Here is a 57671-nt window from a genome sequence, read left to right on the forward strand (position 1 = left end):
TCCGATACTATTATCTTGTTTTCCGGGACATGTCTCATGAGCCTCTGTGTTACCGATATATCGACCTCAAAATCCTTGAGGTCCCTGTTATTTATGCCGATGATCAACGCGTGGCTGGCCACGGCTTTCTCGATATCCTCCTCATTGTGGGCCTCCACCAGGACATCCATGCCCATCTCTTTCGCGAGGCTCAGATACCTCGCCAGTTCCTCCTGGGTAAGTATCTGGGCGATCAGGAGTATCGCGTCCGCCCCGGCCACGGCCGATTCATATATCTGGTATTCGTCTATGATGAACTCTTTCCTGAGAACAGGGATAGTGACGTTCCTCTTTACCTCGTTTATGTACTCCAATTTCCCGTCAAAGAACCTTTCGTCGGTAAGCACGCTTATGGCGCTAGCCCCTGACGCCTGGTAAGTAAGCGCTATCTTGAGCGGGTTGAAATCCGCCCTTATGACCCCTTTTGAAGGCGACCTTTTCTTTATCTCCGCGATCAGGTTGATATGCCCTTTCCGCGATATGTTCTTCTTGAACTGGCTGCTTATATACAGGTTCTCGGCCTCTTTCCTGATCTGGCTGAGGGATATTTTCTTCTGGGCCCTGTCTATCTCGCGTTTCTTTTCCTCTATTATTTTCGAAAGTATCATTTTCTCCACTCCTGGGATAATATCATTTTGTTCCTGCGGAGGTCATCTTTGCCATCACCGCAAGTTTTTCCAATGCGCGCCCGGAATCTATGCATGTCCCGGCCATTTTGACGCCTTCCTTGAGGTCGTGCACTTTACCCGCGGCCATAAGCGCCAGGCTCGCGTTCATAAGGACAATATCCCTGTGTGGGCCCTTTTTCCCGGACAATACGGCCTTGACCATACGGGCGTTAGCCCTGGCCGACCCGCCTTTTATGGCCTCTATTGGGGCCTTACGCAACCCGAACGCTCCCGGGTTCAGGTAATAGGACCTTATCCTGCCGCCTTTGAGCTCGCTCACCAGGGACAATCCCGATATGGACAGTTCGTCCAGATGGCCACTACCATGGACCACATACGCCCTTTTGCTCCCCAGGCGCTTCAACACGCCTGCCATTAGCTCGGTAAGGTTCTTGGTGCATACACCCATCACCTGGCAATCCGCCTGTGCGGGATTGCATAACGGCCCGAGCAGGTTGAATATGGTACGTATGCCTATCTCCTTGCGCGGAGCGACCGCGTATTTCATCGCGCCATGGTAAAGCGGGGCGAACATAAAACATATCCCGATCTCCTTCAGGCATTTTTCCGAGACCTTGAGAGGCACATCTATACCGACTCCCAGCTTTTCCAACACGTCCGCGCTTCCACACCTGCCGGACGCCGCCCTGTTCCCGTGTTTAGCTACCTTTACGCCGCATCCCGCCACCACGAACGCCGCGGTCGTGGAAATATTGAAAGTGTTCTTGCCCGTCCCACCCGTACCACAAGTGTCGATGACCGGCTCATTGCCGCTTCCCGCGTTGATCTTCAGGGACCTCTGGCGCATCACACGCGCCGCACCCGTTATCTCGTCAACGGTCTCGCCTTTGATCCTGAGAGCCGTTATAAAAGACGCTATCTGTGCCGGAGTGGCTTTACCTGTCATGATGTGATCGAATACGGCGAAAGTCTCCTTCTCGTCCAGATCGGTGCGAGTCACCACTTTTTCTATCATCTTACTCATATCCATGCGGTTCATGCCTCCAGAAAATTACCCAACAGTTTTTTTCCTTCGAACGTCAATATGGACTCGGGGTGGAATTGCACTCCCCAGACAGCCATTTCCTTATGGGCCAGGCCCATTATCTCCTTGTCCTCGGTCCATGCGGTCACCTCCAGCGGGTCCTTCACTGTGGAAGGTTCCGCCAGGAGGGAATGATATCTGGTCGCCTCGAACGGGGAAGGAATACCCTTGAATATACCTTTACCGTCATGGTATATGAGGCTGGTTTTCCCATGCATTATGTTGTCGCCCCTCTCAACCTTAGCGCCATAGACCTCGGCTATGCACTGGTGCCCCAGGCAGACCCCCAGTATGGGCACTTTACCCTGCATCATCCTGATCACATCTTCGGAGATCCCGGCATCGGCAGGGCGTCCGGGTCCGGGTGATATAATGATCTTCTCCGGGGCCATATCGGCCACCTCTTCCAACGTTATCTGGTCGTTGCGATACACCACCAGATCAGCCCCCATTTCCCCGAGATACTGCACGAGGTTATATGTGAACGAATCATAATTATCGATGACCAATATCATTCCAGCCCCTCTTCCGCGAAATCTATTGCCTTCATCATGGCCATGGCCTTGTTCACCGTTTCCTTGAACTCGTTGACAGGGTCGGAATCCAGCACAATACCGGCGCCAGCCTGGATATTGGCCTCATCCCCATCCATTATGATGGTCCTTATGGTGATACACATATCGATATTGCCCGAGAAACTTATGTAACCAATGCATCCCGCGTAAAGACCACGTCTCAGGTTCTCCAGCTCGTCTATTAACTCCATGGCCCTTACCTTGGGCGCGCCGCTCACGGTACCGGCCGGAAAGGTCGCGCGGATAAGATCGTAAACGTCCTTATCCTTGCCGAGCTTTCCGACGATGTCACTTACAATATGCATCACGTGGGAATACCTCTCGATATGCATGAGCTGCAGCGTCTTGACCGAGGAATACTCACATACCCTGCCTATGTCATTACGCCCGAGATCCACCAGCATCACGTGTTCGGCCCTTTCCTTGGGATCGGCCAACAGCTCTTTTTCCAGCTCAATATCCTTTTCTTCGCTCTCCCCCCGCTTACGTGTACCCGCTATGGGCCTTATTTCCACGTTCCCGTCCTCACAGCGCACCAGTATCTCCGGGGATGAACCCACGATACGCTGGTCCCCGAACTTAAGGTAGTACATGTATGGTGACGGGTTTATGGACCTTAACGCCCTGTAGACCGAGAAGGGATCCGCGCCGGTCCTGCGCCTGAACCTCTGTGATAGCACTATCTGTATTATCTCACCGGCACGTATATATTCTTTGGCTTTCTCCACGGCATCGCCGAACGCGCTTTCCGTGAAATTCGACTCGACCTTGTTCGCGGTCATGCCCGTCGAGACCTTCGGTTCGGTGACCGGCAGCCTCATCTTTTCCACTATCGCCCCGATCTTCTCTACAGCCGCGTCATAGGCGCCCGAAGCGTCCCCGTCAAGTATCGCGTTGGACACTATCTTGATCTTATGATCGACATGATCGAAAATAAGAATGGTATCCGTAAGCACGAGCTGCATGTCCGGCATGTCCAGCTCTTCCGGGTTGTTGTCGGGGACCTCCTCCACAAAACGTACCATATCGTACCCGATATACCCGACGAGCCCCCCGCAGAACCGGGGAAGCCCCTTCACGGGCACAAAACGGAAATCCTTCATTATCGACCTGACCTCGTCTATTGGGTCGGTAGAGGTCTTGTATGATTCCACTTCCGGGCCGCGCCTCACCTTCATGTCCGCGCCTTTGCTCTCGATGACCAGGGACGGGTCACTGCCCAGAAATGAATATCGCCCGACATGCTTGCCGCCTTCTACCGATTCAAGAAGGTACGAGAACGGGCCTTTGTCTATCTTGAGGAAAGCCGAGAGCGGCGTGTCAAAATCCGCCAGCATCTCCCTGTAGACCGGAATAACGTTCCCCTTTCCCGCCAGTTTGAGAAATTCCTTTTTACTCGGATAATACTCTGCTCTACTCATCTCATCTGTCCCGTTCTATTTACCGTATACTTCCTTGGGATCGAACACGCGCTCTTCCGATACCGTTCTCGTCCCGTCGCTCCGGACCTTCTCGAAATAACAGGTGAAATATCCTTTGTGGCACGCCGCCCTGTGCTGGTCAACCTTGAACAGGAGCGAATTGTTCGCGCAGTCGACAAAGACTTCCCGTACGTCCTGTTCGCACCCGGACGTTTCCCCTTTTATCATTACCCTGCCCTTGGACCGGCGATATACATGTATCTTCCCTACCTCAAGAGTACGCTCCAGCGCCTCCCTGTCCATATAACAGAGCGTCAACACCTTTCCCGTGTCCGCGTCCTGTATTATCGCCGGTATAAGACCTTTTTCGTCAAAGTTCAATTGTTCCGATAACCCCATCACATTCTCCTTAAAATCTAACGTTAACACCTTTTCCCTTTAAGTAGTTCTTCACTTCAGCTATGGCGAATTCCTTGAAGTGGAATACCGAAGCGGCAAGGGCCGCGTCCGCCGCGCCGTCCGTAAGAGCTTCCCTGAAATGGTCAAGCGTACCGCATCCGCCGGAAGCTATCACGGGTATATTGACCGCTTCGCTTATGGCCTTCGTAAGCGGCACATCATATCCGTCCTTGGTCCCGTCCGAGTCCATGCTTGTAAGGAGTATCTCGCCGGCACCCAGGCTTTCGGCCTTCTTTGCCCACTCAACGGCGTCTATCCCCGTAGCCTCGCGCCCTCCCCTTACATACACTTCCCATCCACCGCCGGTCTTTCTTTTTGCGTCAATGGCCAGGACTATGCACTGCGAGCCGAACTTATCGCTGGCCTGCCTGATCAGGCCCGGGTCCTCTACCGCGGCCGTATTGATCGAGACCTTGTCGCATCCGGCGTTGAGAAGTTCCCTTATATCCTCGTTGGAGGATATGCCTCCCCCGACGGTGAACGGTATGAAGACCTCTTCCGCCACGCGCCTGACCACATCGACCATTGTCTTGCGCTTTTCGTGGCTGGCGGTGATGTCGAGGAACACCAGTTCGTCCGCGCCCTCCTCATTGTATATCTTGGCATTCTCGACCGGGTCGCCCGCGTCCCTGAGATCGACGAAATTGATCCCTTTGACCACACGTCCGTCCTTGACGTCAAGACAGGGTATTATCCTCTTTGCCAACATTTATGGCCTCCTTAAGGTCTATTGTTCCTTCATAAAGGGCCCGGCCGATCACCACCCCGGACAGGCCTTTCTTCTCGAGGGCCTTCAGCTGCTTAATATGCCCTATATCCTTTACGCCCCCGGCGGATATGATCTTCAGCCCAGAGCGGTCCAGCAAGGAAGCGAGACTATCTATGTCCGGGCCGGAAAGCATGCCATCGCTCTTTATGTCCGTGTATATTATTTCGGTCACGCCGATATCCTTGAACCATGTGAGGATATCCATGACATCTTCTTTTGATTCTTTTTCCCAGCCGCTACTGCTGGGCCTGCCTGCCCTGACATCCAGGCTGAATATCACTCTGTTGCCGAACTCCTTTACGCACTCTTCGGCGAAAACACGGTCCTCGAGCGCTTTTGACCCGATTATCACCCGGCCCACGCCCACCTCCAGGGCGAACTCAATGTCGTCCTTCGTCCTGTATCCGCCGCCCGTCTGGACGAAGACATCCGTTCCCAGAGTGATGGAACGTACCATGCGGGCATTGACCGGCCATCCCATTCTCGCGCCGTCCAGGTCTATGAGATGGAGCGTTTCCGCCCCTTTTTCCACCCACGTACGCGCGGCCTCCATAGGTGATATGGCATAATCCAGCTGGTGCCCATAATCGCCCTGGACAAGCCGTACGGTCTTTCCCGCTATAAGATCTATCGCCGGTATTATCTTCATAGCCTTATAAAGTTCTCCAGCATCTTAAGCCCGTACTTCTGTGACCGTTCCGGGTGGAACTGCGTCGCGAACACGTTATCTTTCCATAGGACCGAAACGTAGTCCAGTCCGTAACCGGTAATACCGGCCACATTGTCATTATCTCCGGGTACGCAATAATACGAATGCACGAAATAAAAGAACGTGTTATCCGGGATACCCATGAACAAGGGACATTCCGGCCTTTTCATGGCCACCGTGTTCCATCCGATCTGCGGGACCTTGAGCCCTTCCGCCCTCGGAAAAAGCTTCACGTCCCCCTTGATCACATCGAGGCAATCACATCCGCCGCTCTCTTCACTTTTCGTGAACAGAAGCTGCAGCCCCAGGCATATACCGAGGAACAACTTCCCTCCGGCTATGTGTTCTTTTATCGGGGCTATGAGATCCCTGTCATCCAGACAGTTCATCGAGTCCTTCCCCGATCCCACACCCGGCAGGACGAGTTTTTCCACGGAACGCACTTCTTCCGGCGTACGACATATCTTGAGCTCCGCGCCCAGATAACGGAACGCGTTGTAGACGCTCCTCAGATTGCCCGATCCATAATCTATCATCCCTATCATATGTTCACCACACTTGTCATAATATACCTTTACTCGAGGGCACCTCTCCCGCGCGCCTCGGGTCCACACGCGTGGCCTTGTCCAGGGCTATACCGAGCGCCTTGAACACCGCCTCAAGATAATGGTGCATATCGCCTTCGCCGTATATCTCCACATGAAGGTTCATGCTTATCTTGTTAGCGAAGCTCTCAAGTAGATCCTGCGCGTAGTGCATGGAATATCCCTCGTCATCCTTTATCCCTTCCTTGCCACCGGAAACCGCGTTGACCGACAGCCTGAACGCCGGCCTGTTCGAGAGGTCAACGGACACTTTGGCGCCGGCCTTGTCCATGGGGACCTCCGCGTAGGCGGTCCTGACTATACCCCTGCAATCCCCCAGGGCTTTTTTGAAAGCTTCCCCCAGCGCCAGGCCTATATCCTCGTTGAGATGGTGATTGTCCACATGGGTATCACCTTTCGCCTTAAGCTTTATATCAAAATACCCGTGGTAGGCGAACAATGTAAGCATATGGTCAAGGAACCCTATGGAGGTCTTTATATCGGCCTTTCCGGTCCCATCGACATCAAGAAGCGGTATCGTTATCTCGGTCTCCCTGGACTTCCGTTCATATGAAACGGTCTCCCTCCGATCACCGCGAACACCCTGTTTTTTCCCGAATATACCCATCTTTCCTCCCGGTTCATTCACATCTTGCCTGGACAGACTCCCAGTGCCTGACCAGCTTCTCAAGTTCCGTTATCTCTTTTACCCATTCGGCGGATTTGCATATGGCCCGTCTCGAATAAGAGATTATGTGGGAGCTTTTCATGAAACTCCTGAGGTTAAGGCCCGACGAGTATCTGGCGGTACCCCCTGTCGGCAGTACATGGCTCGGCCCCGCGATGTAATCCCCTATGGCGACCGGCGTATACTGCCCGAGGAACACGGCACCGGCGTTAGTTATCATCTTTAAAAGCCTGTTCGGGGCTTTCACCATGAGTTCCAGGTGCTCCGGCCCGATCATATTGGACACGCGCGCCGCTTCCTCCAGGTTCCTGACCTTTATGATGTATCCCTTGAGGTCCGGGTCCTTATGCATGGCGTCGAACACCTTTTTCGACGGTGTCACCAGTATGGAAAGACCTTTGTGATGCTCTTCCTGCGCCATAAGGTCCCTCTTAAGGTAATCCATGTTGGTGTGCTGGTTGGCTATCACTAGCACTTCGCTGGGACCCGCCAGCATGTCTATGTCGCAATAACCGAATACCTGCCTCTTGGCTTCCGTAACGAACTCGTTACCGGGACCAACTATCTTATCCACTTTCGGGACCGTCTTGGTGCCGAAAGCCATCGCGCCTATGGCCTGCGCCCCGCCTATCTTGTATATCTCGTCAACGTTGAGGAGATTCGCCACCACAAGTATATGCGGATCTATACTTTTGTATTTGTTCGGCGGGGATACCATAACGACCTTTTTAACCCCAGCTATCCGGGCCGGGAGCACGGTCATGTAGACACTGGATACAAGTGGCACCGTACCGCTCGGGACATATACCCCCACATTCTCTATTGGCGTGAATTTTTCCCCGAGTTCCACCCCGGAATCCTGCTTCATTTTCCAGGACCTGGGTATCTGTTTCAGATAGAACTTCTCGATGTTCCCTATTATCTCCTTGAGCGTGTTCACCATCTCCGGCTTTATGTTCTGGTAAGCTCCCGATATCTCCGCCTCGGTGACCCGTATGTCCTTTTTCTTGAGATCCACTTTGTCGAACCTCTTCGTGTACTTTACCAGCGCGCTGTCACCGTTAGCCCTCACGTCGGAAAGTATCCTTGCCACCTTTTGCTCAAGGCGCTTTTTCCCGATACCACCCCTGGTAAGGAGGTTATTGAACATCTGACTGCCTACTTTTACAGACCTCATTTCACCCTCTCTTTTCTATATATTCCACGGCCATAGCCAGCGCTTTTTCCAGCCCGGACGGATCCTTGCCCCCGGCCTGGGCGAACGCTTTTTTGCCTCCACCTGATCCGTTTATAGCGGTGGATACGAACGTGATGAGCTCCTTCGCGTCTATATCCTTTTCCCCAATATCTACCGTAACTGCGCACATAAGGTACGCTTTGTCATCCTGTCGCGATCCCAGGAGGACAACGGACGACCTGACCTTTTTCTCTACTGCGCCTGTCACCTGGCGCAGTATGTTCATGTCCACTCCCTCTATAATACCCGCGACCAGATTAACGTCCTTTATCTTCACGGGATCGGCCGCGAGACTATCGGCTGTCCTGAGCGCGGCGTTCAGAAGTTCCGCTCCGGCCTTCTTTGCCTTGTTCTTTTCCTCTTTGGCGCGTTTTTCCTCTTCCGAGGACAGCGCATCCTTCCATATTTCGTCAAATTCATGCACAACGGCGGAGTCGACCTCTTTCTTGCCTTCCGCCACCTCAACTATCTTTTTCCATGTATCATCTCCACCGGTGACCGGCGGCCTGCCTCCTAGTTTCTCTTTCATGAAATCGTTAAGATAGCGTTTTACCCACACGCGCGCTTCCTCTCCCGTGACCGCCTCTATGCGCCTTATCCCGCTCGCGACGGAACTTTCGGCCGTTATCTTAACGAGTTCAATTATCCCTGTATTGTCCACATGGGTGCCACCGCATAGTTCCTTGGACTTGTCCCCGACGGATACCACACGTACCACTTCCCCGTATTTTTCGCCGAAGAACGAAAGAGCCCCCTCTTTTCTAGCTTCTTCCAGCGTCTTTTCTCCCTTACATACGGATATGTCCTCCGATATCCACCCGTTCACCATATCCTGGACCTTTATGAGTTCCCTGTCCGACACCTTTTTCATATGCGTGAAATCGAACCTTAGGCGCTTATCATCCACATGCGATCCCGCCTGTTTTACCGTATCTCCCAGCACGACCCGGAGGGCCGCCTGCAAAAGATGTGTCGCGGTATGGTTACACGCCGTGCGCCCTTTTCGTTCACGGTCTATCTCCACGACCACTTTCTCTCCCTTTTCGACCCGTCCCTGGCGGGCCACGACCTGCAGGATCTTCCTGCCGTCGGACTCGAACACGTTGACTATCTCGAGCTGAGCGCCTTCCCTGCTAACGAAACCCTTATCCCCTATTTGTCCGCCCGACTCGGAATACAGGTCCGCGCTCTGCGGACATGTTATTATTTCGGCGCATTCCCCCGGCGTTATGGTATCCACCTCTTCTCCCGACACCAGGATGTATTCTATGGTCGCTTCAAGCGGCATGCCGGCAGAGAACTTCGGCCTCGGCGCTTTCGCGAAAAGATCTGGCCGGAAAATAAAATCGCAGGAAATATCACTGCCTTTGCGGGACTGCTCTTTCCTCTGGTCCATCAGGCGCTCAAAACCTTTTATGTCTATATCCGTATCCTTTCCACCCACCGCTAACATCTTATCCTGTATGATCTCCAGGGGAAGACCATATGTGTCCACGAGCTTGAAAACATCCTCACCCGACAACGACTTCCCGCCTTTTTCCATCATCTCGTCAAGGACCGGCATGGCGGAACACAACGTATCGTTGAACCTCTTTTCCTCCTCAAGTATTATAGCTGCTATGTGTTCCCTCTTCTCCCCAAGTTCCGGATATACCTTTCTCATCTTCTCTACGACATCCGGCACTATACGGTAAAGCACCGGCTCTTTGGAAGAGCTCTTCAGGAACGCTCTTCGTATCAGCTTGCGCACAACGTACCCGCGTTTCTCGTTTGACGGGGAGACCCCGTCACATATCGCGAGCACGGCCGACCTCACATGATCGGCTATGAGGAATATATCCTCCCGGGAGATGCCCTCCCCGACGATCGCCTTTATGGTCTTGATCATGGGCGCGAATACATCCGTGCCGAAGTTGGAATATGACCCCTGCATTACGGCCGTTATCCTCTCGAGCCCCATACCTGTGTCGATGTTCTTGTTCGGCAGCGGGACCAGCCCGCCATCAGGCTTTCTTTCAAATTCCGTGAAGACCAGGTTCCATACCTCCACGAACCTGCCGCAGTCACAAGACGGGTCGCACGAAGGATCCCCGCATCGCACCTGATCCGGCCCCCAGTCGTAAAAGATCTCCGAACACGGTCCGCACGGCCCATTGGGACCTTTTGTCGGGGCGTCGGAAGGCCAGAAATTATCCTTTGCCCCCATTTTGACAACACGTCCGGCCGGGACACCCACCTCATTGATCCAGATGTCATACGACTCATTATCGTCACGATATACGGACACCCATAATCTTTCTTCCGGGATATTCATCTCTTTCGTCATGAAATCCCATGCCCACCGTATCGCGTCACGCTTGAAATAATCCCCGAAGGAGAAATTCCCCAACATCTCGAAAAAAGTATGGTGCCGGGGCGTCTTTCCCACGTTCTCAAGGTCCCCGGTCCTTATACACTTCTGGCAGGACGCGGCCCTCGTATAAACGATGTTCTTCCCCATGAACTGGTCCTTGAACTGGTTCATCCCGGCTCCGGTAAAAAGAAGCGTCGGATCATCCCTGGGTACCAGAAGATCGCTCTCCACTATCTTATGGTTTTTGTCCCTGAAGAACGACAGGAACCTGTCCCTTATTTCATCAGATAACATATGATTACCTCTAATCGCTCAATATTGCCCTTATGACCTCTTCCGATACATACGGGTCTATCCCCCGGCTTATGAGCACCCTGTATAGCCTGGCCTTGAATTTCTGGTCTTTCGGCCCACGCAGGTCCCGGAGTTTCGCCTTCAGGATTATGCTCGCCACCTTATGATCGTCCCTGGCCTCGGGTCTCGCCTCGAAGGCCTTTTTGATCGTATCTTCTCTTATCCCCTTTGCTGAAAGCTCCTCCGACAGGGCGCGCATCCCTTTCGGGTTGGTCCTGAGACGTGTCTCTATCCATTCAACGGAGAACTTAAGATCGTTGACCAGACCGTTCTTCCTGAGCCAAACGAGGACAGCCTCTGCCACATCAGCGGAATACTCCTTTTTCACGAGGTATTCCGACATCTCATGTTCGCTTCTGGGGCGTATCGAGATAAAACGCAGACAATCTTTTTTTGCGGACGAAACACCGTCATTGATACACATTAAAGCCCGTCTCCAAAGAACGCAGCGCTGCCTTATTTCAGACCGGCTGACCGATCCTGTCCCATTCCCTATAAAAGGTCAGCGGTCTTAGAGGCTTTTACAACTTCCGCTTCGATCTTGTTCAGTAGTTTTGGGTTCTCTTTAAGAAAAACACGAGCGTTCTCTTTCCCCTGACCGATCTTTTCTTCCCCGAAAGAAAGCCACGTACCGCTCTTCTTGACGATATTGAACTGCTCGGCCAGATCAAGGATACTTGAGGACCTTGATATGCCTTCATCGAACATTATATCGAATTCGGATTGTTTGAATGGCGGGGCCATCTTGTTCTTGACCACTTTGGCCCTCACACGGCTACCGATGACATTGTCGCCTTTCTTAAGCGAAGCTATCCTCCTGAGGTCTATCCTGACGGACGAGTAGAACTTAAGCGCGTTACCGCCCGTTGTCGTCTCCGGGTTGCCGAACATAACGCCGATCTTCATCCTTATCTGGTTTATGAAGATAACACATGTCTTGGATCTAGATATGGCCGCCGTAAGTTTACGTAACGCCTGGCTCATAAGCCGTGCCTGCAAGCCTACATGCGAATCCCCCATATCCCCCTCTATCTCTTTCCTGGGGGTAAGAGCGGCCACTGAATCTATGATCACTACGTCCAGGGCATTGCTGCGCACAAGCGTTTCGGCTATCTCAAGCGCCTGTTCACCGCTATCCGGCTGTGAGATAAGGAGCTTGTCAAGATCAACACCTATACGTTTCGCGTAGGAAGGGTCAAAAGCGTGTTCCGCGTCAATGAAAGCGGCGTCCCCGCCGTTCCTCTGAGCTCCGGCCAATATGCTGAGAGTAAGGGTGGTCTTCCCGCTGGACTCCGGCCCAAATATCTCGACTATCCTCCCGCGAGGTACTCCTCCTATGCCTAAAGCCATATCGAGCCCCAGGGCCCCGGTCGTGATGGTATCGACCTCGATCTTATACCCTTCTCCCATTTTCATTATGGCTCCCTGTCCGAAATCCTTTTCTATCTTGCTTAAGGCAAGTTCGAGTGCCTTATTTTTTTCCGTTTTCTTAACTTCGGAGCGTTCTTTTTCATCGATTTTTTCGGTATTTTTCCTGGTCATGACAGCCCCCCGATAATTTATGATTTAGATTAGTCGCTTTATTATACTAATACCCCTCGTTCTTTGTAAAGGCAATTATCTATTATATTTTAATATATATAGTGCTTTACCGCACTTACCCGTCCCTTTCCGGGAAACCACGACATATTATGCGGCGTTATATACATAGACAACAGAAAACCGTGAATTACTGCTTTTTTGCCAGGGATTTTTCATAAATAGGAGTGTAAACAGGCCCTTCCTGTCTTAATTCCGATCGGTAAAGCGTTATCCTGTCTATACGACTTACCTCAGGGCGGGGGATCATTCCCAGGGCTTTTTCCCGCAAAAGACCGACACCGGACCCACTTCTTACCCGGCCTATGGTAATATGCGGCTTGAATTCCGCGCTATCCCGGCTGAAGCCCTTTTTTTCAAGGTTCCTGTCCAGGGAAAGCGATAGTCTCTCGATCTCAGGAACGCCTTTCCCTATCCCGATCCATATTACCCTGGGACGTCCCCATCCTGGAAAAGCACCAAGACCGTCCAGGGACAGTTCAAATCCGGCGATGGACAAGGCCGTCCTCTCCATGGCGTCCTTTACGTCCTCCACCGACCTCAATGTGATGTCCCCGAGAAAACTGAACGTTATATGGATATTCCCGACAGGCACCCATTTCACGTCGGCGTCGGCATCTTTCAACCCGCCCTGTATCCGGGCGGCTTCTTCCCTGGCTTTTTCGGAAATATCTATCGCTATGAAAGCTCTTATCTTTTCCATATCGGAAGGTCCTGTACGGATATGCTCATATGTTATCCGAGATGAAACCAAGAAGTGACTTCGCGAACTTCTCTTTTATCTCTTTGCGGGAACCCTTGAATAACAGTTTTTTCGTTCTCTTTTTGCGGTGGGACACGAATCCCATATAGGCCAGACCAACGGGTTTTTTCGCGGTGCCGCCACCCGGACCCGCGATACCGGATATGGACGCGCCTATATCCGCGCCTGTCAGTCCGGCCACACCGGAAGCCATGGAAAGTGCTACCGGAGCGCTTACGGCCCCATACCGTTCTATTTTCGACGCCGGCACCCCCAGGGAAAGGACCTTCACGCCATTGGAATAAGCGACAACTCCGCCCAGAAAATACGAAGAGCTGCCGGGTACATCCGTTATCATGCTGGATACCAGGCCCCCCGTACAGGATTCCGCAAGCGCAAGTGTCATTTTTTTCCTGGCCAACAACTTTCCCACGTCATTATTGGCTTTCCTGCCCCGGACCTTCTCCTGTGCCATAATCCCACCTGATGATATGGTTATATGCCTTCCCTGAACATAAGGCCGGGAAGTATCCCGGCCTCATGGGGCATGACGTCGTGTATACATATATTACGCGCTTACGACCGCGGCGGGTTCCTCCGCCTCGGACCTCTCGTCCTCGGTGAACTTAACGGACACGATCTTCGATACACCTTTTTCCTGCATCGTGATACCGTATAACACGTCCGCCAGCTGTATGGTCATCCTGTTATGCGTGACGATTATGAACTGGGAAAGCTTCAGGAACTCCTGGAGCACACGGCAGAACCTCACGATATTGGACTCGTCAAGCGGCGCGTCTATTTCGTCCAATATACAGAACGGGCTCGGGTTCACCTTGAATATCGCGAATATGAGCGCTATGGCGGTCATCGCCTTCTCACCACCGGAAAGCTGCATTATATTATGCAATTTCTTGCCTGGAGGCCTCACGACTATGTCTATGCCGCATTCCAACACATTGCTCTCATCCTGGAGGACAAGCTCGGCCTTGCCTCCGTTGAAAAGCATACGGAAATAGCTGTTGAACTCGACCTTTATCTTATCGAACGTTTCTATGAAGAGCTTACGCGTGGTCTGGTTTATCTGTCTTATCGCCTTAAGCAGGGACTCGCGGCTTTCCACCAGGTCGTCACGCTGTTTTGTGAGGAACTGGAACCTTTCCTCGAGCTGCTTATGTTCTTCTACCGCGCCAAGGCTCACTTCGCCCATTTTATCTATCTGGTCCTTCAGGTCGTTTATCCTGGCCTCCACTTCCTGCCAGTTCTCTTCCTGCGCGTCCCCCTCGCAGGACAAGCTCTTCTCGATGTCGACCTTGTAAGTCTCCAGCATCCTGTCCACGAGGGCCTGGCGCTTGTACTCCAGCTCTTTTTTCTGTATGTCGAGATCGCGTATCCTGTCGCGCGCTTCCTCAAGTTCTTTCTCGAAACGTTTTACTTTCTCCTCTTCTTCCCGCACCCTTACCGAAAGCTCCTCTTTGCTCTCCCTCACCAATGTTATTTCATCGTTCTTTTCCCCGATGGCCTTTTCGCATTCGCCTATGCGCGTTTCAAGTTCTTTCGTCTGTTCATTAAGCTCCTTTATCCTTTGTCCACTCTCGGCTATCCTTCCCCTCTTATCCCCGACCTCATGTTCCATCCTCTCGAACGACGTCCGTTCCCTGGTAAGGTTCTCGCTGATATTCTCTTCTTCTTTCCTGAGCCCCGAGAGCTCGGCCTTTATATCGGATATGGCGAAAAGAGCCTCTTCCCTCAGGCGGCTTTTGTCCTGTATCACCAGCTGTGATTCCTCCATTACCGCGTTCAGGCGTATATTCTCCTCTTCCAATTCCCTGCTCTTCTCCTCAGCCCTGGACAATTCCTCCCTCAAAGAGATTATTATCCCTGATTCCTCCGCTATTTCCGCGGCGACAACATTAAGCTCCTTGTCGATCGAGTCCAGTTTATCCCTGACAGCGCCACGCCTTGAGCTGATATCCGCGAATTCCATCTGGCACTCCCGCAGATCGGACTCAAGATGTTCTTTTCTAGCCTGGGAATCCCTTATCCAGTTCTCCAGGACGGATATCTCGGCGTTCAGTCCCTCTATCTCTTTTTCTATCCTTTCCTCATCAGCCAGCATTTCCCTGACCTTCTCCTGCCTGCCGAAAAGCGGAAGGACCTCTTTACCGGAGTAATTCCTGCTGCGTCGTACTCCCCGGCGGGATATCTCGCCCTTTTCACCCAATACCGCGTACGGGAACGGCTCGGTCCCGGAAACCGCTTCCTCCACGCGAGAAGACGGGCCCGCGACCAAAGTACGGGAAAGAAGCTCCCGGAGCGCCGGGATATATCTCTCATCGGTCCTGATAACGGACATCGCGGGGCCGAACCCGGGCACATCCCCCGGGATATCCTCTCCGGTCGCGCGCGCGCTGAGCTCTTCAAGGATTATCAGGCTCACGTTCTCCATGGAACCCTCTCTCAGGAATGACATGACCTTTTGCGCGTCCGAACGTGTCTCGACCACCACTGCCTGGGACAGATATCCCATGACGGATTCCATGGCCTCACCGTAACCGTCCTTCACGTTCACTATCTCGGATAATATCCCACATACCCCTTTGAAATCCTGGTCTTGCGCCTCCACCCTTTCCATTATGACCTTCGCGCCGTCATTTATACCCTCTCTTTCGGATATCAGCTTCTCCAGGAACTGCCTGCGCGGCCTGATGGCGTTAAGTTGTTTCTCCCTATCCGATTTTTCCCCGCCCAGGAGTATGTTCCTGTTATGTTTGGCCTGGTATTCCTCGTTGAAAGCGTAAAACTCCTTCTTTTTGCCTTCCAGTTTCCCTTTCACTCCTTCGGCCTTGGCGTCAAGCGCGCCAACCTCTTCCACCACCCGGGTCTTTTCGGCTTCCACGTTGACCTTTTCCGCCTTAAGCCTTTTTTCCCTGGCTACGGCATTACTTATATCGGCCTGTAGCTTTATGGCCAGGTTCCTGGCTTTTGTGGCTTCGGAAACTATATCAACTGTCCTCTCCCGGCTGAACTTGAGCTCATGCCTGCACAGTTCTATGGACTCGGACATGCCGCGCACGTTCTCTTCCGCCTGCGCCAGCTCAGCGTCTTTCTCCGTCCTTCTGCGATTAACTTCACCGAAACGCCTATCAAGCTCTTCAAGTCTGGTCTTCAGGCCTTCTCTTCTTTCGGTTATATCCTCTATTTCCCAGTCCAGTCTTTCCACGTATTTCTGGAGTTCTTCCACTCTTTCCCGGTTGACCGTGATCACATGCCTGTTCTTGTCCAGTTCCGACGCCATGATCGTCACCTGGTTCTGTATCTCCTGCAACTTCTCCATCACCATCTTGAAATCTTCACGGAAACCCGCTAGAGCGGAAGCCGCCCCTTCCAACGCGGAACTTTTTTCTTCCGCGAGACGTTTGATGTCCCCGTTCATGTCCGCTATGGAACTGTCATTCGACCCGAGATCGTGATATTTTTTCAGGGCCTGTTTCACCTCAAGCCCTTTAAGTTCCTCATAACGCGTTTTATAGCGCTCCGCTTTCCTTGCCTGCCTCTCTATCGAACGGATCTGCCGTTCCACTTCCCTTACAATATCGTTTATCCGAACCAGGTTCTCCTGGGTGCGTTCCAGTTTGAGCATGGCCTCCCTTTTCTGGGATTTGTATCGGGTAATACCGCTGGCCTCCTCAAAAAGATACCTTCTCTCTTCGGGCTTGGAACTCAAGACCATGTCCATTCTTCCCTGTTCCACGACCGAATAGGAACTGGTGCCTATACCGGTACCCATTAACAGACCGCGTATATCCGCGAGCCGCACAGGCATCTTGTTCAGGAGATATTCACTTTCCCCGGAGCGGTATAACCTTCTTGTTACCGTTACCTCGTCATAATCGACCGGTAATATCCTGTCCTCGTTCGAGAGGGTCAAAGACACCTCGGCAAAACCCAGCGGATCATGTTTTTCCGTACCGTTGAAGATCACATCCTGCATGGCCGACGAACGCATGGATTTCGCGGATTGTTCCCCGAGTACCCACTTTATAGAGTCAACTATGTTGCTTTTCCCGCACCCGTTCGGTCCTACTATCGCCGTTACCCCGGGTTCGAACTTCAACTTAGTCTTGTTCAGAAAAGATTTAAAACCCAGTATCTCAAGGCTTTTGAAATACATCTTACCTCCCGTCCTTATTTTCCTTCGAGTATCCTTCTCATCTTCTCGATGTCTTCTTCGGTGTATTCACGGTAACCGTTTATCGGGTTACGGCGCGGCACAGGGAATATCCCCTTCTTTTCGTAATTTATCACAGTGCCTCTATAAAGCCCAAGAATATCAGCTATCTGCTGGACCGTATATTTCCTTACACCTCTTGAGATCATCTCCATGCGTTAAACCCAACTTTGATATGGTTTGTATATGTTTATTGATGTTTGTAAAATTTTACTAAAGTATACATACGTTTCTTATACAAGTCAAGAAAATGTCCAGGCAAAAAACACCATATATTGTATAACATAAAAATATAAATACTACAACTGTTTTTTTCGGGGGATGACAAAAAAATAGCGGGCCGTATTATGCCCGCTATTGATAGAGGTCGGATACCGTTTATATTATCCTAATACCTTCTTGAACTCCTGAGTAAGCGCCGGTAATACCTTGAAAAGGTCTCCCACTATACCATAAGTAGCTACGCCGAATATAGGCGCCTCGGGATCCTTATTAATAGCTACGATCACGTCCGATGACTTCATCCCGATAAGGTGCTGTATCTGGCCGCTTATACCACAAGCGATATATAGTTTCGGGCATACGGTCTTACCGGTCTGCCCGACCTGGTGCGAGTACGGGATCCATCCGGCATCGACCGCCGACCTCGATGCCCCCACCGCGGCGTTAAGCCCCAGCGCCAGTTCCCTGATGATCTCGAAATTCTCTTTTGAGCCCACACCTCGCCCCCCGGAGACAATTATATCCGCTTCCGCTATATTTATGGTCGATTCTATCTCCTCGACGATATCGATAAGCTTTGTCCTTGAAGCGTATGTATCCTCATCAAAGGATTCGCGTATTATTTCGCCCTTCCTGGAACTATCAGCTTCGGCCTCTTTCATGACCTTATGTCTTACGGTGGACATCTGCGGCCTGGAATTGGGCGTGATTATGGTAGCCATGATATTACCACCAAAAGCCGGCCTTGTCTGGAGAAGCAGTTTTTCGTCCGGATCTATATCGAGCCCCGTACAATCCGCGGTAAGCCCGGCCCTTATGTCCACAGCTACGCGTGATATCAGGCTCCTGCCTATGGTGGTAGCCCCGCAAAGCACTATTTCCGGTTTATATTGCGACACCAGCTTGATAAGGACCTTGGTATAAGGGTCGTCCTGATATACCCTCAATTTGGGGGAATCCACGAGATATACTTTATCGGCGCCTTTTTCTATGAGTTCCCTGCACACATCTTCCACTCCGTCGCCCAAAAGCACCGCGCAAAGCTTAACCCCGAGCTTATCCGCGAGTTCCCTGCCTTTTCCCAGTAGCTCGAACGCCACGGACTGCACTTTTCCCTTTTTCTGCTCGGCGAAGACCCATACATCCTTATACATGGAAAAATCTTTTTTAGCGGCGGTGTCTTTTTTCTTTATATCGATGGCATCGAACTTACACACCTCTACGCAGGCCCCGCATAACGTACACTTGGTAAGGTCAATGACCGCTTTCTTGTTCTCTACGGTCATGGCACCGAAAGGGCATTCCTTTACGCACAGCTTACATCCAATGCATTTATCGTTGATCTTTATCGGCAGTTCTCCGCTCATATGCGCTCCATCTCCCGTTCTATCCGCCTATCACAACATCCTTGATAAGTCCGGCCAATTCTATGGCCGCGTCCTTTTCCTCGCCGCCTATGATCTGACCGCCTCCCCTTGGGGGCGGAGAGAACACCTTCACGACCCTGGTGGGGGACCCATCAAGGCCTATGTTCTCCGGCTCGCAGGCGACATCTTCCGCCGTCCAGACAACTATCTCGGCCTTCTTTGCCTTCATCTTACCCTTGAGGGACGGAAGCCTGGGTTCGTTTATCTCTTTTACCACCGTGAATAATACCGGTATAGGCGTTTCGACTATATCATAACCCTCTTCGGTCATACGTTCGACCACAGCGGAGGTCTTGTCCAGTTTTTCGATCTTTTTCACATATGTTACCTGCGGAATCCCCAGATGCATGGATATACCGGGACCTACTTGGGCGGTATCCCCGTCGGAGGCCTGTTTCCCGCAGAATATGATACCGAAATCTCCCACCTTCTTTATGGCCTGTGAGATAGTATAGCTGGTGGCCCAGGTATCACTGCCGGCGAACTTCCTGTCGGAAAGCAGTATAGCGCTGTCACAACCCATGGATATGGCTTCCCGCAGGGCTTGGTCCGCCTGGGGCGGCCCCATGCAGATAACAACGACCTCGGAATCCCCCAGCTTCTCCTTGACCCTTATGGCTTCTTCAATGGCGTACATATCAAAGGGATTTATGACCGCTGCCACGCCTTCACGCTTGAGCGTGTTCGTTACCGGGTCTATCTTCACGTCCGTCGAGTCCGGAACCTGTTTTATAAGGACCAATATCTTCATTGTTGCTCTTCCTTCCGGCTTATTTCTTCTTGCCCAGGCTCTCTTTTATGAGAGCCGATGCTATCACGCTTCTCTGTATCTGGTTGGTGCCCTCATATATCTGCGTGATCTTCGCATCCCTCATGAGTTTCTCTACCGGGTATTCTTTCATATATCCATATCCGCCGAAGATCTGTACAGCATCCACGGTGACCTTCATCGCCGTATCGGACGCGAACGTCTTGCTCATGGCCGATATCTTGGCCACATCCTTGGCTCCGGAGTCTATCATGCGAGCGGCCGAGTATATAAGCGCCCTGGAAGCCTCTACCTGTATGGCCATATCGGCGAGCATGAACTGTATCCCCTGGAAAGAGGATATGGCGCTCCCGAACTGCTTTCTCTCGTGGGCGTATTTGACCGACTCATCCAAAGCCCTCTGGGCTATGCCGACGGCCTGCGCGGCCACACCCGGACGCGAATGATCGAACGTCTTCATGGCCACTATGAACCCAAGGCCTTCCCTGCCCAGCAGGTTCTCTTTAGGCACCTTAACGTCCTGGAATATCACCTCGCGCGTTGCCGATCCCCTGATACCAAGCTTATCTTCCTTCTTGCCAAAGCTCAGGCCCGGAGTACCTTTTTCGACTATAAAGGCGCTTGCGCCACGCGCGCCTTTGGATCTGTCCGTCATGGCGATAACAGTGTATATCTCGGCTTCACCACCGTTGGTTATCCACTGTTTGGTCCCGTTCAATATATAATGGTCCCCGTCCTTCACGGCCGTGGTCTTTATGCTTCCGGCATCCGATCCGGCTTCCGCTTCCGTTATACAGAAAGCGGCAAGGGTCTTCCCCGCGGCTATATTAGGCAGGTATTTCGCTTTCTGGTCATCGTTACCATAAAGCAATATAGGAAAAGTCCCCAGACCGGTAGCGGCGAAAGCCAGGGCAATACCTCCGCATCCCCAGGAAAGTTCCTCCGCGGCGATGGCCATTTCCAGGACCCCGCCGCCCATACCACCATATTCTTCGGGTATATACACGCCATAGATATCGGATTCGGCCATGACCTTGACTATATCCCATGGGAACTCACCGGTCTCGTCATGATGAGCCGCAACTGGTTTTATTTTCTCTTCGGCGATCTGGTGGCATAGATCCCTTATCATCTGCTGTTCTTCGGTCAATAAGTAATCCATATCTTCTCCTTACGTTTTCGTGACCCGTAAAACATCACGGACTTTACCGGGCCAAAGAATTTGAGTTTCAAGATATAATTGATCTAAACCGGGTTCATCCTTCGAACTTCTTAACGACCAGGCTCACATTATGCCCGCCAAAACCGAGAGAATTACTTAGCGCTACCTTAACATCGGCTTCTCTGGCGGTATTCGGGACATAATCAAGGTCGCAATCAGGGTCAGGGTATTCATAGTTGATTGTGGGAGGCAGAACTCTTTCCTCTATGGCTTTAGCGCATGCGATCAGCTCTATCGCGCCTGTAGCGCCTAACAGGTGCCCGGTGACGCCTTTAGTAGAACTTACCGCCATTTTGTAAGCATGGTCACCAAAAACCTTTTTTATGGCAGCCGTTTCCATCTTATCATTGAGCTGCGTGGAGGTACCATGCGCGTTTATGTAGTCTACTGCTTCCACGTTAAGTCCGGCATCCTCTACGGCGGCCTTCATGCATCTTATAGCGCCGTCCCCTTCGGGATCAGGAGCTGTCATATGATACGCGTCCCCGCTCATACCGTATCCCACGACCTCACAATAGATATGGGCCCCTCTTTTCTTGGCGTGCTCCAGCTCCTCAAGTACCACTATAGCCGCGCCTTCGCCCATTATGAACCCGTCCCTTTCCCTGTCGAACGGGCGTGAAGCATGTTCCGGGTCATCGTTCCTGGTGGTCAGCGCCTTGAGGGCGCAAAAACCCCCGAATCCCATTCTCGTTATAGCCGCTTCGGACCCTCCGGCCACCATTATATCCGCCTCATCCCTCTGTATGATCTTAAAAGCGTCCCCTATTGAGTGGCTGGCGGTAGCGCAAGCTGTGACCGCCGCGGAGTTCGGGCCTTTGAACCCCAGCTCTATGGAGACCAGGCCGGACCCCATATTAACGATGAGCATGGGGATAAGGAACGGTGACATCCTGGATGCCGCTACCGTCTCGTTCTCCGACATTATGTATTTTGAATGCTCTTTCTCTATGGTATGGAGCCCGCCTATACCTGACCCGATATATACACCGGCCCGCTCGGTATTGATCTTGGAGACCTCTATCCCGCTGTCGTCAACAGCCATCTTGGCGGCGGCTATCGCGAACTTAACGAACGGATCCAGCCTTTTTTCCTGCTTGGGGCTTATGAACAAGGTCGGGTCGAAGCCTTTGACCTCTGCGGCTACCTGGGAATTAAACGGAGTAGGATCGAAGGCGGTAAGACGGGCTACACCCGTCTTACCGTTAACCATCGCATACCACGCATCTTTGACATTGTTCCCTACCGGGGTCACTGCGCCGGTCCCTGTAAGGACAACTCTTCTTTTATGGGACATAATCGGATAATCTTATTTTTAGATTACTTGGCTGCTTTTTCTTCGATATAAGTGATAGCCTCTCCGACCGTCGTGAGCTTTTCGGCGTCTTCGTCCGGTATTTCAGCCCCGAACTCTTCCTCAAGCGCCATAACAAGCTCAACAGTATCCAGAGAATCGGCACCAAGATCGTCTATGAACTTCGCATCTTCTCTGACCTCTTCGATCTTTACACCAAGCTGTTCAGCCACGATCGCTTTGACCTTTTCAGCTATCTCCGACATTGTTCCTCCTTTTACGCGTTTTTAGTTGCTACAGTTAGATACCTATTAATGGCTTACTGTCATTCTGGCAAGCCGTAGAGCTTTCGGCCGTGGCCTACATCACCATTCCGCCGTCAACTTTTATTACCTGACCCGTTATATAAGAAGACCCTTCACCGACCAGGAAAAGCGCCAACTTTGCCACATCTGAGGTATCCCCCATCCTTCCGAGGGGGATAAGCCCCAAAAGCTTCTCTCTCGCCTCCGCGGACAGCTTATCGGTCATATCGGTCTGTATGAACCCGGGAGCTATGGCGTTAACATTGATATTTCGGGATCCCATTTCCTTGGCTACCGTCTTGGTCAGGGCTATAAGCCCTCCCTTGCTGGCAGCATAATTAGCCTGGCCGGCGTTCCCCATGACCCCTATTATGGAAGCCATGTTCACTATCCTGCCGCCGCGTTGCTTCATCATAGGACGGGTCACTGCTTTTATACAGTTGAAAGCGCCCTTAAGGTTCACGTCAAGTACTGAATCCCATTCCTGTTCCGACATTCTAAGGATAAGATTATCCCTGGTAATGCCGGCATTGTTGACAAGTATATCTAATCTTTCAAAATTGTCAAGGGTTTTCTCCACGAACCCGGTCACTTCTTCGAGCGAAGTAACGTTGACCTTGGCTGTCAGGACCTTCCTGCCTGTCGCATCTTCTATTTCCTTTTTGGTAGCGGCCAGGAATTCCTCGTTCACATCACATATGGCAAGGTCCGACCCTTCCCTGGCGAACAGGAAAGCTATCTCTTTCCCTATCCCCCTGGCCGCACCCGTTACCATGGATACCTTATTCTCGAGTTTCATCTTACCCCCTGTTTTTTTCGAACTAAATTGTAACAACTATAAATGTTTTGTCAAGACAATTAAGGCCCGGGGCGGACATGTCCGGGCCGACATATGGTAAATACTCTGTTCTTTTGGACAAGATCGGGAGAACATGATGTGCCATGGGTCATTTTATCGTTTTTTACGTATCCCGCCATGCCTGTACAATAAGTTTATCCCCGCGGCACAGGACCTATTCTAGGGATTGGGAATGATATTGTTCCACTACGCGGTCAACAAGCTCCCTTTTACCATCTCCCATCTCCTGGAAAAGAACCGCTACTATACACATATTGTTGGTAGGCATTTTTTCCATCCTCAATACCTGGCCGACACACACAACGGGATCCTCGACCGGAGAAAAACTGATCTTCAGGTCCATAAGCGCGCCTTCTTTGAGGAATTTGTTGTAATAGAACAACATGCCCCCGGCACCCAGGTTTATCACGGGTACCATATCCCATCCACCGGGGCCTTCATGAGGCCTGACCCTGAACCTTACAAGGAACTGTCTTTTTACTCGTTTATACTGTCGTCTTTCAGCGCCTCTATACATGAATGTTTACCTGCCGTATATTTGTCGGACTTCTTTCTGTTCTGTATAGTATACCTTAATATACTTATGAATTACAAGTGCGGCTTCCGCCGTTCCCTCCGCCTGCGCATATTCCTCCCGTCAGGCGATATTCATAAATGTAATTTTACATCCGGCCGGGGTTATTTACAAGAAGTTATTGTTCGGGGCACGCTCATGGACAGGCAGTATCATCCGACGATATTTTACTTGTTTCCGTCGAGAACCATCCTCCGGTATAGGCATCGATATACGCGGTCAGCTCTTCTACTCGATGAACATCTTTCCGGGCACCGCCAAGGTCTTTCCTCTCTTTCCGCGAACCTGTGGCCCGTTCTCTATCCAGGATAAGCTGGATAGTCCTTTTTCTCTCGAAATATAACCGTGTAACCTCATCAAGGATATCATTCCTAAGCTGGACCATGAGCTTACTGCGCACGTCGATACTCGTTTCCGAAGCGTCCCACACCAGCTCTGATAGGTCCCAGGTGAAGTTGACCCCCCAATCGTTGTCCGTTTCCCGGGGGCCCTCGAACACGTAAGAGGTGGTAGCACTGGTATATATCTCCTTATTATCATCGCTGGACTCGGAAAAGCTGAGGGATACCCTGGGGAACAACCCCTTCCACTTCAGGGCATCTCTCCACTTCCTTATTTTTGAGGGAGATACGTCGGCATACTCGACGGCCTTTCTACATACTTCCTTTATATCCGGCCCCGGGGCCATGAACCATTCACCGTAACCCCCATCTGTCCCTGTATCCGGCAATTCCACGTTACCCATACAGAGTTCATACACCTCGGAACCACGTCCCAACAATATCCCAGTACCACACTCGCCCGATCCATATATTTCCATGCACGGAACGGACCCGGCACCAGGGGCCCGGAATATCATATCCCATCCATGGCCATCTTTCCTTAAAGCAAAAACACCATCGCCCGCGAGCGCGAATATGGTCCCTCCCCCATAGCCCACGCTCACCGGATCATATGCTGACGGTAACTTTTCGGGTATTTTAAGATAAGTCATATCGTCAGGGGCCACCATGTATATGTTCCCGTTATCAAGCACGACAAAACCGTCCGTATCCTCGCAATATTCAATGTGTCCCGCAACAGGCGTTATAACGTCGCTCTCTTCTTCCTCCGCGGGTTCCGTCATATCAGCCTCATCCTCTTCACCTGTGTTCGCGTCGTGGAACGCCAGGTCCCGCCAGTTCTTTTCCCGTGCGTCACAGATGAAGAATCTCCCATCCGAAAGGCATGCTATCCGGCCCCCGCTATTAAGCACATCCACTATCCGCCCGCACCTTTTGGACAGACCTAGTTTACTTATACTTCCTGCCGGCGTTCCAGAAAAATATATCTCGCGCTCGCTCCAGACTACCATTCCATCGTTATCGGCGGACATCCCCGTCATCCTCCCGGGTGTTCTCTTGATCTCCCACCCTTCATCCTCCTTGCGATAAACCAAGCCTTTCACGGTCAGGACAACGACCTCTCCCCCCATGAAACATATATCCTTTACCCCGCCGCTCCCGGCCGGAAGACGCTCTTCTTTCCAGTTATTTTTCCCTTTCTCTGAAACAAAGAGACCTTCGGTCGTTCCCGCGAATATCCTGTCATTGTCCTGGTCTCCGGCCACAAGACATAACACCTTACCGCACAATCCTTTACACGATATTTCACCTCCACTGGCAACACCTGTAAAGAACAGGAATATGACCAGCGATATCACCTTTATTTTCAATGGATATTTCTTCACGGACAACATATTTCCCCTTTCACATTTTGTCTTGACAAGAGGACAACTTTTGATAGAATAGAGTTGTCAATACAAGCGCGGATCCGATTCAGGATTTTTCGCGTAATAAAGCGGGTGATCATCCCCTACCCTCACCCGCTTTTTATAATATCTCTTGTTTTATTTTTTGTCAATATTTTTTTGATAATACGTTATCGCGTGCTCTCCCTTGCGCCATATTCCCTTGAAGTGTATAATTACAGACATGAAAAAGGACTTTCCCGACAATTTCTTCTGGGGCGCCTCTACTTCGTCCTATCAGGTCGAAGGCAATAACACGAACACCGACTGGTGGGAATGGGAAAAAGCCGGATATACGGAACCTTCCGCCGCCGCGTGTGACCACTACAACCGGTTCCGGGAGGATTTCGCCCTCGCTAAGGCCCTGGGACACAATGCCCACAGGCTGGGGATAGAATGGGCCCGCCTGGAACCCGAAGAAGGGTTTTGGGATGAAAAGGAATGGCTTCATTACGAACAGGTGCTATCTCTGCTGAAAGAGCTCGGCATAGAACCGTTCGTCACCCTGCAACATTTCACGCTTCCCTTCTGGCTGTCAAAAAAGGGCGGATGGACCAACGATGATTCAACAAGATACTTCGTACGTTTCGCGGAACGATGTATAACACGGCTAGGAAGACATGTTAAATACTGGATAACGATAAACGAGCCCCATATGGCCGCGTTCATCCCGCATTTCTACGGCAAATGGCCCCCGATGATAAAAGACCAGGGAACGGCGTTACATACGCTTTTGAACATGCTTAAGGCGCACACAGGAGCCTACGCGGCCATGCACGCGGTGCACGCGGCTGCGCGTGATCACGATGGCATATCACATCCGTATATCGGCCTGGCCAAGGCGGTCGCGGCGTTCCATCCGTGTTCTGCCATATCCATACCGGACAGGATGGCCGCGGCGACGCGATCCGATTTCCACAATCACGCTTTTATCAGGTCGGCGCTAAAAGGCGTAGTCGAGATCCCCGGATTGCCGAAAGAAAAGCTACCTTTATGTAACGCGATGGACTTTATCGGCCTGAACTATTATTACCGCCAGTTCATCTCTAGCGGCAAACCCTGCCAGGAAGAACCGCTGGGAGGGCAATGCGCGCACGCGTCCCATCCGGGTGAAGGGCAAAGAACGGACATGGGATGGGAGATATATCCTAAGGGGATCTATGAGGTCTGTATGACGTTCAGGAAATATAAAAAACCTGTGCTGATCACCGAGAACGGCATCGCGACAGGGAACGACAAGACCCGGACAGCGTATATAAACAGCCACCTCTTCTGGTTGTCAAAAGCCCTGAAAGACAAACTGGACCTCCGAGGATACCTTCACTGGTCCCTGCTTGACAACTTTGAGTGGTCGGAAGGATATTCCAAGCGTTTCGGGCTGGTAGAAGTGGATTTTTCCACACAAGAACGACGCGTAAGGATGTCCGCCAAGCACCTGTCCCGGATCATATCCTCGGGCCTGGCCCCGCGGTCATCCTGACACCTCATTAACATACGTTCTTATCTCGTCCAGTTCCGTATCCGACAATCCCCAGTCGGAGCTACCAACGTTATCCGCGAGTTGGGACACCTTCCTGCAGCCAACTATACAACTGGACACACCGGGGCAGGCAAGCACCCAGTTCATGGCGACCTGTGATACCGGCACTCCACGCGCTGAAGCGATCCCTTCAAGCCGGGAAACGAACGCTCTTGCCTTGCTCCAGAACGGTTCACGGTAAAATTTGTACAGGAAAGACCTGGCATCGCTTTTCGCGAACTTCGGCGGTTCCTTGTACTTGCCGGACAAAATACCTCCACCGAGAGATCCGTATGAAAGTATGGATATCCCGCTTTCCGCGCAGAACGGTATGACCTCTTTTTCGATCCCCCTGTCAAAAAGGGAATATTGCATCTGGTCGGATGTTATCTCCGTAACAGCTCTGGCGGCAGCTATGAGTTCCGCGCTGAAATTCGATACACCGATATGTTTGATCTTCCCTTCGGACTTCAACCGTTCCAGTGCCGCGAACGACTCTTCCGGGGCAGTACCCGGATCAGGCCAGTGACACTGGTACAGGTCTATAACATCTGTCCTTAAACGTCGAAGCGAGCGCTCGATCTCCTCTCTTATGAAAGCGGCGGTAAGATTAGGCCTTATACCCTTTTCGGTCTTCTCCAATCCGCACTTGGTGGCCAGGACTACATGCCCTCTCTTTCCTTCTATCGCCTTCCCTATGACCTCTTCCGACCGGCCGTCACCGTATATCGGCGCCGTATCTATGAAATTCACGCCCAGGTCCAGCGCCTCTTTTATTACTTCCTCGGATTCCCTGTCATCGGCGCCGCCCCAGGAAGTATCGCCCCCGAACACCCAGCTACCAAGACACACGGTAGAGACCATGGTCCCGGTATTCCCGAGTTCCCTGAACTTCATACTGCCCTCCTGTCTGTTCCATATCCATTCATGTCCTTTTCCTATTATACTTCACCCGGGACAATTGCAAAGATATTAATCTGACATACCAGGCATACGAGGCGGGTCCGGCCTTTGGAGGCCTGGAACATGAATGGCATTACGCGGACCGGAGGAACATCAGGAGTTTCTGCTGGTCCTCTTTCCACGTGTTCACTACCGGGGTCATGATCGGCAACGATATGCTGCCATCAAGGATCTTCTCGATAACATCCGGATCGTTCTCGTCGATGATGTCCGGGATGGATATCATCATCTTAAGATACCGGATGATGTTAGACCTCACTTCCTGCCTTACCTCTGATGGAGCCTCCGCCGCGGCCGCTTGTCTTTCGGCTATCCTCTTATAGTTCAATAATCCCTTGCCAAGCATCACATGGTTCACGAGGTCTATCATCCCGCCGGGCGGCAGGCTGTCCTCGCTGACCACGGCAAAGCTTTTCTCCGGGTCCGGCATAAGTTCCCTGAGCACTTTAAGCGCCATCTCCCTCATGTCACGGGACACGAACACTATGGCTTTCGGCGTCTTGTCCTTATAATGATCGTCGCCCATTTCACCTATTACCCTGGAAAAGACATCCCGGAACTCGGCTTCGGCATCGGCCGCTCCCGTGTTATATCCGCGCAGGATAGTATCCATCCGGTATTCTGAGCTTTTTCGTAATAGCTGTTTGAGTTCCGACTCAAGAGACACCTTGTCCGACATTGCCCCTACATCAGAAGGTCCGGGCGTTATTATCCAATCCGCCGTGTCGGGGACCATGTCACCCATCATTACAGCGGCTGCCGTCATCTTCTTCTCCGGGGACGCCACAATATGATCTTCTTCCGCTTCTTCAAGAGCAAGCCCGGAATCTTCGCCTATTGCCACGGGCGCCGTCACCGGTCCCCGCGCGGGTATAAGGCTATCCATATCAAGCTCATCCGCTTCAAGGGGCGGATATTCCCTTTCAAGGAGAAGACCCCTGTAATCCGCGTCCATGAACGAGTTGAATATGGCCGCCACATTGCCGATGTGCCTCTTCAATTCCGCGGTCAGTATCTCTTCAGGATCAGCCAGCTCTCCCATACCCATAAGTACGGCTACATCGGTCCATATCTCCTTTTTAAGCATATCCTGTCTGTCCGCGTCCATAAGACCGCTATCATCCCATACTATGTTCACGGCCGTCCTCAAGGCGACAAGGAATTTCCTGGCCTGTGAAAGAGCCTCGACCTCCGTCTCACCAAGCACCTGTTCCCCTCGTGTCAGGGTCATGGCATTCTCCCTGAAAGCGTCCGGGCGAGCCCAGTCCCACGTGGGCATACCCGCTACAGTACGCCCCATCCATGTTATAAGGTCTATCGTCCTGAGCCCACCACGCCCTTTCTTGGTATGGTAATTGCCGGGGTTAATGTATGTGATGGACCTCATCGGGTCAGCCATATCCATTTCATCCTTGCCCTCTACGATCGCCTTGAAATCCTGCCGGAGCACATATCTCGACATCAAATGTTTGAACGTCTCGGCGTCCCTTATCGCCTCCTCGAACCCTTTACGGATATCTTCAACTGATACCGGCCCGGAAATATATCTCCAATCCATTATGGACCTCATACCCGCGATGTCCCTTTCCTCGAAGTAATCCAGATAATCCTTCTGGAATTCATCCATGGTAAGCGCTTTTATATTGTGGTCCGCGCCCACTTCCGGATACGCGGGATAATCCAGAGTGACACCGGTTATCTCTCCGGCCAACATCCCGAACTCCGCGGCTTGCCTGCGAAGCGTAACGATGTCGTCCCGGTCCTTGATAAGGATGAACAGATCAAGGTCCGTCCCATAAGGCGCGGCTCGGCGCGCGTAACTTCCCATACCTATAAGGGTAACTTTGTCGGCTATACCCATGAATTCCGCGAGCCTGATTATCGTATCGTCTATGAGGTCCGAATATGCCGAACCAAAGTCGAATTCCTTTCCGCTGAGGGCCGCGTCACGGAACTGGCCTTTAATGCCCTGTAGTTCCTCTCGGAATTTGTCCCTGGCATATTCCACATATTCTTCCAGGGTCGCGAAAACCTCACCAGCATCCTCCTCTTGTTCCTCCCTGTATATTGTCGACCGCATGGCCGCGGCGGCCTGTTCGGGAGTAATACCGGTAAGTGAGGTGAATTTCGCCCGTTCCCACTCAGTGTATGCCGCGTTCGCCCCTTCTTTATACGGAGCGGCGGCGTATTCAAACCCCATCATCATCCTCAAGCCTTCCGGAAAACTGTGCCTGTCGGGATCGCGGTTATCGAAGACCGTGAGCATCCTCCATGGTGACCCGACGTATATTTCATCCAGCCACGGGTCCGAACTGAGATCCTCCCTCTCTCGCTCATCAAGTTCAGGCAGAATATCATTTATCGTGACCATGTTCTCCGTAAGGAGGTTTCCCGCGTTGTCCCTCAATAGGTTCATTTTCACGTCCTCATCCATATCCATCCCCAGAAAAATGTTCAACGCGAACGTGGCGACATATGGGATCGCCAATATCACCTCAATGTCTGGGCGGGCCGCGTCTATCATCGCGATCATCTCGTCCGCGTCCCATCCGGAGAAGGACGAGTCGTCAAAGATCACGACTTTCCCTCCATCAGGGATCCCGTCAAGTCTCGCGAGCCATCCAGAACGCGCGCCGTTCTCGTCATGGTTCGAGTATATTTCCACCGGTTCCCCGATATCGGCCCTTAAGGTTTCCCTCGCCATCTGGTATACATACATTTTCGACTTGTTGGACGTTTTCCCCAGTATCACGCCCCAGGCCCCCTTATCATAACCTTCCAGTTCCCGATTTATCGCTTCGGCCATGCTCCTTACTTTGTCCCGGAACTCCTCGAACGTTATATATCTCAGATTGTCCAGGAGCGCGTTCCTGATCTCCTCCAGTTTGGAGACATGCTGCGGGAATTTTGCCTTATATTCCTCGAACTTGTCCGACACGTTGCGCCTAAGCGCGTCAAAGTCCCCTATGAGGCGCCTTTCCGGGACCTCGAATTCAGACCCGAGCGCTTCCAGGACTTCCGCATCTTCGGCGAAAGGAAGGGGCTCTTCGGGGTTATTCCGGCTCCACACCCAAAGGTTGCCTTTTTCCCCTTTAGCGGAATCCTCCACGATATTCAACTGGTCCGTGACCCCTACTCCCCATAGTTCCAGGTCACTTTTCGCGAATACCCGGTTATCCATAAGAAGAGTCTGGTTAAATCCCGCCACGGGCTTGATCACTATTGTTCCGTCGGGCCTGAGTTTGTTAAGCAAACCCTCATTCTGCAACATGTTCACGAGATCGTTCGTTATGTCGGGTCCGGCGGGATTCATAAGAAGTATGCTGTCCAGGGAACCGTCGGGCATGGCCCTCAGGATATCCATATCCGCCCTGAGTATGGCCAAACGCGGATCGTTCCGCCTTTGCGCCCTGAGCCGACCCCTCTCCCAGTCCCTTGCCCATCCCCCGTATAGAGGCACCTTGTTCTCCGTATCGTATATATCCGTGGCTATAACGGCCATATCCGGGTTCGCCCTTACCAGCTGGTCCGCGAACGTGGCCGTGCCACATCCTATTTCCAGCACGACCTTATTTATACCGCTCGCCGCGTCCGATCTTTTTCTAAGGATATCCAACGCTTTTCTCGCCTCGCCGGATGGGTTCCCCCGGGTCAAAAGATAATCCATTACCCCCGGCTCCGTCGTCCCTGTCCCCGAGCGCTCTCCCGTCCCGGGGAACATGGAATCCTTAAGACCCGCGAGGTCCGACCAATTGCCAAGCGTAGCGTGTAATGCCGTCATCACCCCGGCCATGAAGGTTATGTATGCCCCTGCCGGGGACGCGACCAAAAGGGGTGATATCATCATTAACCCCGCGCCATAAATAAGCTCTGCTATCGGCCCCGACGCATAAATGACAGCTCCTTTGGCCCCTTGTTCAAAGTTCATGTGCCTCACCGCGAACGTGGGGAATATCCTCTTCCCGCGAGCGGTTTCCCAGCTCATCACGAATTTCGGCTTTGCCCCGAAGATCTTTCCCGCGATGAAATGCCCCACTTCGTGTATCGCTATAGCCGGGATGAAGAAAAGCGTCAAGATCAATATATTATTCAAGAGACCCGGTATCCCGAAATCGGTCCTGACACCCTCATCCGGCATAGCGGGCATATTAAGCAACAGCATCTCGACCGCCTGCGCTGATGTCCTTTGCAGCTCATAGTTGCTCCACCATCTTATTATGAGCGCCTGCCTGGCGGTAAGCCTGGAAGTATCATCCCGGTATTGGCCGAAAGCCTCCCTGACCGCGTCCATATCGTCCGGCGCGAAAAACGGGTCCTCGTTCCTGATCAGGTCGAAATAGTACGCGGTCCTAGCTCTATAATGCTCAGCGAGGTCTTTCACTCCCTTAGCCGCAAGCTCACGGTCCTCCGGAGATACCGGTTCTCCGATACCTGCACCCCTCAGCTTGTCGAGCGCGGCAAGGGCCAGTGCCCTTATGACAAAATCCCTTTTCTCCTTCACCATGGTATCGTCCCTTGCCAGGTCCAGCATATCGGACACGGACACGGGCTTACTGTCATATACCATGATCTTTTCCGCGTACCCGGACGGCTGCTCTTCATACATCTCATATCTCATCTTAAGGATCCGGCCGTCATCACCCCGTTTGTACGAGTTCAGTATACCTTCCACGACCGGGGTATTCCGCAGGACCCAGCCCTCCTCGCCAGGGGAAAGCCATAGCCAGTAATCCGCATCGTTCTCAAAACCGCTTATCTTCACTTCTTCGTCAAGGGACATACCGCTCTCTCTGTAATAGAAATGGAGCGCTTCATGTATAAGTCCGGAACGCAACATGTCATCCGAAGCGAAATTTGATACCGGCAGGGCAATGAACCCTTTTTCCGTGTCCGCGTGCGCGTAATTCTTATCGGCCGAGAACCTGAGCTCTTTCGTTCTCAGAACGACTATCACTCCCTCTATCATGCGTCTCTGATCAGGGGTGAGCGCTTCCTTGATACTTTCGTAATGTGACGCTATGGCCCCGGCCTCGGCCTTCATTCTTTCTGTGTAGCCGATATCGGCACCGGACACTCCTGAGAAAGACATGCTCGTGGATTGTCGTTGGAGCCCGGCCGTCCCGTCCCCTTCACCGGGCACAGGTGCCTTGCCAGCAGGTGACAGGGCATACAGCAAAAGGCTGATAAGGCCCATCCCAATGGTAAGAGAGACGCACAGACCGGGTTTCGTCCGGGAAAGGGCAAAAAGACGGTCCAGCTTTCCTCTGTAATCCACTCCCCTGATCGCGGATACAGCCCTTGATGACAACAGTTTAAGCGTAAAATGTCTAAGTACGTGATATCCCAAAAGTGTTCCGACGACCACCATCGCGTGCACCGGAGTGAACCCGCTTATTAGTATCACGCTCACCACAATGAACGCCATAACGGCCTTTTTGTGAGCGTCGGAGACACGCGCGGGCATGTTCTCCTGCCCGGTCCCCCCGGTAGTACCGGCTTCCGTTCCAGCATCGCCGCTCACGCCCGGGCTCGCGGACGCATCGACAAGCTCAGCCTGCGGTCCCAACGGCGGACCGGGGAGGGCTTCACGCCTTTCTTTTCGCGCTTCCGCTACCAGTTCGCTCACCGGTATGCTCACGGGTCTTCCGATCTCCTTACCATTCCTCATCAAGGCACAATTCAACGTTCCCGACGTGCTGTCGTAAACCACACTCAGGTTCCGGGCGTCTTCCCCTATCGCGTTTATCACGTTCTTGATATTTCCGTTCTCCCTGCCAAGTTCGGCCAGCACACGCACGGCGGCGCGGAACGCATCTATCTCTTCCTGTCCGCACACGGCTTCGGCAAGTATCGGGTTGAGCTTGGACGCTACGGCCATCATGGATGCCTTGGCTATCACCGAGCTCAGCATTCTCTGGAGATCCGTGGTCTGGCCGGCTAATATCTCATAATACGGGTCCTTGAAATCATCTTTCACGGTGAACTTGGGGAGTATGGATACGTACGATATACCCTTTTTCCGGAAAAGCTCACAGATATTCTCCGTATGGAACCCTCCTGTCATGAGCATAGCCGCCTCCGCGGGGCCGCGCACTTCTTCGAACCGTATGTTGTCAAGGAACGCCTCGTCACGCTTGAACGAATACGCGTAGAACGCGGAAATATCTCCCAGATACTTGTTCAGGTTGGCACAGTCATCCGATATCTCAAGTGTTATACCGTGCTCCTTCGACGCGGGCAGAAGAAAATCCGTATAGGCTTTTACCGAAAAGGTCTCCCTGTTACCCCGATAATAATAATAGTCCGTCTTTATCAGCTTTATATCGAACATGTTCCGCATTATGGACAGATTACGTGAAAGCCTGTTCAATGTCCTTTGTTCGGCGCTGGTATACAATGGCTCCCTGACGGCATCCTCATATTTGTCGAGCTCCTCCATCACCCGCGTCCTGTCGACGGATTCATAAACCGTCACATATCCGATATATTTGGAAAGTTCCGGGAACCTGCCCGGGTCGAGGCCTACCTCCCTCACCTTATCGAACAGATATCCATAGAACGCCCTGAGCGAAAGTCTTTTTGTCTTGAAAGCCACACTCTTTGACACAAGCTCTCTAGACTCGTTCCTTGAAAGCCGCTCTTTCAGCTCTTCGACAAGAGCGGTGCGTTCGACATTGGCCCTCTCGAAATCTATATCGTCCTCTTTCTCCAAAGCGGACGAAAGAAGAGAAAGGTTACGGAACCCGTTAAGTCCAACTCCTGTTACCCTGCCCTTATCCACCAGGTAACGCAGATATTTGCCAAAGTCCATGTTGCCGGATTTATAAGCCGCGTAGGAAATATCGAGACTGATAAGTTCTTTCGAGAAAAGATATACTTTCAGGTTGTTAACAGCACGGGAAAGCTCGCTTATATATCGGTCCACATCCGCCTTGTACGACAAAGAATCCCGGTACACCTCCAGGTTGGCCAGATACAATTCTTTGTTCTCAACCCCCCACAACCGTACCTTGTCCGGGTTATTCGCCGCATAAAATTCCGCGCCGCTTATATCGCCTTGTTTGACAAAATAATCCGCCACTTCCCTGCGTATTTCCGTACCGGTTATGGACGTAAAGGGCGTAAGATCGTACTCACCCACGCCCCCTTCCAGGTTCACGAGCCGCACGCCGTATTCCTTACTGATGTAATCGATGATATCGGCTATCTTATGCTGGGCATAAACGTTACAATGCGCGTCCTGTATATGGACAACGAACTTATCAGAACTTCCTTTGTAGCCGAATTGTACCTCTCCAAGATGTTCGGGTATGGTTATGGTCGAAGCGTCCAGAAGGGAATACGATATGTTATGCGCGTCATCCGTAGTGATCGCGTAGGGGATCTGCGCGGGCTGCTCGATAGCGGACCATGCATCGGTCAATACATTGGTAACAAAAAAAGCGACAAGAACGACTGTTCCAGTCACTTTTCGCGCCAACCCGTATTGCCCAAACCATGGTCTGAACATAATGAACCTCATAAGTCTTTTGTTTACACGACTTACATTGGGCAAAGGTTTTGCTTTACCCTTTTGACCTTCCTGCATGGCTATATTATTATGTATAATAACTATCTTTCTATAAGTTTACAGCCAATACAAGTTTACCTGTCCACATATAAATATCCAAGTCGCTATTTCTTGCTTTTTTAAACGCTAACAAACGCGGCGATCACCCGGACACGCGCCATACGATCGGATCTATATCAGAAAGAGATGTTATTTATTAAATATTGAAAACACATGTGTTTAGAGTTACAATTTTTATGACCGATATAGCCAGCTTAGGTCCAGAAATGAGGTTCAAATGAACAAGGTGGTATTGTTACGTCACGGTGAAAGCGTATGGAACAAGGAAGGCCTGTTCACAGGATGGACAGACGTGGACATCTCTGAGAACGGAATGCATGAAGCGCATGAAGCGGCACGGCTGTTAAAAGAGAACGGGTTCTTTTTTGATGCCGCTTTCACTTCCCTGCTGAAAAGGGCCATACGCACTTTGTGGATAGTCCTTGAGGACATGGAACTCATGTGGATCCCGGTATATCGTTCATGGCGTCTCAATGAAAGACATTATGGCGCGCTCCAGGGCTTGAACAAGAAAGAGACCGCGGCCAAGTTCGGCGAGGACCAGGTCCATGCATGGCGACGAAGTTTCGACGTGCCTCCTCCACTCCTGGAGATCTCTGACGAAAGGTTCCCGGGCAATGACACTAAATATCAGGACCTCGATACCGCCCTGCTTCCCAGGGGAGAATCCCTGAAAGATACTATAGCCCGCGTTATGCCCTGCTGGGAGAACGTAATACTTAAAAAGATCCAGGAAGGCAAACATATCCTCATCGTGGCGCACGGGAATAGCCTGAGGGCACTCATCAAACACCTGGACAATATCCCGGATGACACCATCGCCGGAGTGAACATCCCTACGGGCATACCCCTGGTGTACGAGTTCGACGATACGGCAAAACCCGTTAAACACTATTATCTCGGTGACGAGGAATTCGTAAAAAAAGCCACGGAAAAGGTCGCTTCACAGGACAAGCTAAAATAAAGAAGGAGGCTCTATGAGCATCGATATAAGAGGGCTTTTGGGCAATGAAGCTTCATATCTTCTGGACCATAACTCGGTGACAATACCTCGCGACATGTTACACCTTCCCGGACCTGATTTCGTCGACAGGATATTTTCCGCTTCCGACAGGTCCAGGAAGGTGAGGACCAGCCTGAAAAGGGTCTTCGGACACGGGCGGCTTAAGGGCACCGGATATGTTTCCATATTACCCGTCGACCAGGGCATAGAACATTCGGCCGGAGCTTCTTTCGCTCCTAACCCTGTATATTTCGATCCTGAGAACATAGTCAAACTCGCGATCGATGGCGGGTGTAATGCCGTCGCGTCTACCCTGGGGGCCCTGGGCATGGTCTCCGAAAAATACGCCTCCCGTATACCGTTCATAGTTAAACTGAACCATAACGAACTCCTGACCTATCCTAATTCTTATGACCAGAGACTTTTCGGGCATGCCCAGCAGGCTTACAATATGGGTGCCGCGGGCGTCGGCGCCACCATATATTTCGGATCGCCGGAATCACGCCGCCAGATAGAGGAAGTGTCGATCGAGTTCATGCGCGCGCATGAACTCGGCATGTTCACTGTACTATGGTGCTACCTTCGTAATCCGGCGTTCAAAAAGGACGGAGTGGATTACCATGCTTCAGCGGACCTTACTGGACAGGCGAACCACATAGGCGTGACCATCGAAGCCGATATAATAAAACAGAAACAACCCGTGAACAACGGTGGATATACAGCGATAGGGTTCGGCAAGACCAGTACGATAGTATACGAGAAACTTTCCTCGGAGCATCCGATAGACCTGACCAGGTACCAGGTAGCCAACTGTTATATGGGACGCATAGGCCTGATAAATTCCGGAGGCGCGTCGGGCAAGAACGATATGGAGCAAGCCGTCAAGACAGCCGTCATCAACAAGAGGGCCGGCGGCATGGGCCTGATCTCCGGGCGTAAGGCTTTCCAGCGGCCTATGGCGGAAGGCGTAAAGATACTTAACGCCATACAGGACGTATTCATGTCCGATGAGGTAACGGTCGCCTGACACAGGCGCCGGTCCCGGAAAAAATATTACTTTATAACGATATTGTCTATATAGACCGGGCCGTCATACGGTGAGCCCGCTTGGGAATTATTGGCGTCATACTCGATCCTCAGGGTTATCTTTTTGACCGAGTTCAGATGTTCCCCAAGGCATTCCTCGTTAGTATTGCACTTCCATTCCGCGAGCTCTTTCCTCGCGCCCGGATCAAGCCGCGCGCTCACGGTGGTCCATTTCCCCTTTTTTAGGCGTACCGGCTCACGCATCTCGATATAGAACCAGGGACCGGCCGTGACGACTATACGGGCCTGCATGAGATCATTCTTTACGTCCGAGGGCAGGAACACATCAAAGGATATCGTTTTATACCCCACGAGGTCTATCTCTCGATCAAGCTCCACCAAAGACGCGGCCCAGGTATTGCCCGGAAAATCACTGACAAGTTCCAAAGAATGTTCCCCGGTCGAAGCTTCCGCGGAGGATACCCCTGAACTCTTCCCGACCATATCTTCCTGCCCCATTGCCCAGTCCGGTATCCCCCACTCATCCGTTCCCTTCTCGAAATCAAAACGTATTTCCGGCTGTTCCGCGTACGACACGACCGATAAGCATAAAATAAGAATTAACAGGATCACCGCGCGCTTCATGTCATCTCCTTTTTTGTTCCCGCCACTTTCACGGCTTCAACGAACATCCATATGGAAAAGAACAACATCGTCAAACTTATCGCCGCCAGCAATATTTTACCCGACCGGGTAAACTCCGCTATATTGATGATTATGGCCCATACGGAGAACAGCATCATGAAGAACATGGGCACGATCGTTATCCACGCTTTCGACCTTTCCCTGACCAGATACACCGAAGCCACCAGGAGCACAAGTCCCGCCAGGAGTTGATTGCTGGTACCGAAAAGCGGCCATAACACAAGGGCGCCACTACCCGCGCCCTGAGAAAAGGCCAGCAACCCCGCCAGGAGCACAACGAACAATGTGGCAGGATGTCTTTTCTGTAGTATCTTTATCTTGCTTTCAACGGCTATTTCGCTAACGATATAACGTTGTATACGCGTCGCGGTATCCAGCGTAGTCCCGGTGAACGACGCCACAAGCACCCCTATGATCGCCTGTCCGTATCTTACCGGTATCTTTAGTGAGGTCATCATGTTGGCCGCCCCGTTCACAAAAGCCGTGACTTTCGCCGAAAGCCCCTGCATAGCGGACCAACTGGAATAATGATATTGCCATGCCTGTACCCCATTAAGCACGCTACCATCGGTCGCACGCACGCTCATGCCAATTCCCGCGGCAACGGCTATAAGCACCAGGACTCCCAGAAACCCTTCGGTAAGCATACCGCCGAACCCCACGAACTTAACATCCCTCTCGCTCCTTACCTGTTTTGAGCTGGTCCCCGAACCCACCAGTGCATGGAATCCCGAGATCGCGCCACACGCTATCGTAATAAAGATAAAGGGCAACATCGGCGGAGCGCCCTTGGGGGCTACATTGATCACCGGCGCTACTATTTCCGGACGGGCTAACAATATCCCGAGGGCCAGAAGCGCGATGCCTATCACCAGCTGGTGCGAATTTATATAATCCCTGGGTTGAAGAAGGGTCCAGACCGGGAGTACCGACGCGACATAAGCATACACAAGAAGCAATATGACCCATATCCCGAGGGGCGGGATACCCAGTATCGAAGGCATGTGAATAGGCATGTTCACGCCTATTGCGATAGAAAGATACATGAGAGCTACGGCTATGACCGATAGTACGGTCAGGTTGCTCCCCCGCCTGTACGCAAGCCATCCCACACATACGGCTATTGGTATCTGTATCCACACCGGGAATACCGACTGAGGGTACATTTCGAAGATAACGGCCATGACCATACCGAATATCGCCACCACGATCCACAATGAGAAAAAGATCAAGAGCAGAAAAAGGATACGCCCTCTTTTGCCGAGCATACACCGGGAAAGTTCACCTATAGACACGCCCTTGTTCCTCGTGGACATCATGAGCGCAGCGTAATCATGGACGGCACCCGCGAATATGGACCCGATGATTATCCAGACAAGCGCGGGAAGCCACCCCCATATCACGGCTATGGCTGGCCCGACTATGGGCCCGGTACCCGCTATGGAAGCGAAGTGGTGGCCGAAAAGCACCTCTTTATTGGTAGGCACATAATCTATATCGTCCCGTAACTCCACGCTGGGGGGGACCCTTCTGTCATCGGCCCTGAATACACGGTCCGCGACGAAACGGCCATAGAAGATATATGCCAGGACGAATAAAATAAGTGAAACAAATAGAATAAGTAGAGAACCCATAAAAATAACCTTACTTTTTGACCGTGCCCATGCGCACGCGTATATATTATATAATAAAGGTCCCGAGTATAAAACCCTAAAAAAAACCGCCGACCATAGATCGCATGGCCGGCGGCCTTCCCGTAGGGAGGGGACCCTTGTATATAATTACGCGCGTATCAGTATCTCGTTGGTACGGTCGTATATCGCCTTCAGCTCCTGGACATCGAACGGAACTATGGGTAGCGACTGTATGAGCCTGTTAAGCGACATCACGATGACCCGTATCTCCGCGGATGTAGCCATCTCGATAAGGTCTTTCTTGGTCAGGCTTATCTTAGAGACATCCTGTCCCTGGGATATACACAGGTCAACATACTGAGCCAGGGTATATGACAGGAATTCGCTGTCCTCACTTTTATAATTATCATTAGAGGCGATCTCGGAAAGCCGGAGCCCGAGCATAACGCTCCTGATCACACCGGTCTCGTCGTAATTAGCGCCTATGGGTGAAAGTATGGTATCCTCCGGCGACATGTTCCCTATGTGCCAGTTCCTGTCCCTGTGCCCACTGGTCGACAATGTTTCGCCCTTGAACACGGGGAAGATCGTGACCGTGTTGGCGCGCGTCCTGTTGCCGTTCACGTTCGTGAGCTCATCAGGAAGCTCCTTATATTCCAGGTCACCGTACTCTTCTCTGGAAACCTCAGTTATATTATCGGTATTGTAAAGCTCCACGAAAGCGCGTCCTCCTGAAAGAGCCTGTATATTATTGAGGAACTCTATTACCTCTTTCTTGTTCATGCTGGTATCCAGCTGCTGTTTCGGCACCCTTATAAGTTTATAACCGTTCTCCCCGGGCCTGAAGATATGGCTCAGGAACCCTACGTTATCCTCTACGAACGTTTCCATGCCTTTGTCCGGGGAAGCGGTATAGGCCTGGTCTCCCGCATCGGATATAAGTCCGCTGAGGAAAGTCAACTCATCCCCGGATATCTCCAACCCCATTGAGGCCACAGAGGTCTCCCCCTCTGTATGGTCCGAGGATAACCGTTCTATCTTGCTGTATAAAGTATCCAAGCTGATAAGACCTTTATAAAAACTTAAAAGCGTATATCCACCGAAAATATCCGGATCCCGCTCCACCCACCTTACATTCATTTCCCCGCCATATGTCCTGAGCAGTCTGGGGCCACTGGCCACTACCGAGTCAGGGATAAGACCCGTGAAAGGAGCTGTTTTAGCATGCTCTTTTACGACCTTTTCCATGGCATCGAGCGACGTTCCGTCGTATTTATCGTTGAACTTGATCGCGTCCTCATCCGATAACACTACGGAAATATCGTTGAACCTCAAGCCACCAAGGTTTATCACATAGTCCACATACCCCGGAAGGGCCAATGTCCAATCTCCCTGTTTTATTTCCTGCAGGACGACATCCTCTACGCGTCCGTCGGAGGCGTATCTGACATTGACCTGCACCCCATGGCCCTCCGTAACGTATTTTATGTCCAGCTTGTTCCCCTGGAAATGCCCCGCGCCCGTGGACGTTGACTGTACGCTACCCGGAAGAGTATCATTCACGAAGAACGTCTCGTGCAATGTACTTATCTCTCCGGCATTCGTAGCCTCCAGTATCCCCTGTGGGACCGACACGAAGCCATGGTCCATAAGATACATGACATCCTTGTCCTGTCCGTGTTCGAAAACCTGTCCGGATATCTTGAGTTCTTCGAGTATATTACCCTTTAATTTCGAGCTTATGGTCTCCACGCCTCTCCAATAGAAAAGAGGAGCTCCTTCCACCCTGTTATACGGCCTGACGTCCCCACCGGGAAGGTTCGCGTCCTCGAGAAAGCTCGGGCCACGCTTCTTATCGCTGGCTACGGCCATATCTCCGGCCTTTACCGTCAACCTGACCTTCTCAGAGTTAAGCACTCCCCTCCTCATCCACGAAAGCACGGTAAGGAATTGGCCGGTCATTATCTGCATCTCACGGCTTGTACGCGCGCTATCCTCGCCGTTAGGGGAAAATTTCCGCGTTTTTTCTATTATCATCTGGGCGAAATACCTGGAATTGCCGACAGTATTATTGTCTCGTGAGTACGCTTCAAGGAGGTTGTTAAGTATTCCCGCCACTATAGGCAACCTGTTCTCGGTCACCTGGAAACCCTGGCTTGAAAATATGGTCTTTACCGCGCCCGGGACATCGCCGTTCACCACAAGGCCAGAGGCTTCGTGGACGACTCTTTCCACGTCGTTCATCTCCGGCAATGGTTTGGATACCTCGGCAAAAAGGCTTTTGTTCCTTTGTTCCATTTTTTTCATCTTCTCTTTTGCTTCCTGCCTGGCTTCCCGTTTTCTTTTGTTGCTGATAGCCTTGCTGAATTCACGAAGATACGCCGCGGCGGTAAGCCTGGCTTCAAGCCCACGGCTGAGGCGCACGGAAGTCGCCTGGTATTCCTTCAAAGTATCATCATTATACTTGTCATGCAGAGTAAGTAAAGCCTTAAGATACGTACTCGAGTCCGCGTCATGGATCACATATTCCTTCTCATCCTTCCATATGGTACGCGTGTTCCATTCTGACGCCCCGGGTGTTAACACGTTGCCTACTCCCGGCCGGTTAAGGTCCATAAGCAATCCCTGGGCCTGGAAAAGTCCTTCGCCGACCTTGTTATCCGTACGCAATGTCCCGACCTCTATGCCGCCGCAGGCGGACACATCCGCCTCGGTAAATCCCGCGGCCTCGGTCGACGGATATGAATCCTGTACCTGCACGTCCGTCGCCGCCAGGAGCTGCCTCTGCTCGTCAAGGCTGAACCTGGGAACAAATACGAATCTTCCCAATGTTCTTGCTTTCCCGGGGTCCTCTGAGATCATTCTCTTTTTCATTTCGGAGATCTCACGCACAAGTTTCTTCAGGTCCTCCTTAAGTTTATCGCTATCATCGTTGTTAGATTGCACGTTCCCGTAGATGACCACCTGTACGCCTTTCATTACCAGCTCTTTCACGTTCGCGTTATCGAACGCGCCTCTTGAATCCGTTCCGGACCCCAGAGTGAAATTACCACCGTTGGTATGATTCCCACCCCTGCCGGCTTTCTCCCTGACCAGGCGTCCGGAATACGATACGACCATCTGGTCGTTCCGTAGCATCGCCTCACCCTCCTGTAACAAAGGAGTATCCCCGCCGCCCGGCAGACCCTCGGTGGTATAGACATCCTTTTCCCTGGACACGCTGAGCCTCTCCTTGGCCGTTTTTTTGGTCTGGTATACCTGTTCCGCCGTAGGATGCTCTATATCCGCGTTATCGCCAAAAAGCTCCTTCATGTACCTGATGAAATATTTCATGGTGTTCCCTCTATGGTCTCCGTTGGAAACGGCCCTGAGGTCGAACTCTATGCCCATATCGCTGTAATATCTTCTCAGGCTCTCTTTCTTCGGGTTGTTCACCCACTGGTCATATACGACCACATCGTCCCTGTGCGCGCGGGCGACCGCGCCCTGCCAATCGCTGGACCTCAGCCCGGCCGAAGCCATGTCATAATCCATTCCGAAATTCATTTCGAACAACTCACGATACCCCTGGGGTATGCCCATGAAATCCAGCACCTTGTCCCCATACCTGTCCTGGGCGTTCCGGGAATATGACTTCCTGTTGCCGTACGTATGCGTGGTGAACGCGACCGTCATTTCCCTCAGCACACGGTCCACCTCGAAACGCGGGTTTTCTTCCGCCTTTGCCAGCTGTTCCTCAAGTTGTATTTTCCTGTATACGGAAACAAGCGCTGTCTGGGAATCGTTCAAATGAAGTATAGGAGCTTTCCAGTTGGCTTTATCCTTCATTTCCCTTGCCTCTTCCCTTTTGACGAACTCGAGGGCGGCACGGGAATAAAAAACGGAGAATTCTTCCCATGTCGGAAGATACGGTGTCTTATCGGGGCTGTACGCGTTCTTGTAGTTGTACAATGAATGCGTGTAATAACTCTCACCGTTGGGCTGTATGTCCCTCACAAGATACACTTCTATGCCAAGATCGTTCATCCCCTTACTTACAAGCACATCTACTTCCTTGCCACCCACGGTCACCTTGAATCTGTCCACCTCTTCTATCTTACCCAGGATCGGATGGGTCAGCTGCTCCGGGTTCGTATAATCCAGTCTACGCGGATCCTGATCAGGGCTTATACGGTACTGGTAATGCGGTTCGATATGTTTAAGCCTCGCGCCGGACCCGCGCATGAGTTCCTGCATACCAGCGCCGTGATACTGCATGACCCTGGCCAATCCGCCGGCTTCGTGCCATATCTCCGGCGATATCTGCCACAATGTCCTCCCCTCCAGCTCCCTAGCGAATTTCCTTATCCAGTTGCGGTCTATCCAGTCCTTGAACTTCTTAAAAAGCCCGTTAAGCTGTTTCATAAGGGCATCCCTGTCGATATCAGCCGGCACCAGCATCAGCAATATCTCATCCGCTATTATCATGTCACGATATTCAGAGTTTTCCGGGGCGATAAGTATCCCCATCAGCTTTTCCTGGTCGTTCTTATCGAGCAGGTTCACCGCTTTTTTAACGGAATAGCTCCTTTCCACCGGATAATGCGGTTCTCCTAAGATCACATCGTTCATTATGGATATCGTATCCAGAAGTTCGCCCATGTCGGGGGCGTTTATCATCCTTTGAAGCTCATCCCTGAGGGAAAAAACATCATCCTTCGCCATCGCGCTCCTGATGGCCCCCGTTCTTTTGGCGGTACGGTATACAAGGTCCATCCTCGCCCTGTATGCGTCATCCGCATCATGGCCCAGCCCATATATGTGTAGAAGCTCATCATTATCCAAAAGCTCGGTCCGTACCCCCTCGTTCTCCGGTTTAAAAATATCCTTAAGCAGTATGCTTCCTATATATATGACCCCGTCCCTTGTCCCGGCGTGGGAGATATTCGTGTGTTCCTTGTCGTCGTTCCATCCTATAGCTACGTCACCAAGAACGGCCCTGAAACGTACCGGCGCCCCGCGTATCTTATGCTCTTCCATCCATTCTCTTATGGCGACCGCCTCACGTTCGGTAAAAAGCTGGGTTATATCTATTTCTTCTCCGAGGTAAAGCTCCTGGGACGTTATCCTGGGCACATAACCTTTTACCCATTTGATCCTTGTGGCCCTGAGCACTCCCGTATCTTCATCCAGATATACCTCAGCCACCTTACCATCCTGTATAAGTGCCTCTATCATGGGATCGGTGGAAGGCGCGTACATCCCCTTAAGATCATTGTCCAGATCGGCGGCGTCCGGACGGGTATCCTTTTCAACGAATACCGCGAACTTATCACCGCTCTGCCAGCGGCTATCCGTACGGGCATAGTGTTCCCCCAACCTGCCGTCACAAAGTACGGCAACGCCTTTTTCTCCTGACAGAGAAAAATATATCTCCACCCTGCCGCTTTCCTCCACGACAGAGTCTATGACTATATCCTTTTCCCGCAGGAAATCCGGAGCGGTCTTCAGATATCCAAGCAAAGCTTTCTGTACGCTTTTTTCTCTGGCCTGGGGATCAAGATAATGCTCGGCTATGGAAAAGAATATGCCAAGTATCTTCCCTTCCGAGTAGATATTGTTGCGGAAATCAGCTGACCCTTCGGTCGGAGCAAGCTTACCACATATAAGCGGAGGAGTTATGTTTATATTGTCCGTGAAACCGTATATCGTAGAGTTGAGTAGGAAAGTTAGGAGCGTGATACAGACTATCGCGCTTCGGAAAAGACCTGCTTTTTTGGGCATGATATCTCCCCTTCCGGGTTAAGTTTCCATGACACGATATGAGCAAAAGATCGGTCTTTCTGATCGACATATTAGAATAGCGCGTGATATGTCGATTGGAAACATCTTAACATATTATTAATTTTTAGTCAATGAAAAAGTTTGTTTTAAGTTGCTGCTAATTCCAGACATTACAGATTACGATCACAGTATGGAACACCATTTTTTCGCATACATAAGTCATTTAATTTAAATGTTTTAAATCTATATGCATGCCGTTTCTCTCCCCTGTCGACCCAACACCTCGTTATGTTAGCACAATACATTTTAAGTATTATCTTAAAATTTACTTAACGCCATCCCGGACATCAGGAGGCATATTATATACAAGCCTATACAAAATTGCAATATCCATCAGTCCTGTAGTAAAATACAACTTATGCAGAACCGTTCCGCACAGATAATTATCCGGCTTTTCCTGGCCGCGCTCATCTTCGGCGTTATGACGAAAAGTTCTTATCCACTGGGAATGAGCTCGATAATAGACACCATACAAAGATCGCTAGACGCCATTGTGTTCGTAAAAGCAGAGAATGCCATAGTCGGCGATAGCGCCGATGGTCAAGGCGTGAAACTGGCGAGATTCGAGAGAAAAGGCGCCGGCATCATAGCCAGTCCTGCCGGGCTCATAATAACCAACGCCCACATCGTCAATAACGCCTCGCGTGTTCTCGTCGCGGTAAGGACCTCCTCTGTATACAACGCCAGGGTCTTGTGGGTCTCTCAGGACAAGGACATAGCGTTCATAAAAATAGACACACCCGGTCCTCTTCCGGTAATGACACTTTCGGATTCGGACGCGACCAGGCTCGGGGACAAGGTCTATACCGTTGGTAGTTCCGCGCTGTTCAGCGGCACCATCCAACAGGGACTTATAACCGGGATAGGCGCGAGGACTGCACCGGATAATGGTAGCGGTAAACACATAAGCATCCTACAAACAGACCTTTCCCTGCACAGGGGCGACAGCGGCGGACCATTGATCGATAGCAATGGCAATATCCTGGGCCTGTTATTCGCTGGCAGGACGGATATCTCCGGCAAGAGCTATGCCATACCGTCCAATATCATAATGAAAGAGTTCGAAAAACTTCTGGCGTCACAAAAATAGACCTCGCCGTATAACGCCATTTCATACTTGCCTTTTGTGCCGCCACGATATATCATCGTTACATATGTGGCTGGAAAAACTCTTTAAGCTCAAAGAGAACGCGACAGACATACGGACCGAGGTCCTGGCCGGCACCACTACCTTTATGACCATGGCATATATCATCTTTGTCCAACCTGCCATACTGTCACAATGCGGAATGGACTTCAACGCCGTAATGGTAGCCACCTGCGTTTCAAGCGCCATAGGCTGTTTCCTGATGGGTCTTCTGGCCAACTATCCTATAGCCCTGGCTCCTGCCATGGGCCATAACGTATATTTCGCCTTTGTCGCCTGTCCGATGATAGCCGGCATATTAGGTCCGGGCAGCGATATCGCGCCGTGGCGCGTAGCGTTAGGCGCGGTACTCTTATCAGGCATGGTCTTTATCTTCTTCTCTTTCTTCGGCATAAGAGAGCGGATCATCAAGGCCCTTCCGGTCTCCATAAGGAACGCTATAGCTGTCGGCATAGGCCTTCTTATAACCTTGATCGGGTTCGAATGGTCGGGCCTGACCGTTCCGGACAAGTCCATCTACCTTACTCTGGGAAAGCTGAACTCGGCACCGGTGCTCTTATCTCTTTTTGGGCTCGTAGTGATATCTTCGCTGATGGCAAGAAAAGTGAGAGGGGCCATACTTATCGGAATGGTCATTACGGCCGCGGCGGGGACCACTTGCGGGATAATCCGGTATTCCGGAATAACAAGTTCGATACCTTCCATCAGCCCCACTTTCATGAGATTGAGCTTTTCCGGCGCGCTGGATATGGGGTTCCTTGAACTTATCTTCGTGTTCTTTTTCCTGGACCTTTTCGACACGGTCGGGACGCTTATAGGCGTGTCCGAAAAAGCCGGCTTCATGAAGGACAATGAGCTTCCGAGGGCCAAACAGGCGCTTTTCGCGGACGCGACCGCTACGGTAACGGGAGCCGTGCTCGGCACTTCTACCGTAACAAGTTATGTGGAAAGCGCTTCCGGGGTATCGCAGGGCGGCAGGACGGGACTCGCTAACGTGGTAACGGGTCTTTTAATGCTTCTGGCCCTTTTCTTCCGTCCGCTTATAGCCATGATCGGCACCAGCCACATGACCGCGGACGGCCTTCTCCTCTATCCGGTGATCTCACCGGTACTGATCATCGTTGGATGCATGATGATGAGCTGCGTCAAAAAAATAGACTGGGACGATCTTACGGAAGCTATCCCCGCTTTTCTCACCATAGCGGTAATGCCCTTCTGTGGGTTCAGCATAACCGAAGGCATTTCCTTCGGGTTCATCTCATATGTGATACTGAAGACCGTCTCCGGAAAGATGCGGGAAATACCGGCATTTTTATCCCTGTTCGCCGGGCTTTTCATACTAAGATATATCTTCATGTTCGCGAGATGATCCCGCGAAGTTGTTCGTGTTCAACGCACGAGGCCCTCTATATCCTTGGTCGCCTGCCATATCTTTCTTATGCTATCAGCCCTTTGTTTGAAAGCGGAGAGCACTTTGGGGTCGAAATGTGAGCCGCTTTGGGTAGCGATAACATCCATCGCGTCCCGGATATCCATAGCCCGTTTATAAGGCCTTATGGAGGTTAACGCGTCAAAAACATCCGCCAGGGCCACGATCCTTCCAAAGACAGGGATCTGGTCACCCTTCAGCCCGTTGGGATACCCGGTACCGTCATACCTTTCATGGTGTGTAAGGCAGATCTCACAAGCCGCCATCAACAACGGCGATCTGCTGCCCATAAAGATATCCGCTCCCAACTCAGCGTGTTTTTGCATTATCTCTCTTTCCTCGGGAGTAAGGCTGTCTTTTTTCTTGAGGATATTATCAGGTATCAACAGTTTGCCTATATCATGCATGGGGCTGGCATACCTTATTATCTCAACATTATCCGCGTCAAGCCCCATACCCCTGGCTATCTCCGTGGAATAATCGACGATCCGTATAAGGTGTGTCCCCGTATCCTCGTCCTTATGCTCCGCCAGGAGGGCCATACGGAAGATCATTTCCTCATACGATCCTTTTACCGTATCATATGCCTTCCTCAGACTCTCTTCCCTTACGGGCCCGTCAGGCGGACCATTCACGCCAAAAATGCTATCGCTGTTCATAGTGCCCGCCTGTCATCTGGGCCAGCGCTTCCTCCTGCGTTGGGCATATGCTTAATATCCGGTCAAGTTTGGTTATCCTGAACAAGGATTCTATCTTGGGCGGAACGTCAGATATCCTCAGGTCCCCCTCCAGGGAGCTGATGCTCTTGGAAAAACCGGCAATTGCCGCGAGCCCCATACTGTCGATGTAATCCACCTCGCTCAGGTCTATGACCACCCTGTTGATCCCGCGCTTAATAAGTCCCCTGAATAAATTACGTATAAGGATGATACTGTCTATCATTATCTCTCCCTTGATACTGCATATCGTCACGCCGCTTCTATCATGTGTTGCTATTTTCATTTTATTCCCTTATACGGTGGTCGCGGTATGTTGATCGGCGTCGCTATCTGAAAATTTATAAGACATATACTCATTCCACATTTTCTCAAAACCGGTCATCGACACGAAGAACTCTTCGTCTATAGCGTTGGCGAAGTGTGTTTTGTCTTTTATACGACCGAGCAGGCTCCGTAAACCAGGCCAGCCCCATTTGTCTATAATGAATGAGATAGCGGCAAAAGCCGCTTGATAGTACACCTTTATCGACAACTGTTCCGAATAATCAACAAAACCCTTTTCGACAGCGCCGATCTTGAAATATTTGCGCCCTTTTACCTCGCTGGCGAGTTCAGCCATGTTTATCGGGGCGTACCGGGCTTGTTCATATACCGCAAGGCCCTCATGTATCCATATGGGACAATTACCGTTCGTCGTCATCGAAAGTATAGCATGAGTATATTCGTGGGCAAGTATACCCGCGAGCTCTGACTTGCTCACCCTGGGATCCACGGGCATCCGTATATTGCCGTCGAAAAAACCCCTGACTATACCGGTCTTCTGGAATATTTCCATAAAGCTGTTCGGGGTATAAAAGATTATCTTAGTATCCTGTGGCGGGTAAAAATCCAGGTCCGTGCCCACTTTTTCATATATATCCGACAAAATATCCTTGAGCTCATCTTTGTTGAAATCATAGACATCCTCGAACTCCACCTCGAAGAACGGAAGCTCGATCTTGCCGAGCCGACCGCTAAGCTCTCTTTCTTTTATGGCCTTCTCGAGTTTGTCCATTACTTCCTGGTTCTCCGGATGTGTCTGGACATATTTGGTCCAATAAAAAATGGCCTTGTCCAGCCTATCCTCCCGGTAGTGGACCTGTCCCAGGAAATCCAGGCACTCATCGCGCGGCAACATCGCGTAGGAGATGTTCAGGAGCGTAAGCGCGTTACCCATATCGTTACTGTTGTAATACTCTACGGCCTCGTTATACAGGTAGTTAGCTACGTTCTTGCGGGCCAGGTCCGACATCATGGCCAATTCCGAGGCTTTCTGCATATATTCATACGCGCCTTCACGATCGCCGGCTTCCAGCACTTTCATCGCTTCTTTAACATAGAGATACGACAGGTTGGACAATACCCCTTTATTGGTGTTGTCCATCTCGAACGCCATTTCAAGATAATATATGGCTTTTTTTATGTTACCGGAACGGTCAAGATAGTCTGAGTATTTGATGTATCCGTAAAGCAGGTTTTTCCTGATATCACCGCTGTCAGGAGCTCCCTCGTAAGCCTTGTGAAGGTAAAATATCGCTTTATCATACTTACCTTCGTCTATGTACGCCTGGCCCTTCCTGACATATTCATAAAGCCCGGTACTGGATGGATCGCTCTCGCATCCCGTTATAAAAGAACACAATAACAGGCCCGACAATACAGGCACCCACATCCTATGCATAAAATGTACCATAAATCAGCCCGGACCCGTTATCTGTCCTTTTCAAGTTCTTCTTTCTGCATGGCGTCAAGATACGCGTCTACCTCGGCCATATCCTGAAAAACACATGTTTCGGGCAGGGCCTTGAGAATATCGAAAACTTTCTTTATCTGTGGTTGAAGGCCGGTCATCATGAACGTACCGCCTTTGCCTTCCGTTATGCGACGGGCCTTGAAAATAACGCTTAATCCGTCGCTACTTACGTAGAAAAGGCCTTTCAGGTTCATCACTAATCCCCTAAGGTCGGCAAGGCCCAGAATAGGGGCCAATCTTTCATCAAGTATCGTATAGGTATCGGAATCCAGACTGCCTTCCAGAAATATAAGATAGATCTTGCCAGGCTGCTCTTTTATCTCTATTTCAAATGACATGATGGCCTCCTCAAATTGGGTAGCGCCTTTTCATCCACAGTATACCGACACTTTATTTTATATTAAATAAATATAAAAGTCATCCAAATAGAGCGCTCTCTCACATGACCGGCGGAATGGCTCCCTCAGTCTTTTTCCTGCCTTTTTCCCGCTGCGCGCGTACCCAGTCCAGCACTTTGTCGATCACCGTTCTGCGACTGGCCTCGAGCAATTGCATCCCTTTTTCGTTAAGCTCAGCTATATCATCCCATATTTCCCGTGATTTCAGAAGCGAGAACACTATGCTGGGCGACATGTCGGGATTGACCCCGACAAAAGTCCTTCTTGCCTCTCTCGTATACCCCGTTTTTCCCCATGGAGCGGTACTCCCCTTGAAAAGGCTCTTATTGTGGGTCTTCAAATGTATCTTTCTACCGTCACTTCCGGATATATAAGCTTCTTTCCTGGACATATTCTCAAGTATTTCCGGATAACGTATCGCATACCTCATCATCGCGGCAAGGTCCTCGGCCGTAGTATACTGGGCATCTTTTCTCCCGGTAGGGAGACCGGAAGCTTTAATGAAATTGGTATTGGTCATTCCGATCTCCCTGGCTTTTTCATTCATAAGTCCGGCAAAAGACCGTTCATCTCCAGAAATAGCTTCAGCTATGGCAAAAGCCGCGTCATTCGCTGATTTTATAAGCATGGCCGAAATAAGGTCCCTTACCTTATATCTCACGCCCACCTTCAACCCTATTATGGTCGGCTCAACATGGATAACGTCCTTTCCCGGGACCACGTCATCATCAAGCCCGAGCTTCTCGATGGCCAATATACACGTCATCACCTTGGCCGTGGACGCCGGCGGGAATTTGGCTTGTGGATTCTTAGCGTACAGTATATCCCCCCGGGCGGCATCCATTATCACCGCCCCTCTTCCGTTAACCTTGACATCTATTCCATCTTCCGCGCCAAATACCTCACATGGCATTGAACTGAGAACTATAAGGATATACGCGACAATGCCCCTGACTATATCTATCCTGAGATTCTTTTCCCGCATCATAGAGTAGCCGTCGATCCTCCTTTCCTTTTTCTTCTTATCCGTTTCAGGGACGGGTTAAAATATCCGTTCATGATCGAAGGATATTCCTTCTTGATCTTCCCGATGACCTTATCCATGCCGAGCATCTCCCGGGAAGATATGGCTACCCCCAGTTCGTTCATGTAACGTATCGGGTCGTAGTTCAAGTTCCTCCATTGTATCATATCCGTTCCCGGTCCCGACAGGAAGCGGGATAATGCTTTTTCTTCCCTGATCCAGTCGGAAAATCCAGGCATAACAAGGTAATTTATCGATACAAACCCTCTTTTTTTCCGCATACATCTTATCGACCGCATGACATCACCGAAAGTATATCCCACGGGCCGGTAATACGCGTTGTAATACCTCTCCTGAAAACTGTTCACGCTGACCCTTATTGAGTCCAATCCGGCATCTATAAGCCGGGAAACCATATCGGGTCTGCTGCCGTTCGTGTTGATGTTTATTATACCCTTTGACGTCCCTTTTCTTATCAAGGATACGGCCCTCACGAGAACATCCCCGACCATCAACGGTTCCCCTTCGCATCCCTGGCCAAAACTCACCACAGGGTCAGCTACCCTGCTTATATGATGCAACGCCACTTCAGCGATCTCTTCCGGGTCCGGAACGAATTTTATCCGAGGTTGCGTGACCGAGCATTTTCCCCCTTCCTGATGGGATATGCACCCGATACAACGCGCGTTACACAACGGGGAAGATGGAAGTGGCGCTTCATACCTGTTGAGAAAGAAATTCTTCGCGGCGGGGCATCCATAAGTAAGCGCGCACGTCTCCAGATGTCTTACCAGCCTGTTACGGGGCAATATCCTCCTCATCTTCTTCACCCCGTCGCAAAGCCCTGTCCGATCCATTCCTCCAAGCTCTTGCCTTTTTTCGCGATCAACACGTATCCCGGCGGCATAAAACCCACCTTTATAGAACGCTACGGCCGCGTAACTGAAAAGGGGAAGATGTCCCGCGCCTTTTCTCTCAACATACGAAGCGTTATAACGCAGGGTATACCCGGGGGACATGAACGCGGCAACGGCGTAACACCGCCTGGCCTTCCGGGAGAACGGATCAGTGGCGACCTCCGTCATCTGCCCGGTATCATCGCTGAAACCAACGGCACTTCTGGATGGAAGCATAAAAAGTTCGCTGTCGCTATGCAGTTTTACAAGATCACGTGCCCTGAGCGGGAAGAAAAGACCGGACTTCATCCCGGTAGCGCGCATCCCGGGCACATCGAATATCCTGCCTTTTTCGTCAGCTACCAATAACGATGGTATTTCCTTTTTCATATTATCGTATGCGCTCGATCTCCATGCCCACCGGGCAATGGTCCGACCCGTCCACCTCGGGCATAAGAAAAGCGTCCTTGACATGCGGCACCATGGCGCCTGACACGAAAAAATAATCTATACGCCAGCCTACATTCCTGTCCCTGGCCCTGCTTTTATAGTCCCACCATGTATATTGTCCGGGCTGGTCGTTATAGCTCCGGAAGATATCGACATATCCGGCTTCCACCAACTTATCCATCCATTCACGCTCGATGGGAAGGAACCCGGAATAATTCTCGTTCGCCTTAGGCCTGGCAAGGTCTATCTCCTTATGGGCCGTATTGAGATCCCCGCATATTACGACCTTACGACCGGTAAAACCGCCGAGATGCTCTAGGAAATGCCTATAGAATTCCATTTTGTAATCCAGCCGGGACGCGTTCATACGCCCGTTAGGAAAATACCCGTTGATCAGCACAAAACCGCCCATATCAAGCTCAAGTACCCTGCCCTCCGTGTCGAACCCTTCCGGACCGAAGTCCGTGCTTACCGCGACCGGCTCTTCCTTCGTAAAAACACTGACACCGGCATAACCTTTTTTCTCAGGATTATTCCAGTATCTCTTATACCCCGCCCAGGTTGCCGAGAACTCCTCTACCTGCTCGGGATATGTTTTGGTCTCTTGAATACACAGGATATCGGGGGCATTCTCGTCAAGCCACTTATTAAAGCCTTTTTTTACGATGGCCCGCAGGCCATTAACGTTCCATGAGAGTATTTTCATTTCAGGATGGCGAACGGCCGGGAGCGAACGCGTTATTCACTGAGGCTACATATTCCTTTATCATGCCCCCTATTGACCGGAAATCTTTTTTGTCGATCAATTCTTTTTTAAAAACACTCGATCCAAAAGCTACAGCGTCAGCGCCACAGGCGGCGTATTCAGCTATGTTCGCGGGCCTCACGCCCCCTACCGCCATTAGACGGACATCATTGAAAGGCCCTTTTAGTTCTTTCATGTATCCCGGCCCGAAAAGTCCGGAAGGGAATATCTTTACCATGCTGGCCCCGCAAGACCAGGCCTTGAATACCTCTCCGGGCGTTAAAGCGCCGGGGAACACCGATATACCCCTTTTCACGCATTCCCCGATTATCCCTTCATCCACGACCGGGGTCACGATAAAACCCGCCCCGGCGTCCAGCGCTGTTTCCAGCCGTTCCCGGGATGTTACGGTACCAGCACCTATCATCAGTTCTTTCCCGGACATATCTATGATCTTCCTTATCATGTCCGCGGCGCTACCTGTGTTCATCGTTACCTCAAGCGTTTTGATCCCGGAGCTCACGGCGGTCTCGATAAGAGGCTCTACCGCATCCTCCGGTATGCCCCGGACTATGGCCATCAGTGGAAAAGCGGCAAAACGCTCTAGATCGAATCTCATTCTATCTCCGTTGGCAGCATACTGTTGTAAAAATGAAGATAATTGTCCTTATCCGCGCCCCGCCTCAATTCCATAGCCGCCCTGGGATGTTCGTTGAACATACCGGTCAACGCGTACGGTATCAGGTATCCCCATTCAATCTTTTCCCTAAGAGGTATGAACTCCCTGGCTATTATATCCAATATGGGGCGTATATCGAATTTCGGGTTCTTCAGGAAACCGATAAGAAGCTCCAGCGGGCAATTGCCCGCGGCCCTGCCTATCCCGTATATGGTACCATCAAGATAATTAGAACCGTCGATTATGGCCTGCACCGTATTCCCGTAGCCCAGCTGCTGGTTGTTATGCGCGTGTATCCCGACTTCCTTTGTTTTTATGTATTTTTTGTATTTGTTCACCAAGTATGTGATGTTCTCGCTGTAAAGCGCGCCAAAACTGTCCACTATATACACCGCCTTGACGGATGTTTCTTTCTCTATCTGGTCGAGGGCTTCGTCAAGTTCCGTGTCAAGAGCCCGCGATATCGCCATTATGTTTATCGTGGCTTCATATCCTTTTCCCGTCACCTCATTGGCGAGTTCAATGGCTTTATCAACGTCCCTTACATATGTGGCCACTCTCATCATATCGATCACGCTATCCTTACAGGGAAGGATGTCCTCTTTCTCAACCCGGCCTACATCCACCATCACCGAAAGTTTTGTCTCGGCATCAATGCCGTCAATCGTCCTTTTGATATCTTCCTCATCACAGAACTTCCATTTTCCGAATTTTGTCGGGGACACCAGGTTCTTCGACGCGCGATATCCTATCTCGACATAATCAACACCTGCCGCGGCGAGCGCTTTATATACTTCCCGCACAAAATCATCGTCGAAAAAATGGTCGTTTATAAGGCCGCCATCCCTGATGGTGCAGTCAACTACTTTAATTTGTTCACGATACATGGTCTCTCCTCTTCGTTTTATCTTTCATCAAAAGGCAGATTATTATAGTAAATATCGGGACCCTTTGCAAACTATAAGACATACCGCCGCTTGCCGGCGCGTCATATCCCCCTGTCCAGTTCCATCAACATTTCTATGTGTTTTGTCCTCGGGAACATGTCGAAAAAGGCCTTGCGGCCGCATTTCCACCTGCCTCCGGATATAAGCACCTTGATATCACGCGCCAGTCTGGACGGATCGCATGACAGGTAAAATATCTTATCTATCCCTTCCGCCGTGGCCAACTTCTCCAGGAACTCCTTTTTAACACCTATCCTCGGAGGGTCCAGGAACACAGTATTCCTTTTTCCCTTCTCCCTGGCAAAAATGTCGAAGAACACGGTCTCGGCGGTACCTTTATAGAATTTGATATCGCTGATATTCCCGGTCCGGGCCGTCGATTTAGCACATTCGATAGCTATACGACTTGAATCTATGCCGACTTTTCTAGTGTACCCTCCCCCTGAAAAGAAAGTAAAGAACCCCACCCCGCAGTATGGATCGAAGAACACGTGATCCTCTCCCGAGTCCCCTGTCCAATCATCGAGTTTCTGTGAGATCTTGTCGGCGACATATTTATTGGCCTGGGAAAAGGCCTTAGGAGACATATATAGTTTCCCCCTGCCGGTATCATCAAGGTAGAACCTCTCCCCCTGAACATCGGACGACCAGACCTTCCCTTCGCTATCAACCTTGATAGTGACATCCCCGGCCTCACAGCTATCCGGGAGGGAACCTAACGCGTCATTAAGTTCTTTAGCGGCTATGCGACATTCTTTTATCTCCAACACCTCGCGGCCTGACATATCATAGAAACCATACGCCCCTTTGGACGTCCTGTGGAGCGTTAGGCTTTTCCTATACCCCATATCAACATCGGAAGGAACGATGTCCGGATCCAAGCCGTCACGTATCCCGGCGATCCTGGCAAAAATGTCCTTGATCTGTGATGTCTTCAATACCACCTCTTCATCGTATTTTACATGCTGGTACTGGCATCCTCCACACGTCCCGTAATATTGACATGCCGGAGCTATCCGGTCGATCGAAGGTGTGATCATTTCCAGGATCTCCCCCTCAACAAATCCTGACGTATCCCTGGTCTCCCTGATCCTTACTTTTTCCCCCGGAAGAGCCCCTGAGACAAAACACACTTTACCGTCTATACGGCCCATGCCCTTGCCTCCGAAAACGACGGATACTATATCCACAATGTGTTCCCTGCTCAT

The 57671-nt window shown here is 51.2% G+C and carries 45 protein-coding genes (1 of these 45 running past the window's edge); 5 read left to right on the forward strand and 40 right to left on the reverse strand.

Going from position 1 to position 57671, the window contains the following annotated elements; translation table 11 throughout:
* The 25 genes from trpC to PHH49_00800 all read right to left on the reverse strand — a co-directional run.
* Positions 1–647, reverse strand: partial view of an indole-3-glycerol phosphate synthase TrpC gene (trpC, locus tag PHH49_00680; protein ID MDD5487466.1) — the 5' portion only. The gene continues 130 nt to the left of window position 1, outside the view; 647 of the gene's 777 nt are visible here — the first part of the coding sequence; the start codon lies at positions 645–647; its stop codon lies off the left edge, out of view.
* A 22-nt stretch (positions 648–669) separates the two neighbouring features.
* The gene (gene trpD / locus PHH49_00685; GenBank protein ID MDD5487467.1) at positions 670–1692 is read right to left on the reverse strand and encodes an anthranilate phosphoribosyltransferase; all 1023 of its coding nucleotides are present in this window, start codon (positions 1690–1692) and stop codon (positions 670–672) included.
* Between the two features lie 11 nt (positions 1693–1703).
* Positions 1704–2267 (reverse strand): aminodeoxychorismate/anthranilate synthase component II, encoded by a 564-nt coding sequence (locus tag PHH49_00690; GenBank protein MDD5487468.1) that lies wholly within the window; start codon positions 2265–2267, stop codon positions 1704–1706.
* On the reverse strand, positions 2264–3748 hold the full coding sequence (trpE, locus tag PHH49_00695) for an anthranilate synthase component I (GenBank protein MDD5487469.1): 1485 nt from the start codon (positions 3746–3748) through the stop codon (positions 2264–2266). Before trpE ends, PHH49_00690 begins: the two co-directional genes overlap by 4 nt.
* A gap of 15 nt (positions 3749–3763) precedes the next feature.
* Positions 3764–4147 (reverse strand): phosphoribosyl-AMP cyclohydrolase, encoded by a 384-nt coding sequence (gene hisI / locus PHH49_00700; protein MDD5487470.1) that lies wholly within the window; start codon positions 4145–4147, stop codon positions 3764–3766.
* Positions 4148–4157: 10 nt separating this feature from the next.
* On the reverse strand, positions 4158–4916 hold the full coding sequence (gene hisF, locus PHH49_00705) for an imidazole glycerol phosphate synthase subunit HisF (GenBank protein ID MDD5487471.1): 759 nt from the start codon (positions 4914–4916) through the stop codon (positions 4158–4160).
* Complete coding sequence (gene hisA / locus PHH49_00710) at positions 4885–5625, reverse strand: 1-(5-phosphoribosyl)-5-[(5-phosphoribosylamino)methylideneamino]imidazole-4-carboxamide isomerase (GenBank protein ID MDD5487472.1); 741 nt, start codon at positions 5623–5625, stop codon at positions 4885–4887. The genes hisF and hisA overlap by 32 nt, the downstream gene beginning before the upstream one ends.
* Positions 5622–6230, reverse strand: a complete 609-nt coding sequence (gene hisH, locus PHH49_00715; GenBank protein ID MDD5487473.1) for an imidazole glycerol phosphate synthase subunit HisH — start codon at positions 6228–6230, stop codon at positions 5622–5624. The genes hisA and hisH overlap by 4 nt, the downstream gene beginning before the upstream one ends.
* 16 nt (positions 6231–6246) lie before the next feature.
* Entirely contained in the window at positions 6247–6897 is a 651-nt protein-coding gene (locus tag PHH49_00720; GenBank protein MDD5487474.1) for an imidazoleglycerol-phosphate dehydratase, read from the reverse strand.
* A gap of 13 nt (positions 6898–6910) precedes the next feature.
* The gene (gene hisD / locus PHH49_00725) at positions 6911–8134 is read right to left on the reverse strand and encodes a histidinol dehydrogenase (GenBank protein ID MDD5487475.1); all 1224 of its coding nucleotides are present in this window, start codon (positions 8132–8134) and stop codon (positions 6911–6913) included.
* Between the two features lies 1 nt (position 8135).
* The gene (gene alaS / locus PHH49_00730) at positions 8136–10841 is read right to left on the reverse strand and encodes an alanine--tRNA ligase (protein ID MDD5487476.1); all 2706 of its coding nucleotides are present in this window, start codon (positions 10839–10841) and stop codon (positions 8136–8138) included.
* Positions 10842–10851: 10 nt separating this feature from the next.
* The gene (locus tag PHH49_00735) at positions 10852–11325 is read right to left on the reverse strand and encodes a RecX family transcriptional regulator (GenBank protein MDD5487477.1); all 474 of its coding nucleotides are present in this window, start codon (positions 11323–11325) and stop codon (positions 10852–10854) included.
* Between the two features lie 68 nt (positions 11326–11393).
* The gene (gene recA / locus PHH49_00740) at positions 11394–12443 is read right to left on the reverse strand and encodes a recombinase RecA (GenBank protein MDD5487478.1); all 1050 of its coding nucleotides are present in this window, start codon (positions 12441–12443) and stop codon (positions 11394–11396) included.
* 187 nt (positions 12444–12630) lie between these two features.
* A complete protein-coding gene (thpR, locus tag PHH49_00745; protein ID MDD5487479.1) occupies positions 12631–13203 on the reverse strand; it encodes an RNA 2',3'-cyclic phosphodiesterase in 573 nt (190 codons plus the stop codon).
* A gap of 25 nt (positions 13204–13228) precedes the next feature.
* Positions 13229–13717, reverse strand: coding sequence for a nicotinamide-nucleotide amidohydrolase family protein (locus PHH49_00750; protein ID MDD5487480.1), 489 nt, complete (start codon positions 13715–13717; stop codon positions 13229–13231).
* A gap of 93 nt (positions 13718–13810) precedes the next feature.
* Entirely contained in the window at positions 13811–17416 is a 3606-nt protein-coding gene (gene smc, locus PHH49_00755) for a chromosome segregation protein SMC (GenBank protein MDD5487481.1), read from the reverse strand.
* 14 nt (positions 17417–17430) lie between these two features.
* On the reverse strand, positions 17431–17628 hold the full coding sequence (locus PHH49_00760) for a MerR family transcriptional regulator (GenBank protein MDD5487482.1): 198 nt from the start codon (positions 17626–17628) through the stop codon (positions 17431–17433).
* 228 nt (positions 17629–17856) lie between these two features.
* A complete protein-coding gene (locus tag PHH49_00765) occupies positions 17857–19050 on the reverse strand; it encodes an electron transfer flavoprotein subunit alpha (protein ID MDD5487483.1) in 1194 nt (397 codons plus the stop codon).
* Between the two features lie 31 nt (positions 19051–19081).
* A complete protein-coding gene (locus PHH49_00770; GenBank protein MDD5487484.1) occupies positions 19082–19873 on the reverse strand; it encodes an electron transfer flavoprotein subunit beta/FixA family protein in 792 nt (263 codons plus the stop codon).
* 19 nt (positions 19874–19892) lie between these two features.
* A complete protein-coding gene (locus PHH49_00775) occupies positions 19893–21053 on the reverse strand; it encodes an acyl-CoA dehydrogenase family protein (protein MDD5487485.1) in 1161 nt (386 codons plus the stop codon).
* Positions 21054–21147: 94 nt separating this feature from the next.
* Positions 21148–22410 carry a beta-ketoacyl-ACP synthase II gene (gene fabF, locus PHH49_00780; GenBank protein MDD5487486.1) on the reverse strand — a complete coding sequence of 421 codons (1263 nt, stop codon included), beginning with the start codon at positions 22408–22410 and terminating at the stop codon, positions 21148–21150.
* 23 nt (positions 22411–22433) lie between these two features.
* On the reverse strand, positions 22434–22673 hold the full coding sequence (gene acpP, locus PHH49_00785; GenBank protein ID MDD5487487.1) for an acyl carrier protein: 240 nt from the start codon (positions 22671–22673) through the stop codon (positions 22434–22436).
* 94 nt (positions 22674–22767) lie between these two features.
* Positions 22768–23511 carry a 3-oxoacyl-[acyl-carrier-protein] reductase gene (gene fabG, locus PHH49_00790; protein ID MDD5487488.1) on the reverse strand — a complete coding sequence of 248 codons (744 nt, stop codon included), beginning with the start codon at positions 23509–23511 and terminating at the stop codon, positions 22768–22770.
* Positions 23512–23725: 214 nt separating this feature from the next.
* On the reverse strand, positions 23726–24088 hold the full coding sequence (locus tag PHH49_00795) for a PilZ domain-containing protein (protein MDD5487489.1): 363 nt from the start codon (positions 24086–24088) through the stop codon (positions 23726–23728).
* Positions 24089–24281: 193 nt separating this feature from the next.
* Entirely contained in the window at positions 24282–25883 is a 1602-nt protein-coding gene (locus PHH49_00800; GenBank protein ID MDD5487490.1) for a hypothetical protein, read from the reverse strand.
* A 235-nt stretch (positions 25884–26118) separates the two neighbouring features.
* Here PHH49_00800 and PHH49_00805 point away from each other — a divergent pair, with 235 nt between their 5' ends.
* The gene (locus PHH49_00805) at positions 26119–27414 is read left to right on the forward strand and encodes a glycoside hydrolase family 1 protein (protein MDD5487491.1); all 1296 of its coding nucleotides are present in this window, start codon (positions 26119–26121) and stop codon (positions 27412–27414) included.
* Here the strand turns inward: PHH49_00805 and PHH49_00810 are convergent.
* Positions 27406–28350, reverse strand: coding sequence for an aldo/keto reductase (locus tag PHH49_00810; protein ID MDD5487492.1), 945 nt, complete (start codon positions 28348–28350; stop codon positions 27406–27408). The two genes, PHH49_00805 and PHH49_00810, sit on opposite strands and share 9 nt — an antisense overlap.
* Positions 28351–28489: 139 nt before the next feature.
* A complete protein-coding gene (locus PHH49_00815) occupies positions 28490–35926 on the reverse strand; it encodes a hypothetical protein (GenBank protein ID MDD5487493.1) in 7437 nt (2478 codons plus the stop codon).
* Positions 35927–36263: 337 nt separating this feature from the next.
* Here PHH49_00815 and gpmA point away from each other — a divergent pair, with 337 nt between their 5' ends.
* Positions 36264–37010 (forward strand): 2,3-diphosphoglycerate-dependent phosphoglycerate mutase, encoded by a 747-nt coding sequence (gpmA, locus tag PHH49_00820; GenBank protein MDD5487494.1) that lies wholly within the window; start codon positions 36264–36266, stop codon positions 37008–37010.
* 13 nt (positions 37011–37023) lie between these two features.
* On the forward strand, positions 37024–38076 hold the full coding sequence (locus tag PHH49_00825; GenBank protein ID MDD5487495.1) for a class I fructose-bisphosphate aldolase: 1053 nt from the start codon (positions 37024–37026) through the stop codon (positions 38074–38076).
* Positions 38077–38102: 26 nt separating this feature from the next.
* On the opposite strand, the gene PHH49_00830 is transcribed toward PHH49_00825, so the two are convergent.
* From PHH49_00830 to PHH49_00840, 3 genes are all read right to left on the reverse strand, one after another.
* Positions 38103–38720 carry a hypothetical protein gene (locus PHH49_00830; GenBank protein MDD5487496.1) on the reverse strand — a complete coding sequence of 206 codons (618 nt, stop codon included), beginning with the start codon at positions 38718–38720 and terminating at the stop codon, positions 38103–38105.
* Entirely contained in the window at positions 38717–40414 is a 1698-nt protein-coding gene (locus tag PHH49_00835) for a carbon starvation protein A (protein MDD5487497.1), read from the reverse strand. Before PHH49_00835 ends, PHH49_00830 begins: the two co-directional genes overlap by 4 nt.
* A gap of 147 nt (positions 40415–40561) precedes the next feature.
* Entirely contained in the window at positions 40562–46177 is a 5616-nt protein-coding gene (locus PHH49_00840; protein ID MDD5487498.1) for a glycogen/starch synthase, read from the reverse strand.
* A gap of 418 nt (positions 46178–46595) precedes the next feature.
* Here PHH49_00840 and PHH49_00845 point away from each other — a divergent pair, with 418 nt between their 5' ends.
* Together PHH49_00845 and PHH49_00850 are read left to right on the forward strand one after the other, a co-directional pair.
* Entirely contained in the window at positions 46596–47327 is a 732-nt protein-coding gene (locus PHH49_00845) for a S1C family serine protease (protein MDD5487499.1), read from the forward strand.
* A 64-nt stretch (positions 47328–47391) separates the two neighbouring features.
* Positions 47392–48753 carry an NCS2 family permease gene (locus PHH49_00850; GenBank protein ID MDD5487500.1) on the forward strand — a complete coding sequence of 454 codons (1362 nt, stop codon included), beginning with the start codon at positions 47392–47394 and terminating at the stop codon, positions 48751–48753.
* A 20-nt stretch (positions 48754–48773) separates the two neighbouring features.
* Here PHH49_00850 and PHH49_00855 read toward each other — a convergent pair whose 3' ends face one another.
* The 10 genes from PHH49_00855 to PHH49_00900 all read right to left on the reverse strand — a co-directional run bounded on the left by PHH49_00855 (position 48774) and on the right by PHH49_00900 (position 57671).
* Positions 48774–49472, reverse strand: a complete 699-nt coding sequence (locus tag PHH49_00855; protein MDD5487501.1) for an HD domain-containing protein — start codon at positions 49470–49472, stop codon at positions 48774–48776.
* A complete protein-coding gene (locus PHH49_00860) occupies positions 49459–49815 on the reverse strand; it encodes an STAS domain-containing protein (protein ID MDD5487502.1) in 357 nt (118 codons plus the stop codon). The genes PHH49_00855 and PHH49_00860 overlap by 14 nt, the downstream gene beginning before the upstream one ends.
* 9 nt (positions 49816–49824) lie before the next feature.
* Positions 49825–51252 (reverse strand): hypothetical protein, encoded by a 1428-nt coding sequence (locus tag PHH49_00865; protein ID MDD5487503.1) that lies wholly within the window; start codon positions 51250–51252, stop codon positions 49825–49827.
* 29 nt (positions 51253–51281) lie between these two features.
* The gene (locus PHH49_00870) at positions 51282–51662 is read right to left on the reverse strand and encodes an STAS domain-containing protein (protein ID MDD5487504.1); all 381 of its coding nucleotides are present in this window, start codon (positions 51660–51662) and stop codon (positions 51282–51284) included.
* 100 nt (positions 51663–51762) lie between these two features.
* On the reverse strand, positions 51763–52710 hold the full coding sequence (locus PHH49_00875; GenBank protein MDD5487505.1) for a serine hydrolase: 948 nt from the start codon (positions 52708–52710) through the stop codon (positions 51763–51765).
* The gene (locus PHH49_00880; protein ID MDD5487506.1) at positions 52707–54032 is read right to left on the reverse strand and encodes a radical SAM protein; all 1326 of its coding nucleotides are present in this window, start codon (positions 54030–54032) and stop codon (positions 52707–52709) included. Before PHH49_00880 ends, PHH49_00875 begins: the two co-directional genes overlap by 4 nt.
* A gap of 1 nt (position 54033) precedes the next feature.
* Positions 54034–54798 (reverse strand): exodeoxyribonuclease III, encoded by a 765-nt coding sequence (locus tag PHH49_00885; GenBank protein ID MDD5487507.1) that lies wholly within the window; start codon positions 54796–54798, stop codon positions 54034–54036.
* Between the two features lies 1 nt (position 54799).
* The gene (locus tag PHH49_00890; protein ID MDD5487508.1) at positions 54800–55456 is read right to left on the reverse strand and encodes a bifunctional 4-hydroxy-2-oxoglutarate aldolase/2-dehydro-3-deoxy-phosphogluconate aldolase; all 657 of its coding nucleotides are present in this window, start codon (positions 55454–55456) and stop codon (positions 54800–54802) included.
* Positions 55453–56403, reverse strand: coding sequence for an aldolase catalytic domain-containing protein (locus PHH49_00895; GenBank protein MDD5487509.1), 951 nt, complete (start codon positions 56401–56403; stop codon positions 55453–55455). Before PHH49_00895 ends, PHH49_00890 begins: the two co-directional genes overlap by 4 nt.
* A 101-nt stretch (positions 56404–56504) precedes the next feature.
* Positions 56505–57671, reverse strand: a complete 1167-nt coding sequence (locus PHH49_00900) for a TRAM domain-containing protein (GenBank protein MDD5487510.1) — start codon at positions 57669–57671, stop codon at positions 56505–56507.

The sequence above is a fragment of the Candidatus Omnitrophota bacterium genome (assembly GCA_028715965.1).
In the GTDB taxonomy this organism is placed as follows: domain Bacteria; phylum Omnitrophota; class Gorgyraeia; order Tantalellales; family Tantalellaceae; genus JAQUQS01.

Coding starts and splice junctions, on each gene's coding strand:
- trpD (MDD5487467.1), bottom strand. CDS start 1,692: ATGAGTAAGATGATAGAAAAAGTGGTGACTCGCACCGATCTGGACGAG.
- PHH49_00690 (MDD5487468.1), bottom strand. CDS start 2,267: ATGATATTGGTCATCGATAATTATGATTCGTTCACATATAACCTCGTG.
- trpE (MDD5487469.1), bottom strand. CDS start 3,748: ATGAGTAGAGCAGAGTATTATCCGAGTAAAAAGGAATTTCTCAAACTG.
- hisI (MDD5487470.1), bottom strand. CDS start 4,147: ATGGGGTTATCGGAACAATTGAACTTTGACGAAAAAGGTCTTATACCG.
- hisF (MDD5487471.1), bottom strand. CDS start 4,916: ATGTTGGCAAAGAGGATAATACCCTGTCTTGACGTCAAGGACGGACGT.
- hisA (MDD5487472.1), bottom strand. CDS start 5,625: ATGAAGATAATACCGGCGATAGATCTTATAGCGGGAAAGACCGTACGG.
- hisH (MDD5487473.1), bottom strand. CDS start 6,230: ATGATAGGGATGATAGATTATGGATCGGGCAATCTGAGGAGCGTCTAC.
- PHH49_00720 (MDD5487474.1), bottom strand. CDS start 6,897: ATGGGTATATTCGGGAAAAAACAGGGTGTTCGCGGTGATCGGAGGGAG.
- hisD (MDD5487475.1), bottom strand. CDS start 8,134: ATGAGGTCTGTAAAAGTAGGCAGTCAGATGTTCAATAACCTCCTTACC.
- alaS (MDD5487476.1), bottom strand. CDS start 10,841: ATGTTATCTGATGAAATAAGGGACAGGTTCCTGTCGTTCTTCAGGGAC.
- PHH49_00735 (MDD5487477.1), bottom strand. CDS start 11,325: ATGTGTATCAATGACGGTGTTTCGTCCGCAAAAAAAGATTGTCTGCGT.
- recA (MDD5487478.1), bottom strand. CDS start 12,443: ATGACCAGGAAAAATACCGAAAAAATCGATGAAAAAGAACGCTCCGAA.
- thpR (MDD5487479.1), bottom strand. CDS start 13,203: ATGGAAAAGATAAGAGCTTTCATAGCGATAGATATTTCCGAAAAAGCC.
- PHH49_00750 (MDD5487480.1), bottom strand. CDS start 13,717: ATGGCACAGGAGAAGGTCCGGGGCAGGAAAGCCAATAATGACGTGGGA.
- smc (MDD5487481.1), bottom strand. CDS start 17,416: ATGTATTTCAAAAGCCTTGAGATACTGGGTTTTAAATCTTTTCTGAAC.
- PHH49_00760 (MDD5487482.1), bottom strand. CDS start 17,628: ATGGAGATGATCTCAAGAGGTGTAAGGAAATATACGGTCCAGCAGATA.
- PHH49_00770 (MDD5487484.1), bottom strand. CDS start 19,873: ATGAAGATATTGGTCCTTATAAAACAGGTTCCGGACTCGACGGACGTG.
- PHH49_00775 (MDD5487485.1), bottom strand. CDS start 21,053: ATGGATTACTTATTGACCGAAGAACAGCAGATGATAAGGGATCTATGC.
- fabF (MDD5487486.1), bottom strand. CDS start 22,410: ATGTCCCATAAAAGAAGAGTTGTCCTTACAGGGACCGGCGCAGTGACC.
- acpP (MDD5487487.1), bottom strand. CDS start 22,673: ATGTCGGAGATAGCTGAAAAGGTCAAAGCGATCGTGGCTGAACAGCTT.
- fabG (MDD5487488.1), bottom strand. CDS start 23,511: ATGAAACTCGAGAATAAGGTATCCATGGTAACGGGTGCGGCCAGGGGG.
- PHH49_00795 (MDD5487489.1), bottom strand. CDS start 24,088: ATGTATAGAGGCGCTGAAAGACGACAGTATAAACGAGTAAAAAGACAG.
- PHH49_00800 (MDD5487490.1), bottom strand. CDS start 25,883: ATGTTGTCCGTGAAGAAATATCCATTGAAAATAAAGGTGATATCGCTG.
- PHH49_00805 (MDD5487491.1), top strand. CDS start 26,119: ATGAAAAAGGACTTTCCCGACAATTTCTTCTGGGGCGCCTCTACTTCG.
- PHH49_00810 (MDD5487492.1), bottom strand. CDS start 28,350: ATGAAGTTCAGGGAACTCGGGAATACCGGGACCATGGTCTCTACCGTG.
- PHH49_00815 (MDD5487493.1), bottom strand. CDS start 35,926: ATGTTCAGACCATGGTTTGGGCAATACGGGTTGGCGCGAAAAGTGACT.
- gpmA (MDD5487494.1), top strand. CDS start 36,264: ATGAACAAGGTGGTATTGTTACGTCACGGTGAAAGCGTATGGAACAAG.
- PHH49_00825 (MDD5487495.1), top strand. CDS start 37,024: ATGAGCATCGATATAAGAGGGCTTTTGGGCAATGAAGCTTCATATCTT.
- PHH49_00830 (MDD5487496.1), bottom strand. CDS start 38,720: ATGAAGCGCGCGGTGATCCTGTTAATTCTTATTTTATGCTTATCGGTC.
- PHH49_00835 (MDD5487497.1), bottom strand. CDS start 40,414: ATGGGTTCTCTACTTATTCTATTTGTTTCACTTATTTTATTCGTCCTG.
- PHH49_00840 (MDD5487498.1), bottom strand. CDS start 46,177: ATGCCCAAAAAAGCAGGTCTTTTCCGAAGCGCGATAGTCTGTATCACG.
- PHH49_00845 (MDD5487499.1), top strand. CDS start 46,596: ATGCAGAACCGTTCCGCACAGATAATTATCCGGCTTTTCCTGGCCGCG.
- PHH49_00850 (MDD5487500.1), top strand. CDS start 47,392: ATGTGGCTGGAAAAACTCTTTAAGCTCAAAGAGAACGCGACAGACATA.
- PHH49_00855 (MDD5487501.1), bottom strand. CDS start 49,472: ATGAACAGCGATAGCATTTTTGGCGTGAATGGTCCGCCTGACGGGCCC.
- PHH49_00860 (MDD5487502.1), bottom strand. CDS start 49,815: ATGAAAATAGCAACACATGATAGAAGCGGCGTGACGATATGCAGTATC.
- PHH49_00865 (MDD5487503.1), bottom strand. CDS start 51,252: ATGCATAGGATGTGGGTGCCTGTATTGTCGGGCCTGTTATTGTGTTCT.
- PHH49_00870 (MDD5487504.1), bottom strand. CDS start 51,662: ATGTCATTTGAAATAGAGATAAAAGAGCAGCCTGGCAAGATCTATCTT.
- PHH49_00875 (MDD5487505.1), bottom strand. CDS start 52,710: ATGATGCGGGAAAAGAATCTCAGGATAGATATAGTCAGGGGCATTGTC.
- PHH49_00880 (MDD5487506.1), bottom strand. CDS start 54,032: ATGAAAAAGGAAATACCATCGTTATTGGTAGCTGACGAAAAAGGCAGG.
- PHH49_00885 (MDD5487507.1), bottom strand. CDS start 54,798: ATGAAAATACTCTCATGGAACGTTAATGGCCTGCGGGCCATCGTAAAA.
- PHH49_00890 (MDD5487508.1), bottom strand. CDS start 55,456: ATGAGATTCGATCTAGAGCGTTTTGCCGCTTTTCCACTGATGGCCATA.
- PHH49_00895 (MDD5487509.1), bottom strand. CDS start 56,403: ATGTATCGTGAACAAATTAAAGTAGTTGACTGCACCATCAGGGATGGC.
- PHH49_00900 (MDD5487510.1), bottom strand. CDS start 57,671: ATGAGCAGGGAACACATTGTGGATATAGTATCCGTCGTTTTCGGAGGC.